Source organism: Halobacillus amylolyticus (genome assembly GCF_022921115.1).
GTDB classification, from domain to species: domain Bacteria; phylum Bacillota; class Bacilli; order Bacillales; family Halobacillaceae; genus Halobacillus_A; species Halobacillus_A amylolyticus.
Genome location: NZ_CP095075.1, coordinates 4,053,767 through 4,111,437 on the forward strand (window position 1 = coordinate 4,053,767; position 57,671 = coordinate 4,111,437).

52 protein-coding genes, 3 pseudogenes and 1 other annotated feature (2 of these 56 running past the window's edge) are annotated in these 57,671 nt (G+C 40.3%); of the genes and pseudogenes, 40 read left to right on the forward strand and 15 right to left on the reverse strand.

The annotated features are described in order from the left end of the window. A pseudogene (locus tag MUO15_RS20385) lies at positions 1-354 on the forward strand (phosphotransferase) (it extends 449 nt beyond the left edge of the window). Positions 355-456: 102 nt separating this feature from the next. Here the strand turns inward: MUO15_RS20385 and MUO15_RS20390 are convergent. Continuing rightward, positions 457-618, reverse strand: a complete 162-nt coding sequence (locus MUO15_RS20390) for a hypothetical protein (protein ID WP_245032273.1) — start codon at positions 616-618, stop codon at positions 457-459. A 283-nt stretch (positions 619-901) separates the two neighbouring features. On the opposite strand from MUO15_RS20390, the gene trmB reads away from it, so the two are divergent. Together trmB and MUO15_RS20400 are read left to right on the forward strand one after the other, a co-directional pair. Next, complete coding sequence (gene trmB / locus MUO15_RS20395; RefSeq protein ID WP_245032275.1) at positions 902-1,546, forward strand: tRNA (guanosine(46)-N7)-methyltransferase TrmB; 645 nt, start codon at positions 902-904, stop codon at positions 1,544-1,546. Positions 1,547-1,611: 65 nt separating this feature from the next. After that, positions 1,612-2,466, forward strand: a complete 855-nt coding sequence (locus tag MUO15_RS20400) for a YtnP family quorum-quenching lactonase (protein ID WP_245032276.1) — start codon at positions 1,612-1,614, stop codon at positions 2,464-2,466. 66 nt (positions 2,467-2,532) lie between these two features. On the opposite strand, the gene MUO15_RS20405 is transcribed toward MUO15_RS20400, so the two are convergent. Beyond that, positions 2,533-2,850 (reverse strand): PepSY domain-containing protein, encoded by a 318-nt coding sequence (locus tag MUO15_RS20405; RefSeq protein ID WP_245032277.1) that lies wholly within the window; start codon positions 2,848-2,850, stop codon positions 2,533-2,535. A gap of 153 nt (positions 2,851-3,003) precedes the next feature. Between MUO15_RS20405 and MUO15_RS20410 the strand changes: the two genes are divergently transcribed. The 4 genes from MUO15_RS20410 (at position 3,004) to MUO15_RS20425 (ending at position 7,088) form a co-directional block, all read left to right on the forward strand. Next, positions 3,004-4,071, forward strand: a complete 1,068-nt coding sequence (locus MUO15_RS20410) for a M42 family metallopeptidase (protein ID WP_245032278.1) — start codon at positions 3,004-3,006, stop codon at positions 4,069-4,071. Positions 4,072-4,173: 102 nt separating this feature from the next. Next, on the forward strand, positions 4,174-4,677 hold the full coding sequence (locus MUO15_RS20415; RefSeq protein WP_245032280.1) for a DUF84 family protein: 504 nt from the start codon (positions 4,174-4,176) through the stop codon (positions 4,675-4,677). 148 nt (positions 4,678-4,825) lie between these two features. Then, entirely contained in the window at positions 4,826-5,896 is a 1,071-nt protein-coding gene (locus tag MUO15_RS20420) for a branched-chain amino acid aminotransferase (RefSeq protein ID WP_245032282.1), read from the forward strand. Between the two features lie 184 nt (positions 5,897-6,080). Then, positions 6,081-7,088, forward strand: a complete 1,008-nt coding sequence (locus tag MUO15_RS20425; RefSeq protein WP_245032284.1) for an LLM class flavin-dependent oxidoreductase — start codon at positions 6,081-6,083, stop codon at positions 7,086-7,088. 192 nt (positions 7,089-7,280) lie between these two features. On the opposite strand, the gene MUO15_RS20430 is transcribed toward MUO15_RS20425, so the two are convergent. Then, on the reverse strand, positions 7,281-7,442 hold the full coding sequence (locus MUO15_RS20430; protein WP_245032286.1) for a hypothetical protein: 162 nt from the start codon (positions 7,440-7,442) through the stop codon (positions 7,281-7,283). A 259-nt stretch (positions 7,443-7,701) separates the two neighbouring features. On the opposite strand from MUO15_RS20430, the gene MUO15_RS20435 reads away from it, so the two are divergent. The 4 genes from MUO15_RS20435 to MUO15_RS20450 all read left to right on the forward strand — a co-directional run bounded on the left by MUO15_RS20435 (position 7,702) and on the right by MUO15_RS20450 (position 12,007). Further along, positions 7,702-8,058 carry a DUF1516 family protein gene (locus MUO15_RS20435; RefSeq protein WP_245032288.1) on the forward strand — a complete coding sequence of 119 codons (357 nt, stop codon included), beginning with the start codon at positions 7,702-7,704 and terminating at the stop codon, positions 8,056-8,058. 110 nt (positions 8,059-8,168) lie between these two features. After that, complete coding sequence (locus tag MUO15_RS20440) at positions 8,169-8,837, forward strand: Dph6-related ATP pyrophosphatase (RefSeq protein WP_245032290.1); 669 nt, start codon at positions 8,169-8,171, stop codon at positions 8,835-8,837. A gap of 195 nt (positions 8,838-9,032) precedes the next feature. Next, positions 9,033-10,625, forward strand: coding sequence for a long-chain-fatty-acid--CoA ligase (locus MUO15_RS20445; protein ID WP_245032292.1), 1,593 nt, complete (start codon positions 9,033-9,035; stop codon positions 10,623-10,625). A gap of 188 nt (positions 10,626-10,813) precedes the next feature. Further along, on the forward strand, positions 10,814-12,007 hold the full coding sequence (locus MUO15_RS20450; RefSeq protein ID WP_396266278.1) for a CaiB/BaiF CoA transferase family protein: 1,194 nt from the start codon (positions 10,814-10,816) through the stop codon (positions 12,005-12,007). Between the two features lie 90 nt (positions 12,008-12,097). Here MUO15_RS20450 and MUO15_RS20455 read toward each other — a convergent pair whose 3' ends face one another. Together MUO15_RS20455 and MUO15_RS20460 are read right to left on the reverse strand one after the other, a co-directional pair. Next, positions 12,098-12,592, reverse strand: a complete 495-nt coding sequence (locus MUO15_RS20455) for a GNAT family N-acetyltransferase (RefSeq protein WP_245032294.1) — start codon at positions 12,590-12,592, stop codon at positions 12,098-12,100. Between the two features lie 121 nt (positions 12,593-12,713). Continuing rightward, positions 12,714-13,154, reverse strand: coding sequence for a YtoQ family protein (locus tag MUO15_RS20460; RefSeq protein ID WP_245032296.1), 441 nt, complete (start codon positions 13,152-13,154; stop codon positions 12,714-12,716). A 158-nt stretch (positions 13,155-13,312) separates the two neighbouring features. On the opposite strand from MUO15_RS20460, the gene MUO15_RS20465 reads away from it, so the two are divergent. Beyond that, positions 13,313-13,852 carry a hypothetical protein gene (locus MUO15_RS20465; protein ID WP_245032298.1) on the forward strand — a complete coding sequence of 180 codons (540 nt, stop codon included), beginning with the start codon at positions 13,313-13,315 and terminating at the stop codon, positions 13,850-13,852. A gap of 30 nt (positions 13,853-13,882) precedes the next feature. Here the strand turns inward: MUO15_RS20465 and MUO15_RS20470 are convergent, their stop codons facing one another. Continuing rightward, the gene (locus tag MUO15_RS20470) at positions 13,883-16,039 is read right to left on the reverse strand and encodes a methyl-accepting chemotaxis protein (protein WP_245032299.1); all 2,157 of its coding nucleotides are present in this window, start codon (positions 16,037-16,039) and stop codon (positions 13,883-13,885) included. 200 nt (positions 16,040-16,239) lie between these two features. On the opposite strand from MUO15_RS20470, the pseudogene MUO15_RS20475 reads away from it, so the two are divergent. The 14 genes and pseudogenes from MUO15_RS20475 (at position 16,240) to motS (ending at position 30,353) form a co-directional block, all read left to right on the forward strand. Then, positions 16,240-17,254, forward strand: a pseudogene (locus tag MUO15_RS20475) (PTS transporter subunit IIC). A gap of 33 nt (positions 17,255-17,287) precedes the next feature. Beyond that, positions 17,288-17,605: a thioredoxin family protein gene (locus MUO15_RS20480; protein ID WP_245032301.1), complete on the forward strand. Its 318-nt coding sequence runs from the start codon at positions 17,288-17,290 to the stop codon at positions 17,603-17,605. A gap of 127 nt (positions 17,606-17,732) precedes the next feature. Further along, a complete protein-coding gene (locus MUO15_RS20485) occupies positions 17,733-18,539 on the forward strand; it encodes a DUF1444 domain-containing protein (protein WP_245036118.1) in 807 nt (268 codons plus the stop codon). 15 nt (positions 18,540-18,554) lie between these two features. Next, complete coding sequence (gene ytpR, locus MUO15_RS20490; RefSeq protein WP_245032303.1) at positions 18,555-19,160, forward strand: YtpR family tRNA-binding protein; 606 nt, start codon at positions 18,555-18,557, stop codon at positions 19,158-19,160. A 162-nt stretch (positions 19,161-19,322) separates the two neighbouring features. Continuing rightward, a complete protein-coding gene (locus MUO15_RS20495) occupies positions 19,323-21,689 on the forward strand; it encodes a DNA translocase FtsK (RefSeq protein ID WP_245032305.1) in 2,367 nt (788 codons plus the stop codon). Between the two features lie 107 nt (positions 21,690-21,796). Then, entirely contained in the window at positions 21,797-22,912 is a 1,116-nt protein-coding gene (locus tag MUO15_RS20500) for a nicotinate phosphoribosyltransferase (protein ID WP_245032307.1), read from the forward strand. Positions 22,913-23,164: 252 nt separating this feature from the next. Further along, positions 23,165-24,460: a UDP-N-acetylmuramate--L-alanine ligase gene (murC, locus tag MUO15_RS20505; protein ID WP_245032309.1), complete on the forward strand. Its 1,296-nt coding sequence runs from the start codon at positions 23,165-23,167 to the stop codon at positions 24,458-24,460. 208 nt (positions 24,461-24,668) lie between these two features. Beyond that, a complete protein-coding gene (locus tag MUO15_RS20510) occupies positions 24,669-25,085 on the forward strand; it encodes a DUF948 domain-containing protein (RefSeq protein ID WP_245032311.1) in 417 nt (138 codons plus the stop codon). 18 nt (positions 25,086-25,103) lie between these two features. Continuing rightward, entirely contained in the window at positions 25,104-25,565 is a 462-nt protein-coding gene (locus MUO15_RS20515) for a YtxH domain-containing protein (protein ID WP_245032313.1), read from the forward strand. A 123-nt stretch (positions 25,566-25,688) separates the two neighbouring features. Continuing rightward, positions 25,689-26,033: a bacillithiol system redox-active protein YtxJ gene (gene ytxJ / locus MUO15_RS20520; protein WP_245032315.1), complete on the forward strand. Its 345-nt coding sequence runs from the start codon at positions 25,689-25,691 to the stop codon at positions 26,031-26,033. A gap of 332 nt (positions 26,034-26,365) precedes the next feature. Then, a complete protein-coding gene (locus tag MUO15_RS20525; protein ID WP_245032317.1) occupies positions 26,366-27,427 on the forward strand; it encodes a bifunctional 3-deoxy-7-phosphoheptulonate synthase/chorismate mutase in 1,062 nt (353 codons plus the stop codon). A 291-nt stretch (positions 27,428-27,718) separates the two neighbouring features. Next, a complete protein-coding gene (ccpA, locus tag MUO15_RS20530; protein WP_245032319.1) occupies positions 27,719-28,720 on the forward strand; it encodes a catabolite control protein A in 1,002 nt (333 codons plus the stop codon). Between the two features lie 49 nt (positions 28,721-28,769). Next, positions 28,770-29,599, forward strand: a pseudogene (gene motP / locus MUO15_RS20535) (flagellar motor protein MotP). Beyond that, positions 29,589-30,353, forward strand: coding sequence for a flagellar motor protein MotS (motS, locus tag MUO15_RS20540; RefSeq protein WP_245032321.1), 765 nt, complete (start codon positions 29,589-29,591; stop codon positions 30,351-30,353). Before motP ends, motS begins: the two are co-directional and overlap by 11 nt. 28 nt (positions 30,354-30,381) lie before the next feature. On the opposite strand, the gene MUO15_RS20545 is transcribed toward motS, so the two are convergent. The 4 genes from MUO15_RS20545 to MUO15_RS20560 form a co-directional block, all read right to left on the reverse strand. Then, positions 30,382-31,557: an acetoin utilization protein AcuC gene (locus tag MUO15_RS20545; protein WP_245036119.1), complete on the reverse strand. Its 1,176-nt coding sequence runs from the start codon at positions 31,555-31,557 to the stop codon at positions 30,382-30,384. Next, a complete protein-coding gene (locus tag MUO15_RS20550; RefSeq protein ID WP_245032323.1) occupies positions 31,554-32,201 on the reverse strand; it encodes an acetoin utilization AcuB family protein in 648 nt (215 codons plus the stop codon). The genes MUO15_RS20545 and MUO15_RS20550 overlap by 4 nt, the downstream gene beginning before the upstream one ends. A 1-nt stretch (position 32,202) precedes the next feature. Beyond that, positions 32,203-32,853, reverse strand: coding sequence for a GNAT family N-acetyltransferase (locus tag MUO15_RS20555; RefSeq protein ID WP_245032325.1), 651 nt, complete (start codon positions 32,851-32,853; stop codon positions 32,203-32,205). Positions 32,854-32,971: 118 nt separating this feature from the next. Next, on the reverse strand, positions 32,972-36,043 hold the full coding sequence (locus MUO15_RS20560) for a transglycosylase domain-containing protein (RefSeq protein WP_245032327.1): 3,072 nt from the start codon (positions 36,041-36,043) through the stop codon (positions 32,972-32,974). A 126-nt stretch (positions 36,044-36,169) separates the two neighbouring features. Further along, positions 36,170-36,375 (forward strand) — a binding site (T-box leader). A 57-nt stretch (positions 36,376-36,432) separates the two neighbouring features. Here MUO15_RS20560 and tyrS point away from each other — a divergent pair. After that, positions 36,433-37,701 carry a tyrosine--tRNA ligase gene (tyrS, locus tag MUO15_RS20565; protein WP_245032329.1) on the forward strand — a complete coding sequence of 423 codons (1,269 nt, stop codon included), beginning with the start codon at positions 36,433-36,435 and terminating at the stop codon, positions 37,699-37,701. Positions 37,702-37,883: 182 nt separating this feature from the next. Here tyrS and rpsD read toward each other — a convergent pair whose 3' ends face one another. Then, positions 37,884-38,486 carry a 30S ribosomal protein S4 gene (rpsD, locus tag MUO15_RS20570; RefSeq protein ID WP_245032331.1) on the reverse strand — a complete coding sequence of 201 codons (603 nt, stop codon included), beginning with the start codon at positions 38,484-38,486 and terminating at the stop codon, positions 37,884-37,886. A 362-nt stretch (positions 38,487-38,848) separates the two neighbouring features. Here rpsD and MUO15_RS20575 point away from each other — a divergent pair, with 362 nt between their 5' ends. Next, positions 38,849-40,744 carry a sensor domain-containing diguanylate cyclase gene (locus MUO15_RS20575; RefSeq protein ID WP_245032333.1) on the forward strand — a complete coding sequence of 632 codons (1,896 nt, stop codon included), beginning with the start codon at positions 38,849-38,851 and terminating at the stop codon, positions 40,742-40,744. 40 nt (positions 40,745-40,784) lie between these two features. Here MUO15_RS20575 and MUO15_RS20580 read toward each other — a convergent pair whose 3' ends face one another. Beyond that, the gene (locus MUO15_RS20580) at positions 40,785-41,264 is read right to left on the reverse strand and encodes a GAF domain-containing protein (RefSeq protein ID WP_245032335.1); all 480 of its coding nucleotides are present in this window, start codon (positions 41,262-41,264) and stop codon (positions 40,785-40,787) included. A gap of 119 nt (positions 41,265-41,383) precedes the next feature. On the opposite strand from MUO15_RS20580, the gene refZ reads away from it, so the two are divergent. Then, on the forward strand, positions 41,384-41,992 hold the full coding sequence (refZ, locus tag MUO15_RS20585) for a forespore capture DNA-binding protein RefZ (RefSeq protein WP_245032337.1): 609 nt from the start codon (positions 41,384-41,386) through the stop codon (positions 41,990-41,992). On the opposite strand, the gene hisJ is transcribed toward refZ, so the two are convergent. Next, the gene (gene hisJ / locus MUO15_RS20590; protein ID WP_245032339.1) at positions 41,982-42,782 is read right to left on the reverse strand and encodes a histidinol-phosphatase HisJ; all 801 of its coding nucleotides are present in this window, start codon (positions 42,780-42,782) and stop codon (positions 41,982-41,984) included. The two genes, refZ and hisJ, sit on opposite strands and share 11 nt — an antisense overlap. Before the next feature lie 157 nt (positions 42,783-42,939). Here hisJ and ezrA point away from each other — a divergent pair, with 157 nt between their 5' ends. The 4 genes from ezrA (at position 42,940) to MUO15_RS20610 (ending at position 49,051) form a co-directional block, all read left to right on the forward strand. Then, positions 42,940-44,631: a septation ring formation regulator EzrA gene (ezrA, locus tag MUO15_RS20595; protein WP_245032341.1), complete on the forward strand. Its 1,692-nt coding sequence runs from the start codon at positions 42,940-42,942 to the stop codon at positions 44,629-44,631. 291 nt (positions 44,632-44,922) lie between these two features. Then, complete coding sequence (locus MUO15_RS20600; protein ID WP_245032343.1) at positions 44,923-46,065, forward strand: cysteine desulfurase family protein; 1,143 nt, start codon at positions 44,923-44,925, stop codon at positions 46,063-46,065. Positions 46,066-46,067: 2 nt separating this feature from the next. Beyond that, on the forward strand, positions 46,068-47,270 hold the full coding sequence (gene thiI / locus MUO15_RS20605; protein ID WP_245032345.1) for a tRNA uracil 4-sulfurtransferase ThiI: 1,203 nt from the start codon (positions 46,068-46,070) through the stop codon (positions 47,268-47,270). 191 nt (positions 47,271-47,461) lie between these two features. Continuing rightward, positions 47,462-49,051: an amidohydrolase gene (locus tag MUO15_RS20610; RefSeq protein WP_245032347.1), complete on the forward strand. Its 1,590-nt coding sequence runs from the start codon at positions 47,462-47,464 to the stop codon at positions 49,049-49,051. Between the two features lie 46 nt (positions 49,052-49,097). On the opposite strand, the gene MUO15_RS20615 is transcribed toward MUO15_RS20610, so the two are convergent. Then, on the reverse strand, positions 49,098-49,901 hold the full coding sequence (locus MUO15_RS20615; RefSeq protein ID WP_245032349.1) for an NAD kinase: 804 nt from the start codon (positions 49,899-49,901) through the stop codon (positions 49,098-49,100). Between the two features lie 246 nt (positions 49,902-50,147). Between MUO15_RS20615 and MUO15_RS20620 the strand changes: the two genes are divergently transcribed. From MUO15_RS20620 to MUO15_RS20640, 5 genes are all read left to right on the forward strand, one after another. Beyond that, positions 50,148-51,140: a class I SAM-dependent methyltransferase gene (locus MUO15_RS20620; protein WP_245032351.1), complete on the forward strand. Its 993-nt coding sequence runs from the start codon at positions 50,148-50,150 to the stop codon at positions 51,138-51,140. Between the two features lie 123 nt (positions 51,141-51,263). After that, the gene (locus MUO15_RS20625; protein WP_245032353.1) at positions 51,264-52,451 is read left to right on the forward strand and encodes an acetate kinase; all 1,188 of its coding nucleotides are present in this window, start codon (positions 51,264-51,266) and stop codon (positions 52,449-52,451) included. Between the two features lie 328 nt (positions 52,452-52,779). Further along, entirely contained in the window at positions 52,780-53,223 is a 444-nt protein-coding gene (locus MUO15_RS20630; protein WP_245032355.1) for a hypothetical protein, read from the forward strand. Positions 53,224-53,749: 526 nt separating this feature from the next. Beyond that, positions 53,750-54,574 carry an EcsC family protein gene (locus tag MUO15_RS20635; protein WP_245032357.1) on the forward strand — a complete coding sequence of 275 codons (825 nt, stop codon included), beginning with the start codon at positions 53,750-53,752 and terminating at the stop codon, positions 54,572-54,574. Positions 54,575-54,577: 3 nt separating this feature from the next. Further along, complete coding sequence (locus MUO15_RS20640) at positions 54,578-55,090, forward strand: MogA/MoaB family molybdenum cofactor biosynthesis protein (RefSeq protein ID WP_245032359.1); 513 nt, start codon at positions 54,578-54,580, stop codon at positions 55,088-55,090. A 37-nt stretch (positions 55,091-55,127) separates the two neighbouring features. On the opposite strand, the gene MUO15_RS20645 is transcribed toward MUO15_RS20640, so the two are convergent. After that, a complete protein-coding gene (locus MUO15_RS20645) occupies positions 55,128-55,583 on the reverse strand; it encodes a universal stress protein (RefSeq protein ID WP_245032361.1) in 456 nt (151 codons plus the stop codon). A gap of 281 nt (positions 55,584-55,864) precedes the next feature. Between MUO15_RS20645 and MUO15_RS20650 the strand changes: the two genes are divergently transcribed. Both MUO15_RS20650 and ald read left to right on the forward strand, forming a co-directional pair. Further along, positions 55,865-56,629 carry an SDR family oxidoreductase gene (locus MUO15_RS20650; RefSeq protein WP_245032363.1) on the forward strand — a complete coding sequence of 255 codons (765 nt, stop codon included), beginning with the start codon at positions 55,865-55,867 and terminating at the stop codon, positions 56,627-56,629. A gap of 168 nt (positions 56,630-56,797) precedes the next feature. Further along, positions 56,798-57,671, forward strand: the 5' portion of a protein-coding gene (gene ald, locus MUO15_RS20655; protein ID WP_245032365.1) for an alanine dehydrogenase. Its footprint extends 245 nt past the window's final position; 874 of the gene's 1,119 nt are visible here — the first part of the coding sequence; its start codon is at positions 56,798-56,800; its stop codon lies beyond the right edge, outside the window.

A 57,671-nucleotide genomic window follows, 5' to 3' on the forward strand; every position in this document is an offset into this window, starting at 1 on the left:
GAATTTAATTATCATGTCGTATGCCATTGTGATACGAATCATAATAATTGGCTGCTATCATCTAGAGACCAACTTTATTTGGTCGATTGGGACAATGCGATGGTGGCCGACCCAGCATTAGATCTTGGTATGCTGTTATATTCCTACATCCCAGAGGAAGACTGGAACAAATGGCTCCATCAATATGGCGTGAAGCCAAGTTCGCATTTATTTAAACGAATGACTTGGTATGCCGTTTCTCAGGCTTTGGCTTTTATTCAATGGCATATGATGCGGGGAGAATATCAGGAAGCTGAAAATAGAATGGGCAGGCTGAAACAAATGATGATCCGTTATCAAATTATTTCTGCCTAGAAGGACTTGTACTAGAACTCCTGGTGTAAGTCCTTCTACAGTCTTTATAGAGTAAAAAAGACGTTGCCGGCATGCCGGACAACGTCTTTTTGAATTAACTATTTACTGAGAAAGAGCTGAATATTTCAGTTTCTTTTCACGTACTTCTGAGCTCATTTTTTCGTTTAGCTTTTCAAATGGGTATATAAATAAAGCGTATCCTGCAAATAGTACAGAGAACGTGGCAAGTACAGTCATTTCAATAATTCCGCGAATTAGATTCATTAATTCATACTCACTCCTATGCCGTTTTTTGAGTTTCCAGTTCAAGCTCATATCATGTTTACAATCATATAGCAGGAAGCGCTTACAACCCAACAGTCGATTTTCTTGATATAACAGATTGTGGCCGAGTAAGTCATGGTGGTCTAAATATATCTGTTATATAATCACTATTATAGCTATATAAGCTTACATACACTTGTTTTCTTCATAATCATAAAAAACTTTAACAACACCTCTTTTTCATGGTAAGCTTTTAACGGATAATAAGGAGGAATTTCTACAAATGCGTTTAAGACATAAACCATGGGCGGATGACTATATGGATGAAAACAGTCATATTGTTGTTCGAAACCCATTTGATTGGAAAGGCAAGTGGAATGAAGCATTTAATAGAGTCCAGCCATTGCATTTAGAGATAGGTTCAGGGAAAGGACAATTTATTGCCGGGATGGGCAAGCAGCACCCTGAGGTTAATTTTATAGGTCTTGAGCGTGTCAAAAGTGTAATCGTAGGTGCGTTAAAGAAGGTCCTTGATGCGGAAACGGAAAATATACGGCTGATAAACGAGGATGCACAGGACTTACGTGATCTTTTTGCTACAAATGAAATTGATCACATTTATTTGAATTTCTCTGATCCATGGCCGAAAAGCCGTCACGAGAAAAGAAGATTGACGTTCCACGCTTTCTTAGACCAGTATAAAGATGTGTTAAAACAGGGCGGAGCGGTGACACTTAAAACGGATAACCGTGGACTGTTTGAGTACTCTCTTGCAAGCTTCTCACAATACGGCATGACTTTAGAGGATGTCTCCTTAGATCTCCATGCATTAGAGGATCCCCTGAATGTACAAACTGAATATGAGGAGAAATTCTCTGCTAAAGGACAGCCGATTTATCGTTGCACAGCTCGTTTTAATTCATGGTAACGTTTTCAATAATTACCTCCCCTATGATAGAATAGCTTCAGAACGAAGTGGAGGAGGAGAATGTTTTGGAAACAATGAAAATTGGCAGAGCTAAATTGACGTGGTTAAATGGCGGAGTCACTCATATGGATGGCGGAGCAATGTTTGGTGTCGTTCCTAAGCCACTATGGAGTCGCAAATATCCTGTAAATGATAAAAACCAAATTGAACTTCGGACTGATCCGATTTTACTTCAAGTCGATGGGAAAAATTTAATCATTGATTCCGGTATAGGTAATGGTAAGTTTACCGATAAGCAAAAACGAAATTATGGGGTTTTTGAAGAGTCAAATATTGACCAAAGCCTAGCAGGACTGGATTTAACTCGTGCCGATATTGATCTTGTGTTAATGACCCATTTACATTTTGATCATGCGTGTGGTTTGACAGCGTGGGATCAGGAGCAACTTGTTCCAGCTTTTCCGAATGCGAAGATTTATACGAATGAAACCGAATGGCAGGAAATGAAGAATCCGAACATTCGATCTAGAAATACGTACTGGGAAGCGAACTGGAAACCAGTAGAATCACTTGTACATACATTTTCGGATTCTATTGACGTTTTGCCAGGCTTACAAATGATTCATACGAGCGGTCATAGTGACGGACATTCCATTATTGTCTTTGAAGATGGAGAGGAGACGTTTATTCATATGGCAGACATCATGCCTACCCATGCTCACCAAAATGTTCTTTGGGCCCTTGCCTATGATGACTATCCAGTTACATCTGTTCATGAAAAGAAGAAATGGATGGAGTATGGATATGGGAAAGAGGCATGGTATGTCTTTTACCATGATGCCCATTACCGTGCACTGAAATTTGATCAGCATGGGGAAGTAGTCGACAAAACAGATAGAACGGCACGTGCCTATGAATAAAAGAAATCCCTGCACTAAATAATAATAATTAGTGCAGGGTTTCTAAGTTATAGCTTTAGGCAGATACTATGCAGTTTCTTCTGCTACATCAATGATTGTTCCTGTTTCGGAGTCAATGAAAAATTCGTATTGGGAGGTTTCACCATCTTGGTTTTTAGAAATCCCGCCACGATAAACTTCATAGTTGATTCCATTTTTGTTGAGTTCTTCGGGCTTCATGTAAATCCATGAACCGCTAATAGGTCCTTGCTTTTTGAATGCTTCCTTAGCAATTTTTAAAGCTTTTTCAGGAGTGACGCCCTGTTTGTTTGCCACTTGTTCTTTCACGACATAACCAGCAAATGCTCCAACACCTGCAGCTATTGCAACCTTTTTCCAATTCATAGTTCACTCACCTCAAATCTTTATTCTGTTACCCAGTATACTAGAATTTCTTTCTAAAAGGAAATCATAAAAAGAAAAAAACTGATTTGTAGAAACGTTCGCACTTTTTCGTTAAACTATAGTATAGACAATTAAAAAGGAGAGGTACATAACATGAATCAAGAGACACAGGATCTGTTTAAGACACTTACTGAACTTCCGGGCGCACCTGGCAATGAACATCACGTACGCCATTTTATGAAAAAGGAATTGGAAAGTTATTCAGATGAAATCATACAGGATCGTTTAGGCGGCGTCTTTGGTGTGCGCCATGGAAAAGGACCTAAGGTGATGGTTGCGGGTCATATGGATGAAGTAGGTTTCATGGTGACACAAATTACTAAAAACGGGATGATTCGCTTTCAGCCATTAGGTGGCTGGTGGAGCCAGGTATTACTTGCACAGCGAGTCCAGGTGCTGACGGATAAAGGTCCTGTCGTCGGTGTGATCGGATCGATTCCTCCTCATAACTTAACACCAGAGCAACGGAAAAAGCCGATGGAAATGAAAAATATGCTCATCGATATTGGGGCAGATGATAAAGATGATGCGGAGGCGATTGGCATTAAGCCAGGTCAGTCGATTCTGCCTATTTGTCCGTTTACGCCGATGGCCAATGACAAAAAAATTCTAGCGAAAGCCTGGGATAATCGCTACGGCTGTGGTCTAGCTATAGAATTATTGAAAGAGCTAAAAGGAGAGAAATTATCCAACCAGTTGTATTCCGGAGCAACTGTACAAGAGGAAGTTGGATTACGCGGTGCCCAGGTAGCTTCTCAAATGATCGATCCTGATATTTTCTACGCCCTCGATGCCTCTCCAGCTAACGATATGAGCGGCGATGATAAAGAATTTGGTCAATTAGGCAAAGGAGCGCTTTTACGTATTCTTGATAAATCGATGGTGACGCATCGTGGGATGAGGGAATTCGTTCTCGATACTGCCGAAACAAACGATATCCCCTATCAGTATTTTGTGTCCCAAGGGGGAACAGATGCAGGTCGTGTTCATACAACGAATAATGGTGTTCCATCGGCTGTTGTCGGGATTTGTTCAAGGTATATCCATACCTCTTCCTCTATGATTCATATTGATGATTATGCAGCCGCAAAAGAGCTGATTGTAAAACTTGTGAAATCAACCGATCAAAATACGGTTGATTTAATTAGATCAAATGTATAACAGTTAACTAGCATAAAGCCGCACCTGGCTCGTATTTTACTTGGTGTGGCTTTGTGCTATCCTAGAAAATGAAACTTTTTAATGAGGAAGGTGTCATCACCTGTGAGAATTTATATAGGTTCACTCAACCCGACAAAGATCGATTCTGTAAAGCAGATTTTTATAGATGATGAAGTCGTTGGGGTTGAAGCACAATCTAAGGTTGCTGCTCAACCTTTTTCTGATCAAGAGACATTAGAAGGGGCAGTTAATCGCGCACGCGAATGCGCAGCTATAAAGAAAAGTGACATTGGCATCGGTTTAGAAGGCGGTGTGATGGAAATAGAAGATGAGCTGTATCTTTGTAACTGGGGAGCCCTTATTGATCAAAAAGAAAATGTTTATAAAGCTAGCGGTGCACGTTTACCACTCCCTGATGAAATTAAAAAAGGATTACAAACAGGCAGAGAGCTTGGTGATTTAATCGATGCTTACACACAGAAAACGGACGTAAGAAAACATGAAGGCGCAATTGGTGTTTTCACAGAAGGTTTAGTGCAGCGCGAGGAAATGTTTAAACATGTAGTGAAACTGTTAAAAGGTCAATGGTTGTGTAATCGATCTTAAAAACATCCTCTTTGTTAAAGAAGGGATGTTCTTTTTATAGAATAAAGGCTATAACTTCTTCTCAATTAGTGGATTTAAGTTGATCATAGGATTACGATTTAGTTTAAAAACGAAATGACCTAAACTATACAATATAAGGAGCCTAAAAATGAATGAGAAAGAACTTGAAATCGTAAAGAGCACGAACAAGAAGTCGAAACCACAAACGGATCAGATTTCTTTTGGTAAAACATTTACGGACCACATGTTTATCATGGATTATGAAGCTGATATAGGGTGGAATAACCCTCGTATTGTTCCCTATGAGCCGATAACTTTAGATCCTGCCTCCATGATTTTTCATTATGGGCAAACTGTATTTGAAGGTTTGAAAGCCTATCGCTCAGAAGACAATCGTATTCTATTGTTTAGGCCCGATAAGAATTTGCAAAGACTCAATCTTTCAAGTGAGCGACTGAGTATCCCAGCTATCGATGAAGAAAGCGTTATGAATTATCTTAAGCAGTTGGTTAGTCTTGAGCAAGATTGGATTCCGACAACAGAAGGAACTTCCCTTTATATACGTCCATTTATTATCGCAACCGAAACGAACCTTTCTGTAGCACCTTCGCAATCTTATAAATTTATGATTATTCTCTCGCCTGTTGGTTCTTACTTTTCCGGGGGCATAAAACCTGTCAGTATCAATGTAGAGGAGCAATTTACCAGAGCTGTGAAAGGTGGTACGGGTACCGCAAAGACAGCAGGAAATTATTCGTCTGGTTACCAAGCGCAAGCTAAAGCAAAAAATGAAGGAAATGCGGATGTTTTATGGTTAGATGGTCTGGAGAAAAGATACATCGAGGAAGTCGGCAGTATGAATATCTTTTTCAAAATCAACGGAGAAGTCGTAACCCCAGAATTAAACGGAAGTATTTTGAATGGGATTACTAGGATGTCGATCATTGAAGTACTCAACGAGTGGGAAATACCAGTTGTCGAAAGAAAAATATCTATCGAAGAATTGTATCAGGCATATGCAGATGGAGAGTTGGAAGAAGCATTTGGCGCTGGAACGGCCGCTGTTATTTCTCCTGTTGGAGAGCTGAACTGGTTAGGGCGAAAAATGGTAATAAACAATAATCAGATAGGGGCGTTATCTAAAAAGTTGTATGATGAGATTACAGGGATCCAAACTGGAAAACTAGTAGATAGTCACCAATGGATATTAGAAGTGTAATAGAAGATAGAGAGATCATCAAACAGTTTGATGATCTCTTTAAGGGATTAGATGTAAGTTTGAGAAGTTTCATTTGATTGGATGACGCTGCTGAATAACACTTGGTTTTCAGAAAACATTCATGCCATAGGGTTTTAGACGGTTGAAGTGATTAGTCCCTGGTACAGAGAGAAGGATTATTGTTATGAAAATCAGTATTTTAGATCAATCTCCCATTTCAGCTGGAACAACTGCCGGGCAGGCATTACAAGAATCCATGAAACTTGCGCAAATTGGGGAAGAGTTAGGCTATACTCGTTATTGGATCGCTGAACACCATGATATATCAGGACTTTCCTGCTCCGCTCCTGAGGTAATGCTTGCGTACATTGGTGGAAAAACAAGCCATATTCGACTTGGTGCTGGGGCTGTTTTACTTCCACACTATAGACCCTATAGAATTGCAGAAACGTATAATATGCTGACAACTTTATTTCCAGAACGCGTTGATTTAGGAATTGGCAGGGCACCGGGAGGATCTGCTGAAGCAGCCATAGCTCTTTCAAATAACTTTTTGGAACAAGTTCGAAAAATGCCTGAGACATTCAAAGAGCTTAGTCATTTTTTATATAATGATTTTCCCTCAGATCAGATGTATTCAAAAATATCTGCGTCCCCTCTTCCAGCCGTGCCACCTGAACTTTGGATGCTTGGGACGAGTGAAAAAAGTGCAGTACTTGCAGCTGAAAATGGAACAGCTTACGCATTTGGGCAATTTATGGTCGATAAATCTGACGCAAGCATCTTGAAAACCTATAGCAACCACTTTAAGTCCAGAGGCAGATTAAAACAGCCTAAATCGATTCTTGCAGTTTCTGTTGTCTGTTCAGAAACAACAGAAAGAGCAGAAGAACTGGCCCTAAGCACTCAGCTGTGGAATATCCAACATGCAAAGGGTGAAGGCAGTAAAGGGGTTCCTTCAGTGGAAGAAGCCAAACAGTATTCTTTTACTAGCTATGAACAAGATAAAATTGATGATATGAGAAGGAGAATGGTGATTGGGAATCCACAAGAGGTCAAGCAAAAACTTTTTGATTTAAAAATGCGGTACCAAGCGGATGAAATAATGATGATCACTATCACGCATAGTTATGAGGAGCGTATTGAATCTTATCGACTTATTGCTAATGAACTTTTGGCTAAACACGGATGAGCCTTCTTAGCTAACATAGGTGAGTAAAATTAAATGGTTATTAGTCCATTTTAAGAGTTGTTTTGGGAGTATCGGGATATTTGTGCAAAAGGCTCCTTTTTTAGGGCTCCCTTGTTCAAAGATATCCCTTTATGCAAATTTGTTACTATAGAAGTAAACAAACAAGGGTAGTTACCCTTGTTTGTTTATTTGCTAACGATCTTCATGTTTCCAAGTTGTTTCTTCACCACTAACAGGACAGACTGGGAACTCCTCGTTTTCATTAAATCTGACTCTTTCCCCAGACTGACATAAGTATTCCCCTTTTTCGGGTACACCTTGTCCGGTTCTGTATTCGCGATAATCATCATCCACGATCTCTACACCCCCATTTTTAAAAATTCCATCCTTATCGTTTCCAAAAAAAAAGCTTTTCACTCTTCCAGTTTCATCTTCAAAGGTGTATTAACGTAAATAGTTTTCGATAAGGTTTATTATTTAACATTCAGACATCATCTATAAATACAGGAGATCTAGGGGTTGGTATAATGAAACTATTAAATACATTGAAGGGAAATATGCAGAGTGAAATAATCGTGTTAGAGTTTTATCGTATGGAATGTGAGGTAATAGGATGTTCATTCATATTCACCTGGTGACAGTTATCGTGATCATTTCTCTAGTGATCATAGTGAATCATTTATATAGCGGACAAAAGAAGAAGGCAGCGACTATCTTGCATCATACTTTACGCTTTCTTTACATCGTGGCGATTTTATCAGGCGGTTTCTCTCTTGGCATGCGGCCTGTGTCTCTGGGAAGCTTATTTAAAGTATTTCTAGGTGTCGGGAGCATTGGTTTAATAGAAGTGTACTTTATGCATAAAGTAAAGGGGGATACACCGCAATTCTTGCCGGTCTTCTTTGTTATCTTTTTGTCGCTTACAGTCGTTATGGGGTTATTTCTGCCGCTCGGTATTTCCCTTTTTTAACCACTTTGTTGAAAAAAGCCTTGGGGAACGGGGAACGGGAAACTTACTGGCGATGAAAATTATTAACAAAATTAATTGAATTTGTACCTAATACTGTGAGGAGAGATCGCATGAAGAACGTTATTGTTTCTTGGAGTGGTGGTAAAGATAGTGCATTTGCAATCTATGACTTAATGAAAAATGATAATTATCACATTAAAGGTTTATTAGCAACTACCTCTGAAGGAAGCGGGCGTCTCCCAATGCATGAAGTAAAGAGGGAATTTATTCATGCACAGGCTGAGTCCCTGAGAATACCTCTATACGAAGTGAAGCTGCCTTCAAGGGTTGGCAACAGTGATTACGAGCAAGCGCTTAAGCAACAGTTTGATCTATTCAAAGAACAGGGAGTCCAAACTATCGTTTATGCGGACTTGTTCCTTGAGGATATAAAAGAATATCGAGATCAGCTTCTTTCTAATTCAGGAATGGAAGGATTTTATCCATTATGGGAGAGGGAGACGTTAACCGTCGCAAGGAAGTTTATTTCCGAGGGGTTTAAGGCAATTGTGACTACTGTAGACTCTGACAAACTTCCAACTGAAATGGCGGGTCAGCCTTTTGACGAGGAATTCCTTAGTTCCCTTCCTAAAGACGTCGACCCATGTGGTGAAAATGGAGAGTTCCATACGTTTGTTTTTGATGGACCGATTTATAACGAACTGATTCCTGTAACCCCAGGGGTACCTTTTCAAACACGCTCAGGACGATTTGTGCATGTGGAGTTAATCAAGCAATAAATCTATTAATTTAATATTTTGTATTTAAGAGACCTATCCTCATCCTTCAGCAGGAATTGTAAGGCTTTGAATAGAAGTAATTATAGAAGGCCGGGATTTCGCTTTTAATGGGGCACTATCTTTTACCCATACGTGAAGTTTTGCGTTAAAAAATAACGGAATATTCAAACAAATTTCTAGAAGGAGTTGTAGCATATGTTTTCTTCCTTAACCCCACTTGATTGGAAACGCAGGGCGGTGAAATATTATCCTGAAAAAACTGCAGTTATCGATGGAGAAAAGCGGTTTACGTACAAGGAATTTGGAGAACGTTCGGACCAACTCTCGGTTGCATTACATGTAGCAGGTATCCGAGCGGGCGATCACATTGCGGTAATGATGCCTAACACTCATTATATGTTGGAATGTTTTTATGGGATCTGCCAACTTGGTGCTACAATGGTACCTTTAAATTATCGATTATCAGCAGAGGATTTAGAGTACATCATCAATCATAGTGACTCAAAAATGTTAATTGTCGATGAAGAATTTAGTGGACCGATTGAGGAAATCGAGGATAAGCTTTCCCTGGAACAGATTGTGATTGTTTCTGTGGCAGAACAAAAGACCTCCTTAAAAGGGGTGGATTATGAGGCATTTCTCCAACATGCTCCGGAAAGTACCGCTCCACCTGAAGTGGAAATAGATGAAAATCAGCTTTTAACATTGAATTATACTAGTGGGACGACATCGAAGCCAAAAGGTGTGATGTTAAACCACCGCAGTAATTACCTTAACTCGGCAAATTTTATGTATCACCTTGGTGTCAGCCATGACGATGTTTATCTTCATACGTTACCGATGTTTCACGCAAACGGCTGGGGTGGCGTCTGGGCTATTACAGCTGCTGGCGCGACCCATGTATGTTTGAGAAAGGTGGATCCTTCATTGATCCTCAGCTTGTTCGAAAGGGAGAATATCTCACTGTTATGTGGCGCTCCGACTGTTATTAATATGCTCGTGAATGATCCCAAGGCAAAAGAAACGGAGATCAAAACACGCCCGCGCATGGCGACAGCAGGAGCCCCTCCAGCTGCTGCCCTCATTCAAAAAGCACAGGAAACTCTTGGATTGAATATGATCCATGTCTACGGTCTGACGGAAACTTCACCATTCATTCTTTATTGTGAGTGGAAAAAAGAATTGGATTCAAAGTCGGCAGATGAACAGGCAGCTATAAAGGCAAGACAAGGAATTGAGTTAGCTTTTAACGGAGAAACGAAGGTTGTCCACCCAGACGGGGAGGAGGTTGCTTGGGACGGCAAGGAATTAGGAGAAATCATTACCCGCGGGAATGTAGTGATGGATGGATATTACAAGGATCCGGAGAAGACTGAAGCGGCAATTAGAGAAGGATGGTTCTATACCGGTGATTTGGCAGTGACCCATCCAGATGGATATATTGAAATACGAGACCGTGCCAAGGACTTGATCATATCCGGAGGAGAAAACATTTCTTCCACAGAGGTCGAAGGAGTGTTGTATAAACATCCGGATGTGCTAGAAGTAGCTGTTATTGCCATTCCTGACGATAAATGGGGTGAAACTCCAAAGGCAACTATTGTCCTGCACGCCAATGCGAACGTGAGTGAAGAGGAGATTATTAGCTATTGCCGATCCGAAATGGCTCATTTTAAAGCACCTAGGGAAGTTGAGTTTGTAGAGTCTTTACCAAAAACAGCTACCGGTAAACTACAAAAATATCGTTTGAGGGAAATGCACTGGGGAGGGCCAAAGAAAGTAAATTAAAATTAATGAATCTCGAAGGACTTAGGTAATTTATAGAGATATGCAAACCCCTTGGCTTCGAATGATTCAGACAATAATAATTGCAGGGCTACCTGTTGTCGATAATCAATTGAGTGCAGGTAGCTTAATTTTTTCTTTTCTTAATGGTTTCAAAGTTTTGATGGATTTTCGGGAGAGGTGAGATCAGATTGTTAAATTCTATGAAAGTGCTAGACTTTTCCAAATTATTACCTGGTCCATACGCGACGATGATGCTGGCTGATTTGGGCGCGGAGATCTTACGAGTAGAATCACCTGATTTACCGGATTTTATTAGACAGCTTGAACCATTGGATGGTGAGGATTCGGCGACACATCAACATTTGAATCGCTCTAAGAAATCTATTAGCCTGAATCTGAAAAAACGAGAAGCGGTTGAGTTAGTTAAGCAGCTAGTTAAAGATTATGATATTGTCCTGGAACAGTTTCGCCCCGGTGTAATGGAACGGCTTGGGTTAGACTACGAAACGCTTAGGGAAGCGAATCCAAAGCTAATTTATTGTTCACTCACAGGTTACGGTCAGACAGGTCCGTATCGAGATCGCCCAGGACATGATAATAATTATCTTTCAGTTGCAGGAATAGCCGAATATTCAGCACGCAAAAACGAGCGTCCTGCTCCAATGGGAATACAGATTGCGGATATAGCAGGTGGGTCTTTACATAGTGTCATTGCTATCTTGACAGCAGTAATCCACCGTGGGTCCACCGGAGAGGGACAATACATTGATCTTAGTATGACGGATTCATCTTTTGCATTAAATGCAATGTTTGGTCCAGGCTATTTATCAAGTGGTGGGGTTGAGCCAAAACCTGAAGGAACAGAACTGAATGGTGGAACCTTTTATGACTACTATAAAACGATGGATGGGCGTTATTTTTCAGTGGGAAGCCTCGAACCCCCTTTTAGAAAAAGATTGTGCAAAGGATTGGGTATTTCTCATCTGATTGACCTAGCAGAAGGTACAGGGTCTGAAGAAAAACGGCTTTTTAAAGAAGCAGTTAGAGAAGCGTTTCTGGAAAAAACCTATGATGAATGGGTTGCTATTTTTAAAGACATCGAGGCCTGTGTAGAACCTGTACTTAAATTTTCCGAGGCTATTGAACACCCACAAATAAAGGCAAGAAATATGATTGTAGACGTCCCTAAATCTGATGGGACATTCCAAAGACAAATCGCATCCCCAATTAAGTCAACTGCTTATAAGCAGAAATACAAATCCATTGGCGGGAAGCGAGGGGAAAATACAGTAGAAATACTTCGGGAAATAGGTTTAACCAAGGAAAAAATAAATGAATTGATCGACAAAGACTTGTTCGGATTAGTAAAGGAACATCGTTGACTTGATCAAGAATCAGATTTAATCTGATTCTCAATTTAATGACGAAGTTGGTGAATTACAGGTGCCAATATGAAAAAATGGTCCGTGCAATTAGACCCTTAAATGTAATATATGCTGTGGACCTTTTTTCCCGACAAGGATCTCGTTGTTATCAATAAAACCAACTTTCTTATATAAACTTATAGCCGGTTTATTTCTTTCATTAACACCTAAAACGACCTCATTAATATGATGAAGATGATTAAGTATAAATGCTGGTAATAAATTTAGTCCCTTTTTGGCATACCCTTTACCTTGATATCTTGAATCTATTGAGAAACAAGTTAGCAGTCTAGCTTGAAGATTGTTCGTATATTTGAACAGTTTGCCTCCATCTTCTAACGCAAAATAACCTACTGGCCTATCTTCATTTACTATGAGAATATGATGGGTACTTTCCGAGAGGGCTGGGTCAGTTATTTTCTCTATAGGATAACGGGTAAATTGTAGTTGTTGCTTGGGAAGATAGAAGCTTGCAACAGCCTGCTCGTAGTCAGTAGTGTATTCAGTTAACTTCAGTAGATTATTTTTTAAAGTAGTAGCCATAGAATTCATCCTCTTTTCTAAAGTTTACTTTTAATACCGAAAAGAAAACGAAAGCATCCTCCTATCAATATCACCGACGGGGGATGCTTCGTTTCTAATTTCAAAGGAGATGTTGCTTCAATTATTCATAAACGTAGGCTAGCACTTCTAAAGCTTGTTCAACCGTTTCCACAGTAATGGTAGCCTGGTTGGATAACTCTTTTAATGGGTGGATAAGGGACGCGGGTCTAATTAGGATTAATGGTTTACTCGCTTGTATAGCAAGACTTGCATCCATTGCCGTATTCCACTGTTTATAATCCTCACCGAATAAGGCAATTACAGCATCTGCCTTAGATAATAAAAGTTTTGTTCTGAAGTTATTAACACTTGAAGCAGCATCATCCCTATAAAGCTTCCCAGGTTGTTCACCGAGGATGTCTTCACCTATACTGTCAGATCGTGCATGATTTTCCTGTGGTCCAACAAAGTCAATCGGCATGCTTTCTTTCTTGGCTTTTTCCTTAATCTCATCGCGCCAATTGTCATGAATTTGTCCAGCTAAATACACAGTTAGTTCCATAAAACCCCTCCTAATCTTAGTATCTAGTTCTAGTATGTTACTAAACATGGTTTTCTGTCCAGAATTCGAGCTTATATTGGATAATTTTGATACTTGTTAAAATGATAGGGCATAGTATTATATGATTAGACAAAAAAAGACACTGGGGGAAATGTAACATGTATTTTAGGAAGGGGATGCTTTTCTTTCTTTTAACGCTGCTTCTAGGCTTTTCTAGCGGATGTGGTAAGATGTTATCCGAAAAAGAAGCGATTTTTCAAACAAAAGAAGCTTCTGAGGAAGCATTTAAACATAGTGATGTTAAACCAAATTTCAATGGCCAGGCACTTTCATTGTATTTACCGACTTCCATGGAAATTAAAGAACAGACGAATAATAATATGATCCTAACTGGAGGTGATAACCAGACGTACATTCTTTTCTTTAATTTAATGGAAAACCAAACGAGCCGCTTAAATTATAAAGTTGCTTCATCAAAGGAAAATAACTTGTTGCTAGAATCCTATAGAGATGACAGCCGTTTTAGCTATGTGCGCGTGCTGCCTGTAAATGATTCGAATGAATATGAGCTTCAAGTTAGTGTTGGTGGAGTAAAGATTACGACATATGCCGAAAAAGGGGAACTAGCCTCTGACTCAGAAAAAATGATGGACATCGTAAATTCTGTTCAGTATTCAGGGAGTCTTGTTCGAGAATAAGAAAGCCCGCTCGGCGGAGCGGGCTTTCTCTTACGAAGACATTCTGTCATCGTTGTATGGTATTTCTTCCTCTTCCTTTAAATCCTTATTTTCCTTGAAATTTAAGGAATCTACTTCTTGGTTATATTCACCCATACCTTCAACCACTTCTTCTTCACCAATTAAGTTGTCAAGCTTAGTTTCCTCGTTATCGTTTATTACCTCCCAATTCTCATTTATTGTAAATTGACTTACTTCCGAAGACAACTCTTGTGAGAGAGCTTGTAGATCAGTAGCTGCTTGATGAACTTGACTAATGGATTGCAGCTGGTTTTCACTTGAAGCAGCCACTTCTTCAGCTGTTGCGACAGCCTCCTCTGAGATAATACTAATATCATGAAGCTTTTGTTTTACATCCTCGTTCACGCTGTCAACACCATTTACAGCTTGTTTAACTTGGTTAATTTGATGGTTCATATCCTGTACGTGTGTAGATATGTGATGAAAGGCTTCTTTGGTTTGAACGACGGCGTTATTTTGTGAAGATTGATAGTCATCAAATTGCCTTGCATCCGTAGAAAGTTTAGACATTTGTTTGGACATATTCAGAACAAGCTCGTGAATTCTTCCAGCTTCTTGTTTGGACCGTTCCGATAGCTTTCTTACTTCATCTGCAACAACAGCAAACCCTCTCCCAGCTTCACCTGCCCGAGCTGATTCAATTGCCGCATTGAGTGCTAACAAATCGGTACTGTCCGCAATGTCCTCAATTGTAGCAACAATTTTATTTACTTCTTGTGACTGCTTGGAGGCCGATTGTACTTCACTTGACATATGTGAAGCCAGTTCAATAAACGAATTAGAGGTTTGTTCAAGTTGATCTACAGTTTTTAAGCCTTCGATACCAACTTGATCAGCCTTGTGTAATCGATCGTTAATATCTCCTGTTGCCTGTTTTGTGTTTACAATAGCTTCAGACACATGTTCGATCAGTTTTGTCGTTTCTTCAATTTTTTGGGCCTGGTTTTGTGATCCTGCAGCTACCTGGTTAATCGCGTCATTAACTTCCTGTGCTTGTGTCGCTGTTTGGTCAGATACTGACGTTAAGTGGTCTGAAGAGTTATTTAAAATACCTGACGCTTCGAGAACTTTACAAACAGAACGTTCCATTTTTTCTGCCATTACATTAAATTGGTGACCAAGCTCAGCCATTTCATCCTTGGATTTCAGACTTATTCGGTGGGAGAGGTCCCCGTCTCCAATTATCATTGCGCTTTCTTTAAGAGTTGTCATCGATTTTGTAATGGAGCGGACTAAGAGGGAGCCTGTAACTAGAGTAATCAATAAAGCCACCCCACCGATAATAAACAATAAAGTCAAAATGAAATTCTTCATTGAATTTTGCTCTGTCAGAATTTCTCCATTAATACCTTCTGTTAAAGCGATGACTTGGTTAACGTGGTTAGAGACATCAGCAGCAATTTCCTCAAAGGATGAGCGAGTGGTGGTAGCCTGAGTCAATGTGCTGTTGACCGTATTTAAAGATTGCTCATATTTTAGTAGGTTTCGGTCTAGGGTAGTTGCTTGCTCTTCGGGTAAATTTAAGGACCTTGCAATCTCTTCAAAAGTCCCTGAACTTTCTTTGAAGCTTGATAAATTCTCCTCCGTTGGGTCATTAAGAAATACTTGTTCTTGAAGCCTCATTTGTAATAAAGCTGTTTCTAACCCTGATCGATTTGTTGATTCTACCAGACTGTTAAATGACTGATAAGATTCATTAATGAACTTATACATCCCTTCTGATTCAGAAAATCCTAACAAACGGAATGCATTGATTAGTGTTTCAAGCTCTTCCTCATATTTAATAGCTTGGTCTGCAATTGCCGTAAACTCTTTGGAAACGGCATCGTACGATATGTATGTATCTGAATATGTACGTGCTGTTTCTTTTACATTTGCAATAGATTTAGCAATGGTTTCACCTGTTTCATCGCTAGGATTTGCAAAGAAGGTTTGTTGATTTTGGGAAGCAACGGTCATTAAATATTTGATTTCTTCACTTGCTATAAGTGCTCCTTGAATTTTTCTGCTTTCATCAGCCATCTCTGTTTGTTTATTAAAGAAATATGTAAAAAAGCTTATGAGAACAAGTAAGCTGATTAAAGCTAATACGACGATTAATCGTACACGACTTCTTAACGAATTCATATAGTATCCCTCCCTTTTTTACTTATCGGAAATTTCTATACAATCTTAAATGATAGAACTAAATAATTAGAATTATAATAAAACTCTGTCGGATAACAGTCCTTTTTATGTAGATCTAAAACAATGTGTATATACCTGTATTTACACATATTAATTCTTACTGTAAAATAGGTACGGCACAGGGAGGGGAAGGAGAGATCATGAAGAATTTCTTAGAAAAAAAAGGTGTACATATATCTGTTCAAACTTACTTAATTACAGCATTAAGTTACATGGCGCTTGGATTATTTTCATCACTTATTATTGGGTTAATTATTAAAACAATAGGTGAACAGCTTGGATTTGCTCAATTTATAGACCTCGGGGATTTCGCTATGGATACGAAGATTTGGGGGGAGCGATCGGGGTTGCCATCGCTTATGGTTTGAAGGCACCACCTCTTGTCATTTTTGCTGCTTTGTTTAGTGGAGCCTACGGGGCAGATCTTGGCGGTCCAGCAGGAAGTTACATTTCTGCCTTGCTGGCTACTGAATTTGGGAAATTAATTAGTAAGGAAACGAGACTGGATATTATTTTAACGCCATTTTTAACCTTAACAGTAGGTTTCTTTACAGGAATGTTCATCGGCCCGCCTATCGACCAGTTTATGACCGGATTTGGAGAAATTATTAATTGGGCAACAACACAACAACCTTTTATTATGGGAATGATAGTTGCTGTACTAATGGGGCTTGCCCTGACTGCGCCTATCTCAAGTCTGGCTATCGCACTCATGTTATCGATCGATGGGTTAGCGGCGGGGGCTGCGACGATTGGATGTGCGGCTCAAATGATTGGTTTCGCTACGATAAGTTACCGAGATAATGGCATGGGGGGGTTCTAGCACAGGGCATCGGAACATCGATGTTACAGGTTGCGAATATCGTAAAAAAACCTATCATTCTAGTGCCTCCTACAGTAGCGGGAGCCTTACTCGCACCGATCGCTACAGTTTGGCTTGAACTCGAAAATAATGCTTCAGGTGCTGGTATGGGAACGAGTGGATTAGTTGGTCAAATCATGACCTTTAATACGATGGGCTTCACATGGGAGATTGCTGGGATCATCCTTATTCTTCATATCATAGCTCCAGCTCTGATCAGTTATTTAATCGCAGCCTGGCTTAGGAAGAGGGGTCTGATTAAGCCTGGAGACATGTTAATTGAATATGAGTAAACGTGTGCTAAAATAAGTTTTGGAGGTGGACAAATGATCACATTAGAATCAGATGGTCAATTAAAACAACTAATTAATGATGGACGGACGATCCTATTATTCTCAGCGGACTGGTGTCCGGACTGTCGAGTGATCGAACCTGTTCTTCCGGATATTGAATCTAAATTTGGAAATTGGACTTTTGTCCACGTCGACCGTGATCAGTTTATTCACGTATGTGCTGAACATGATATTTTTGGAATTCCAAGCTTCTTAGCATTTCATAAAGGTGAGGAAGTCGATCGTTTCGTTAGTAAGGATCGAAAATCACAGGAGGATATTGAAGCATTTATTACCAATATAAATATATAACAAGTTTTGCTATATGCAGTTTGTTTCTATCTAAAGCTGATCGAACAACTATCATGTGTATTGGCCTGTGAGATATGCTAAAATAGATAGCGGAATATTTCTTCCATCAAAAAAGGAGGAAAAAATGATGAAAATGACGAGTATAAAAATGAAGAAAATCCTCGAGGAACGGTTGCATTATGAAGAATGGAACACCGTTTTTAATCGAGATAAAGATACGTTTAGGGTTGAGTGGAAGGAGTCTGGCAAAGGAATCACTATCACTCTTCCAAATGTCATTGCTAAATATGAAAATCGTGGTGAAAAGACAGTTGATGAACTGGAGGAACATGTAAAAGAAGCATTAAGGATCATGAACCAAACACATGAACTCACAGGGAAGGAGCAGCACATTTTTCCTGTTATCAGAGCGGCTTCGTTTCCAGTAGAGACCGACAATGGCAAAAAGCTGGTCACAACTGAACATACGGCTGAGACAAGGGTTTATTATGCCTTAGACTTAGGTAAATCCTATCAGCTTATTGACGAAGAAATGGTGAAGAATGAAAATTGGACGGTTGATCGAATGAAGGAAATCGCAAGTTTTAATGTGCGATCTCTATCAGTTGATATGAAAAAAGATACGGTGTACGGCAATGATTTTTATTTTCAGTCTACACAGGATGGCTACGATGCGAGCCGCATTTTGAATGAGGTACTTTTAGAAAAATTAAAAGCTGAATTTGAAGGCGAGCTTGCGATTAGTATCCCGCACCAGGATGTTATTATTTTTGCAGATATTAAAAATCCTGAGGGCTATGATATCCTAGCTCAAATGGCGATGAAATTTTTTGCAGAAGGACTTGTTCCGGTAACATCATTGTCTTTCCTATATGAAGATAAACAGCTTGAACCTATTTTCATCCTTGCTCAAAAAAAACCAAAGAAAAAGTGAAAGGACGATCATTGAATGGATGTTTTTTATAACCCTGAGGGAGTCGGGGATGTCTTAATTATCCCAATTAAACAGGGGGATCGCTTAACGACTACTCATAAATCCCATGGGGACATAGTGAAAATTACAGATAAGCAGGATGGATCCCTTCTCGGCTACAATATTTTTAACGCATCTGAGCACTTCACTCTAGAAGGTCAAGGTAAGCTGATGATGACAAGTGAAATCCTTGAACAGACAAGGACACTTTTTACAAAGCAACAGTTAAATGACTCGCTTGATTTCGATTTATCACCAAAGTTTGTTGTTGGATATGTGACGGAAAAAAGCCAGCATGAGAACGCTGACAAGCTAAGTGTGTGTCAGGTCGATGTAGGCGATGAAGCCCTGCAAATCGTATGTGGAGCACCGAATATTGATCAAGGTCAAAAAGTCGTTGTGGCCAAGGTGGGGGCTGTGATGCCAAGCGGTATGAAAATTAAAGACGCCAAGCTTCGCGGTGTTCCTTCAAGCGGAATGATTTGTTCGGCAAAAGAGCTTGAGTTAGAAAACGCTCCACAGGAAAAAGGAATCTTAGTTTTAGATGAACATTATGAAAAAGGACAACCTTTTGAATTTTAAATGATAAATATGGAAGCAAAGGGAACTTATGAACTACGCCCTTTGCTTCTTTTTCTTTGTGATACGCTTTTTTTAAACGTATTGTAAACCAAATTCACCTAAAAACCTGTTAAAATAAAGATAACCACTGCCCATTATTTACATAGAGAGAGTGTGAGAATTATGTGGAACGAATTTAAAAATAAATTTAAGAATTTATTTGATTCCGAGGAAGAAGTAAAACCGCGGACTACATCAAATGGTGAGAAGCCTAAGCGCCAGGAGTCAAACGCTAATACTAAAATGACGTATAAGTACCCTAAAGCAGGGAATTTTCGCTTCCCTGTTATTCCGGACGCTTCAGATGAAAATGAGAATGAAAAACCTGTTTATAAAACGAGATCAAAGAAAAGGAATCAAGAAAAACACAAGGAACAAAATTTTTCTCAAGGAAAAGGGGCAAAAAAAACAACTTCTTCACCTAAACCTAAACTGCCAACAACTTCTTCAACGCCATTTACACCGAGTTATGTTCCGTCACCGATCTATGGCTATAACCCTAGGACCGAGCCCACAGTTAAAGAGGAAGATTTAAATTATAAAGAACAGAGTATTGATAATCCTCCTCTTAATATCGAACAGGCCCGTAATGATGAAGAACAATGGCAGGAGATTCGACAACGTATGCGTGGCAAAATTGATTCGGGTAAAGAACGAGAAAGAACTCGATTATCTACAAATCAACGCTCGACTGAAGATACTCGAAAGCAGGAACTAAAACAAGAGGAACATGTGCAGGAATTAGCACCAGTAAAAGAGACTTCCCAAAATGAAAGGCTGGAGCAAACGGAATCTGATCCCAGCCCAGAAGTGAAAAAGGATGATGTAGAAGTTAAGGAGCTTGAAGAGACCCGTCCGACTTCTCAAACTGAAGTGAAAAAGTCTCCTTCTCGTCCACCATCACAGAGATCACGTGTACCATTCAATGTAGTGATGACACCTAGAGATAAACGAACTAGAGATCAACAAAAAAAAACACCACAAAAAGAAAATAATGACAAACAGCAGACAAAACCTTCTGAAGTGACCAGTATGGCAGAATTAAATAACACTGAAGAAACTATACGCAAGGAATATACTACACCGCTTCACTTGTTAAACGATCCGGTTGAGCAATCTACAAATGATCAAGCCTGGGTAGAACAACAGATGGACCTGCTTGAGACGACACTTCGTCAATTCCACGTAAAGGCAAAGGTTGTCCATGCTATGAAGGGACCTGCAGTAACAAGGTTTGAAGTGCAGCCAGAGCCGGGGGTAAAGGTGAGTAAGATCACCAATTTATCAGATGATATTAAGCTCAGTATGGCAGCACGTGATATCCGAATTGAGGCACCTATACCCGGTAAACAAGCTGTAGGTATAGAGGTACCAAATCAGCAGGCAGAAATGGTCGGATTACAAAAGATTTTTGAGTCTGATGCTTTTAAGAAGGATTCTTCTCCATTGTCCGTTGCTCTTGGGTTAGATATTGGTGGAGGTGCAGTGGTGACGAACCTGAAGAAAATGCCCCATGGATTGATCGCAGGCGCAACAGGCTCTGGAAAAAGTGTGTGTATCAATACAATATTAATTAGTCTTTTATATAAAGCCCATCATGAAGATGTGAAGTTCCTTTTGATTGATCCAAAAATGGTTGAACTCGCTCCATATAATAACTTGCCACACCTTGTTTCTCCTGTAATCACAGACGTCAAAGCAGCCACAACGGCACTAAAATGGGCTGTGAAAGAAATGGAGGAACGTTACGAAAAGTTTGTAGATGAAGGCGTAAGAGATGTTGAGCGCTATAACGAAAAGGTGTTGAAGCAAGGAAGAAGATCTGACAAACTACCTTACCTCGTTATCGTTATAGACGAACTTGCTGATTTGATGATGGTTTCACCCCAAGATGTGGAGGACTCTATTTGTCGGATCGCTCAAAAGGCAAGAGCATGCGGCATCCATTTGCTTTTGGCCACACAGCGGCCATCAGTGGACGTTATAACCGGTTTAATTAAAGCGAATATTCCAACTCGCATCGCGTTCAGTGTTTCGTCCCAGGTCGATTCTAGAACGATTATCGATTCAGGCGGTGCAGAGAAATTGCTTGGAAAAGGAGATATGCTGTTCATTGAAAATGGCTCCGGACAGTCGGTACGCATCCAAGGTGCCTTTGTTTCCGATGATGAAATTGAACGCATTACCGGTCATGTGAAAAAAATTGCCCCGCCTAACTATCTGTTTGAACAAGAAGAGTTGATTAAGCAGCATTCAAGTGAAGAAGAAACAGATGTTTTATTTGAGGAAGCTGTCCAATTTGTTATTGACCATAATGGTGCGAGTGCATCACTGCTACAGCGAAGATTTAAGGTCGGTTATAATCGTGCCGCGCGTTTAATTGACCAGATGGAGGATTATGGAATTATCTCTGAGCAAAAAGGCAGTAAACCTAGGGATATTCTATTAAACAGGCAGCAAGTAACAGAACTTATGAGCACAATGGCTTAGTATCGTATGTTTAAATAGATATAACTCTTGTTAAAAATGTGAGCTTTCTATATCATAAACAAAGTATGTATGGTTAATTCGATCTTAACTGTTTAAGGAGTAAAGTGATGAAAGAAATTGAGAGTAAACTAAAAGGTGAAATTTCTCGTCTGACTAATAAAACATTTAAATTCGATGAACGTGTAGCTGAAGGATGGTTTTCAGCCGTTTATTTTTTGAAAACGAAAGAAATTGTTGAACAACATTTAGCAGATAATGTTGTAACGATGCAGTTTTTTCAAAAGGAACATAATGCAGTCCTGTGTGGAACAGATGAAGCGATTGCCCTCATCCACACATTTTCTGATCACCCGGAAAAACTGGATATACATTCTTTAAAGGATGGCGACAAGATAAGTCCGTATGAAACGGTCATGACGATCACAGGACCTTATCAATATTTTGGTTTCTTAGAAGGAATTATTGATGGAATCCTGGCCAGAAGAACATCTGTTGCGACAAATGTATATAACGTTGTTAATGCGGCCCGCACATCTGGCAAGCAAAAACCGGTTATATTCATGGGGGATCGAGATGATCACTTCACGCAACAGGCAGGTGATGGATATTCAGCGTTCATTGGTGGTTCAACAGCCCAAGCCACTCACGCAATGAATGAATGGTGGGGGAAAGAGGGGATGGGTACGATGCCGCATGCCCTGATCCAAATGTTTAAGGGCGATGTTGTTGCAGCCTCTAAAGCTTATCAAAGCCAATTTCCTAATGATAAACTAATGGCTCTTGTTGACTATAATAATGACGTCATAACCGATTCCCTGAAAGTAGCACGTGAATTTGGGGAGGACCTAATAAGCGTACGGCTCGATACATCCCGGAACCTGGTTGATAAATATTTTTTAAGAAACCAGCATTTAATGGGCACCTTTGACCCGCGCGGAGTAAATCCTGAACTTGTATTTGCCCTTCGGAAGGCCCTTGACAATGAAGGCTATCACCATGTGAAAATTGTCGTTACTGGTGGCTTTACTGAGGAAAGAATACGGGCATTTGAAGAACTAAGTGTACCTGTAGACATGTACGGTGTTGGGGGAAGTCTGTTAAAGATAGGTATAGGCTTCACAGGAGATAATGTCTTAATCGATGGTAAGCCTGAGGCAAAAGATGGCAGACGTTACAATCCCAATCCGCGCCTTAAACTTGTCGATTTTATCGGCAATCAATAAGTTCTTTTCATGATCATATATGGATCGAGACTAGACGAAAGTTTTCCCATTCATCTGTATAATTCTCAAATGCAGTAAATCTTCATGACGTTAGAAGCTTTTTCTCTATGTGGAGACGTGGTAAAATGAATGAATGCTCTTTGCCGTGATTGCTTTTACATAGTGAGTATGAACGAGCCAAAGATTCGCAAGCTAATATGAATTACATACACTATACAATAGTGATTTACTTTACTTTGGAGGTTCTTGTTTATGACAACTTACCATTTTATTGGTATTAAAGGAACAGGAATGAGTGCACTTGCACAAATTTTGCATGATTCTGGTGAAAACGTTCAAGGCTCAGATGTTGAAAAAAGTTTTTTCACTCAAGAAGTCCTTGAAGCGAAAGAAATCCCCATTTTCCCTTTTACTAAAGATAATATAGAAGAAGGATTAACAATTATAGCAGGTAATGCTTTTAGTGAGGATCATGAGGAGGTTATTGCAGCCAAACAACTGGGATTACCTTTCTACTGGTACCATGAATTCTTAGGTGAATGGCTTGAGAAATACACAAGTATTGCTGTAACGGGTGCACATGGGAAAACATCGACGACAGGGTTACTGTCACATGTTCTTTCCGAAAATTACCCCACTTCGTACTTAATCGGAGATGGCACTGGGAAAGGGCATGGGGACAGTCAATATTTCGCTTTTGAAGCATGTGAGTACCGTAGACATTTCTTAGAGTATGCCCCTGATTACGCGATTATGACAAACATTGACTTTGACCATCCGGATTACTTTACGAGTATCGATGATGTGTTTCAAGCCTTCCAACAAATGGCGAAGCAAGTAAAAAAAGGGATCATTGCTTGCGGGGATGACGAACATCTTCAACACATTCAAGCAAATGTTCCTGTATTGTACTATGGCTTGGCAGACTCGAACGATTTTCAAGCTCAAAATATTAAGGAAGACGGGCAGGGAACAACGTTTGATGTGTTTGTACGAAACACATTCTATGCAACATTTACGATCCCGCAATTTGGCAACCACACGGTATTAAATGCCTTGAGTGTTATAGCGATATGTCAATATGAAGGGATGTCAGCAGAGCAAATTAGTAAGCTTTCTACATTCAATGGAGTGAAACGCAGGTTTACGGAAAAGAATTGGAAGGATCAAATCCTCGTAGATGATTATGCCCATCACCCTATTGAGATAGCAGCTACTATTGATTCAGCGAGGAAAAAGTATTCGGGGAGACCTGTTGTAGCAATTTTCCAGCCACATACGTTTACACGGACTAAGACATTCCTTAATGAGTTTGCCGAAAGTTTAAAATTGGCAGATCATGTATTCTTGTGCGATATTTTCGGCTCTGCACGGGAGAATAACGGGAAATTGACGATCGAACATTTACAAAGGCTCGTCCCTGACGCCCATATTCTTAACGTTGATGAGACCGATCAACTAGCTGAGTTTGAAAATGGTATTTTACTATTCATGGGTGCAGGGGATATTCAGAAGTTTCAAAGAGCTTATGAAGAAAGTAATGAGTAACCAATTTATTATGTGCGGGCAGCAGGATTGTCCGCACAGTTTTCTTTTGTGAAAAAATTAATGGTTAAATTCGTCAAAATTTAGAGGGATTTAGTAAAAAGATCTCGAATATAACCATTAAATGCATACTGCACGTTTATAATTTACCTGAATTGGGTAATTACTAAACTGTAGTGAATACATATGTGAAGGAGTGTGCGTAAAGGCGATGATTATTATGTTATATATTGCTGCGTTGATCGCAGCGGTAGCATTTGCAGTTCTAGTCATTTTCGTTGCTAGAACCTTAATAGCCGTACGTCGGACTATGAACAATGTAGCCGATACGTTGGAAGGCGTTGAGAAGCAAATGGAAGGCATTACATTAGAGACAACGGCTTTATTAAACAAAACGAACAAGTTAGCTGAAGATGTCGGAGAGAAATCTCAAAAACTGAACACTTTAGTCGATGGGGTTAAGGGAATTGGTGATTCTGTTCAAGATTTCAACCAATCTTTACGAACTTTTTCAAAAGGTCTGACAACATCAGCTAATAACAATACTGATTCGGCTGCACAGGCTATGAAGTGGGGTCAAGTAGCTATTAACCTTTGGAAGAAGACAAAGAAAGAAGATCTTAAATAAAACAGGAGGAGAGCAATAATGAGTACAGAGAATAATCAAACAAATGAAAAGTTGAACACAAACGGGAGAGATTTTGTCCTTGGCTCACTAATTGGAGGACTTGTAGGGGCAATCGTTGCCCTATTATTCGCCCCTAAATCAGGTAGAGAGCTGCGGACGAACATTGGGGAAAGTTCAAGTGATTGGAGAGAGCGTGCAGGTGAATGGAAGGATGTAGCCTACGAAAAAAGTGGCGAATGGAAAGACCGTGCTGTTGAGTCTTCTTCACAGTTCTCCAAAAACGTATCAGAGAAATCACAAGAGTTGGGCTCTAAGGTGAAGGATTCTACTAAATCATTACAGGATAAAGTGAAGAATGGACGCAATAGCGAAGATGAAGAAGCGGAAAAAGCAGCACAGGAAGTAGCTGAGGCAATTGAAGAAGCAGCACAGGAATTAGAGAAACAACAGGACTCAACAACTTCTTCCAATATTAAGTAACAAAAGCGAGCGGGGGCTTTATGGCCTCTGCTCTTTTTGATGGATGTGTAGACTTTTTAACAGCCTGTAACTTCTGAACTCAGTCGAACATCAATTGGAACTTACAAGAAGGAGAGATAGTTTATGGAGATTAAACTTATCGAAACAAAAGAGCAATTTGACGATGTTATTGAAAATAGTGAAAAATTCTTTTTGTTCAAACATAGTTTAACCTGTCCAATCAGTGCTTCAGCAAAAGAGGAATTTGAAAAATACAGTCAAGAATCTGTAATCCCTTGTTATATGATTCATGTACAAGATGCTAGAAAGTTAAGTAATACAATTGTTCAAGACTTTGCTGTTAAACACGAGTCTCCACAAGCGTTGTTATTTAATGGTAAATCTGTAGGTTGGCATGAAAGCCATCAGAACATCACAAATGCTTCGTTATCTAAAGCCGTTGAATATGCAGGGGATGACCTTCCTTAGTGCTAGGTTGGGAAATTAAAAATATTAGACTACATGAGTTTGTCGTAACAGTGCAAAGCACACAGACAGACACGAAAGGCTAGTTAATTGACTGCGGGCCATAGGACGTTCTGAACTTAGTCGAACTTCTCCTTACGTATCTGTGGGGCAATTGCGCTTATGTTCTATACTATTGACTTATTTTAGGCAATAAAAGAAATCTTTTTAACTAATTCTTAATGAAAGCCCTTTCTAAGGGTGACAACTTTCATAAAATTCGCTATAATTAACCCTAATTATCTAAAGAATTAATTTCATTTACAGGAAACTAAACAATCATAGGGGGACTAATCATGAGTAACCAGCAATTGGACCAGTTACGTAGTCAGCTGGAAGAGGTAAACTTGCAGCTTTTGAATTTAATAAACAAACGCGGTGAACTGGTAAAGGATATTGGTCAAATCAAAGAAAAACAAGGAATGAACAGATTTGATCCAGTACGGGAAAGAGTCATGTTTGATCAAATATCGCAGCATAATGATGGACCTTTTGAGGATTCGACGGTTATTCATTTGTTTAAGGAGATCTTTAAAGCCGGTCTTGAGCTTCAACAGGATGATCATAGAAAAGCGTTATTAGTTTCTCGTAAGAAAAAACCTGAAGACACGGTCATTGATATAAAAGGGGAAAAGATCGGTGACGGCAACCGCCACTTTATTATGGGACCATGTGCAGTAGAAAGCTACGAGCAAGTGTCGACCGTTGCCGAAGCTGTTAAAAAGCAGGGTCTGAAGCTTTTAAGAGGTGGGGCATTTAAGCCGAGAACTTCGCCTTATGACTTCCAGGGCTTAGGAATAGAAGGTTTACAAATATTAAAGCAGGCTGCTGACGAACATGATTTAGCAGTAATAAGCGAAATTGTTAATCCGGCTGATATTGAACAGGCAGTCGACTACCTTGATGTGATTCAAATCGGAGCGAGAAACATGCAAAACTTTGAATTGTTGAAGGAAGCAGGATCAGTGAATAAGCCTGTCCTCTTAAAACGTGGCATGTCGGCAACGATTTCAGAATTCATCAATGCTGCAGAATATATTATTTCCAGAGGGAACGGTAATATTATTCTATGTGAACGTGGAATTAGAACATATGAGAAGGCCACTAGAAATACACTCGATATTTCTAGTGTCCCTATTTTGAAACAGGAAACCCATCTGCCGGTAATGGTTGATGTCACCCATTCAACAGGGAGAAGAGATCTTCTTTTACCAGCAGCAAAAGCAGCGCTTGCTATTGGAGCAGATGGAGTTATGGCAGAAGTTCATCCAGACCCGGCTGTAGCATTGTCAGATTCCGCACAGCAGATGGATATTCCAACCTTTGAATCATTTATGGATGAGCTTAAAAAGTTCTGAATATTAGAATATCCCGTTTTGCAAAATCAATTGAAGAGAACCTAATAAAGGTGGACGACATGACATTGAGTGAAGCAAAACGCAATAATTTATGAATTTTTTCTGTCTCTTATATAAGTCAGGCTGAATTTCCAGCCTGACTTATTTTTTGTTATCATGTTATCCGTTATAATAGTTAGGGTAACCTAGAACTATCAACAGTTCCCGCGAACATTGCGGAAGATGATCAACTATCGTATGATAATTTTATGAGTAAGTGCTTTAGTTGTAATCGACGGAGGAGGAAGTAATATGAATGTAACAATATATGATGTAGCAAGAGAAGCTAATGTCTCGATGGCAACGGTGTCACGAGTAGTAAATGGAAATCCAAATGTAAAGCCTGCCACAAGGAAAAAGGTGAACGATGCGATTGAACGCCTTGGTTACCGGCCAAACGCCGTAGCACGAGGGCTAGCTAGTAAAAAAACGACCACAGTAGGCGTTATCATCCCGGATATTTCAAGTATCTTCTTTGCCGAATTAGCACGAGGAATTGAAGATATCGCAACGATGTACAATTACAATATTATTCTAAGTAACTCCGATCAGAATAAAGATAAGGAACTTCATTTAATTAATGCGATGCTTGGCAAACAAGTGGATGGTCTTGTATTTATGGGAGGGAAAATTACCGATGATCACGTGCGTGAGTTTAAAAATGCGTCTGTGCCTATAGCCCTTGCAGCTACTGTTGATGAGACAGGAGAAACGCCAGCAGTTAATATTAATTATGAGCAAGCGGCTTATGAAGCTGTAGAGTTACTACTCTCGCATAATAATGAACGGGTTGCTTATGTGTCAGGTGCTGAAAACACAGAAATAAATAATCAGAAGCTAGAAGGATATAAGCGGGCATTAAGCGACCATAATCAAAACGTTAGTGAAGAACTGATTATCACCGGGGATTATTCTTATGATTCCGGAATCGAAGCATTTGAACAGCTTTGGGAGTTGCCTGAAAAGCCAAGTGCCGTTTTTGTTGCAGCTGATGAAATGGCTTTGGGTGTAATTCATGGTGCACAAGACCAAGGGCTAAAGGTTCCAGAGGATATAGAAGTGTTCGGCTTCGACAATACGCGTCTTGCGACAATGGTTCGGCCTACATTGTCTACTGTTGTACAACCCATGTATGATATTGGTGCTGTAGCCATGCGTTTACTTACGAAGTTTATGAATAAAGAAGAAGTAGAAGAGCAAAATGTCACGCTACCTCACAGAATTATTGAGAGAAACTCAACACAATCAAAATAATGCCGATATAAATACTAAATGGTATTTGAAAAATCGGGGAGAGAGATGAATGAACAAGCGGGATTTGTTGACTCCAATTGGTATCACCCTCGGTATTGTCATGGTTATGTTTGGGATCATGTCGAGCGCAGGTATGGACGGAATCGCCACCTTTGCTGATGCCGCATCTATTTTAATTGTCGTTGGCGGACTTTTTGCTGCCCTTATGGTTAATTTTAACTTAGCTGAGATTAAACTGACTTTTCGTGTCTTAAAGGAATCGTTCAAGCAACGTGATATGAACTTACTTGAGCTGATCCAGTTATTCGTTCGATTTTCAGAACGTGCACGAAGAGAAGGTTTGCTTGCGCTTGAAACAGAACTTGAAGAAGTGGACGACCCCTTTATAAGAAAGGGGGTCTTCCTTGCTGTAGACGGTGTGGAGCCGGAAGTTATTAACGACATTATGACTGCAGAGATTGTTGCTGTTGAAGAACGACATCAAAGGGGAAGAACAATTATTGAAAAAGCGGGGAGTATGCCCCAGCGTGGGGAATGATTGGCACATTAATTGGGCTTGTTCTAATGCTGCAGACATTAAGCAGCCCTGAAACTTTGGGCCCGAAAATGGCCGTTGCCCTTTTGACCACTCTTTATGGTACACTGCTTTCCAATCTTGTCTTTATTCCTATGGCTGGGAAGCTTGCGAATAAAACAGAACAGGAAATTTTCATAAAGCAATTGATTATTGAAGGTGTCATAGGTGTTCAATCAGGTCAAAACCCTAGAATTCTTGAGGAGAAATTAAGTGCTTTTCTATCAGAAGAAGATAAAAGGGTATCTGAAGCACCTGTAGATTCAGAGGGAAGCGGATTACAGGGTACAGCAAATGAAGTTTAGACAACGAAAAAAGGTAGAGAATAAAGGTTCCCCAAGGTGGATGACAACATATGCGGACATGATCACACTTATTCTTGTGTTTTTTATCCTATTGTTTTCGATGTCGCAAATCAATTTAGTCAAATTTGATTCTATTGCTGAATCGTTTCGCAATAGAATGGTCTTTGATTTTCAACCCTCTCCTGTCGAAAGTAACTATCCTGCAGAGCATGCAAAAATGCAAGAAAATGGTGAAATGAATAATGAATTTGAAGAGCCTGTTGATAAACCTCAGAATATGGCTGAACCATCCGACTTGGATGAGCTTTTTAAAGAGGTAAATCAATATCTTGAAACCAATCAGCTTCAGAACACCATTTCAGCCATGAGAACTGATCTTGGCGTAGTGCTGGTCTTACAGGAACAATTGTTATTTGAGACTGGTGAAGCGGCAATCCTCGAATCTGGTAAACCTTTTCTTAGTAAAGTAGGGACATTGCTTACTAATATACCAAACTATGTGAAGGTGGAAGGACATACGGATAATCGGCCCATTTCCACCTTTAAATATCCTTCAAATTGGGAACTCTCAGGAGCACGTGCAAGCAGTGTGATTCGGTACTTAACTTCAACAATAGAAGGACTTGGGCAAAGCCGTTTTAGTGCTGTGGCTTATGCTGATACTCGTCCTATTGTATCAAATAATTCACCAGAGAATTGGAGTAAAAACCGTAGAGTTGAAATTGTGATTATTGATCCTAAATCCCCCTCATAAAAAGGAGACCTGGGAAAAGGTCTCCTTTTTATGAAGATGAATTATACTTTTTTTGATTATAAATAAACTGCATGGATTTTTCTAATACTTTTAGATTTTTTTCAGTAATCTCTTGTTTTCTAGGTATGTCTTGATAGGAACCTTCAGGGTCATTCCAATTCGTTGGAAGTCTAACTGGTGACTTAGGCTGCCAGTAGTTTCTCCATGATGAAGATAAAGGACCTTCAAAAGGTGTCCCTGTTGACATGATCTTCCAAACTTGTGCCCATGCTCTCGGCACAACACGCCAAATATCATAGCCGCCCCCACCGAGAGCTACCCATCTTCCTTCACAGTATTCATGAGCGAGTTGATGTGCGATCATCGGAATTCTTTCGTACAATTTCATTGTCGAACAAAGGTGTGTTAATGGATCAAGAAAGTGGGCATCTGCCCCATTTTGGGTAATAATGATATCTGGTTTAAAGTACTCGACAATTTGCCTGAAAGCGTATTCATATAGGTGTATAAATGATTCATCTTCAGTAAAAGCATCGATAGGCAAGTTAAAGGAATATCCATATCCTTCCTTCAGGCCTCTTTCATTCACATTACCTGTCCCCGGAAATAAGTAACGTCCGGTTTCATGAATGGAGAAGGTACATACATTCGGGTCGTCATAAAAAGCCCATTGGACCCCGTCGCCATGGTGAGCATCCGTATCCACATATAAAACCTTGTAATCAGTATGCTCACGAATGTATTTAATTCCTACAGCTCCGTCATTATAAATACAAAATCCGGACGCTTTCCGTTCGAAGCCATGATGAAGCCCACCACCTAAATTCAATGAATGTTTTACTTTTCCTTGTAAAACAGAATCAATGGCGGCGAGTGTGCTTCCAACAAGTAGTGAAGAGGCTTCATGCATCCCCGTAAACATCGGAGTGTCTTCTGTCCCGATTCCATATTCAAGACCTTCACTTTCCGTAAGCAACCCTTCACCGCCACGCTTGACTGCATCAATGTATTTAGGATTATGCACAAGTCTTAACTCTTGATCAGTAGCCAAACGAGGAGGAGTAATATCATCGCTTGTAAGGGCCTGTTCTTTTTCAAGTAAATCTTTCGTCAAAATCACGCGTTGTTGATTAAACGGATGATCATCTCGGAAGCGATAACGTGTAAAATCATCTGAAAATACAAAGCTTGAATGACAGATCATGGTGACATCCCCGGTAAATGAGGCCATAGAACTTCATATCCCTCTGCTTTTAAATCTTCTATTGTAGGGAGAGGGTTCATGGTTTGAATTCGTATGACAATAATCTTGTAGTCTGAATCTGGTTTATAAGGATAGATTAAAACAGAGCTAATATTCAATTTACGTTTTCCGAAAACTTGCGTGACTTGGGGGAGAATCCCAGGTCTATTAATGACCTTCACTTCAATTTGTGAGCTTTGTACATTTGTTCCGGTAAGCTGGATTAGTGTATAAAGCATGTCTTTTTCTGTAATGATGCCGACAAGTTCATCATTTCTAGTAACAGGTACACAGGCAATTTCTTGCTCGTAAAAGATCCCGGCCACTTCCTCAACAAAATCCAGAGGGTGGACGGTAGTAACAGGTGTTGTCATAATCGACTCAATAGGATTTTTAAGCTGTCCTGGTTGTTCAGGAGCATCAAATATTGAAGGACTAGCATCCCGTACATCTCGATCAGAAACAATTCCAACCACACAGTTTTGTTGATCCACTATTGGAATATGACGAATGTGATGTTCATTTAACAGTTTTAATGCCGTTTCGATCCCATCGTTAGGCGATAGTGTGATGACGTCTTTATTCATTATCTCTTCAACTAACATGTTATTCGCCCCTTGCTTTTCGGTATTGATGACGGGTGAGAAACCGTAGATGATCGAACTGATCTATAGAGGAGGCAGGAACGTTTTCACCGATTCTCACCATTAAACAGTTTGCCGGATGGGAAATGATTTCGGGGTCATCTGTTGGGGAGGGGGTTAATCCGCCGGCAAACATCATTTTTTCCATCACTTTTCGATAATCCCATATCGAAAGACGTGTTCCTTTAAGATCCCAATGCCAATAATACTCATTAGAGATAATGATATAGTTCTCCATATATCCATCCATCATTGAAATCTGGAGCAGACGTGACCCTACACGGAAGCCGCGAAACTGTGGGATCACTTCAATTGCACCAAGCTCAATAAGATCTTCCATGTTGCCTTCAGACCATCGTTCTAAAGGGTCTGGGTGAAGATACGTAACGTAACCGATGATATTATCTTTATGTCTAGCGACAACAATCCTTCCTTCCTCAAAGTCAGCAATACTTTGTAATGCTTCAAATTGTTTGACTGGAGGACGAAACGCATGCAATCCTTCATCAAATGTATATTTAGCCAGTTGTTCGGATGACAGAGGCCCCTCGATGATAAGAGGTCCAAATTGTGTATCAAAAGTTTCAGAGTGATAGGTCTTTGTATGTCTCATTACATCACCACCTAGTGTGAAAATTCTGTATCTACTCACATTATACATGAATGTTTGTTATTTTAAATGTTCAAAGATAAGAAAACTCCAGCCCCTAAAAAGAGGCTGGAGTTAGTGATTACTGTTCGTCGGCATTTGGTTCTGAATCATCATTGTTCACGTTGTCTTGATTACCTGTGTTACCTGCATTACCTTCATTTGGTTGTTCAGTTTCAGTATTAGAACTTTCCTCACTACCGGCTTGGGTTTCGTTATCATCAGCCGAGCTAGCTTCTGGAGATGCCTCAGGGTTTTCTGGGTCTGCTGACTCAGAGGACCCTGAGACGGGTTCTTCGGTTTCTGCTTCGGAATCTGAGGATGGCTCTGACTCCTCTTCAGGTTTAGGTTTAGGATCTTCCTCTGGTTCTGGCTTCGGTTCTGGGTCAGCTTTACCGGGTTTACCAACTTTTACAGTTGATGAATTACCAGACGATTGGCCGAAGTAGTCTACAGCTCGTACGGCATAGATCCCATCACCGCCAGAGAAGTTAAAGGAAGTTTCCGTCGTATTTCCTATTAATGTAAATGATCCACCAGGCTCAGATGCCTTATACACTCTATAACCAACGACATCGTTACTAGAAGAGGCAGACCAGGATATCACTGATGAGTTTGCTGAAACTGATCCGGGAGCTGCGGGGCTGTTCCCATCATTTTCGATCGATGATGTGGATAACGATCCGGATGAAGGGAGAGCAACATTGTTCCATGCCCCTCTGTTTGGAATTAAATAGTTCAAAGTTGATTGCGAGTCATAATTGTTTTCTTTGATAAATTCAGGACTTAGTGTTACACCGCCGCCATCAATGATGAATTCATTCGGTGTATTTGCTCCAGCAGTAACTAAATTACTCTTCACTCTAACAAACTCACCGCTAATCAGACTATCATCAACTTTTGTAGGAGCGTATTCCGCAATATAGAGGTCGCTTTGCGCGAGCCCTACGGATGAACATAAATCAGAGGCTAGTAAACCAGAAGTAGCACAGTAGGAACGTGAAACAATTCCTTCTGGACGCTGGAAACCACTGTCTGGAACCATGAGCTCTGGTCGGATTTCCGATACGGCATTAACTACATCAGCCCACAGTGCTGTATTTCTTCCACTATAATTTGAAACACCTCGTAAACTTGCTTCTTCATCATACCCCATCCACATGCTTACTGTAACGTTAGGGTTAGTAGCGACAAACCATGTATCTTTATACTTTTGTGATGTACCTGTCTTGCCAGCCCAGTCGACACCAGGGTACGTAAGCTGTCCTTTTAATCCGGCTGCCGTTCCATATTCTAATACATCGCGCAGCATATCGATTGTGAGATATGCGGCTTGCGGACTAAACACTTCAGTTGTTTCTGATTCATGCTGATAAAAAGTTTCGCCATCTTGTGTCTCAATTTTTTCGATCATATACGCATCGACGAAATTCCCCATATTACCAAATGTGGCATAGGCATTGGTGTTTTCTTCATTGGTCACAAGAGCTGTGCCAAGGGCTAAAGAAGCGTTAGTATAATCATCTTCACCGAATGTTGTGAAGCCCATTTTCTCTAAATAATTTTTAGCTGGATTTTCATCAATGATTCGCATATATCCTTTAACAGCAGGGACGTTATAAGACTTCGCTAACGCGTAACGCGCTGATACAAGTCCATGATATCCTCCACCGTAGTTCCCTACGTTATCGCTAGTGCCCCTGTATTGATAAGGAACGTCTGCAAATACGGAGCCGGGATGAATACGTCCCATGTCGATCCCTGGCCCATAAACGGCCAACGGTTTCATTGTACTTCCGTTAGAACGAAGTGACTGTGTAGCGTGGTTTAGCTGTTGGGTTTCAAAGTCACGACCTGCAATAAAGCCCTTAATTTTACCTGTAGAATTTTCAATAACGGTACTTCCTACTTGTGCAGGAATCACTGTTTGGACGGGTTCCCCTGTTTCAGAGTCCGGTACTGTTACAGTCTTATTCCGAGGGTATCGGTTGTAATTGTTCTTCACTTCCTTAAGAGCGTCAAAAATCTCTTGATCTATCGTTGTATGAATCTTGAATCCGCCAGTACTTAAACGACGCTCTGCTAGCACATTATACTCTTCCGCCAGTGCTTCATCGTTCGCCACATCTTCCATTGTGTGACCATTCTCTTTAGCCAATTGCTCGACAATTATATCTTTTGCGCGTCTATGAATCTCATTTGTTAAGAATGGATACTTCTCTAGTGAAGTACTAGTTGGTTCTGCTAGATTTTCTGCTAGATTGAAGTCCAGTGCCTTCTCATATTGTTCTTTCGTAATGTATTCAGCTTCATACATCCTTTCAAGAACTTCCTTCATTCTGTTCATTCCAGGTTGAAGGGCATCGGTGCTTTTTGGTTCACCATTATTTTTAAATGGTGTATAAGCAAACGGGCTTTGGGGAAGTCCCGCGATAAAAGCGGCTTGAGGAATAGATAATTCCTTTGCACTCACGCCGAATATACCCTCGGCTGCAGTTTGAACACCTGCTATGTTTTGACCGTTCGCATTTCGGCCAAAGGGAACAATGTTTAAGTATGCTTCTAAGATTTCTTCTTTTTCAAAAAAGCGTTCTACTCTTAATGCGATTAACATTTCCTTTGCTTTACGCTCAAATGACACTTCATTTGTAAGGATTTGGTTTTTAACAAGCTGCTGTGTTAACGTACTACCACCGGTTTTAACGGCAGCATTGGTTACTTCTTGCATGACGGCTCGCATAACGGCTTTAGGTACGACACCGTTATGTGTGTTGAAATAAGCATCTTCTGTGGCGATAACGGCATGCCGCAGGTGTTTACTCATTTGGTCAAGCGTCACTTCTTCTCTGTATAGATCTGACTGTATTTTTCCTAAGAAATTTTCATCATCAAAATAAATTTCAGATGTTTCCTCGTAGTTATAAATACTTTCTCGCATTTCGGCTTCACTTCTCATAGGCTCGTCCTTAACGAGTGATGCGAAGTAACCGGCTCCGACTCCGCCAGCGAAAAATAGTCCAACTACACCAAGAATGATGAAAAATAATATGATATTCCAGGTCACATCATAACCTATGCGGGTACTTTTTTGAATTACTCCTTTTTCCCAAAGAGACTTAAGAGATTTAAAATCAAATTTTTTATTCTTCCCCATATATAAAAACCCTCCTAAATTCCAAACTATATTATAACACATCCGCTATTTAAGAGACATAACTCAACAGCAATTTATCATTGCCTTTTTGCACAGGTTATGATAATAATGGAATACAGTTAAAATATTCGTGTGATGAATGGCTGAAGTAAAAAGTAGATCACTAATCCAGAGAGCTGACGGTTGCTGGGAGTCAGCATACATTTACTTTTGAATTACGGTCGGGAGCAATCTTCTGGCAAGACCAGAAGACGGTTGAATAAACCGTTATCAGTGAGAGTGGCATGTCATGTGCAACAAGGGTGGTACCGCGAAAAGACCTCGTCCCTTTTTTGGGGAAGAGGTCTTTTTTTGTTTTAAAAATTCGGCAAACTAAGGAGTGTTCAGGATTGGATATCTTAACAGATTTAGAAAAGCGTGGTTTAATTAATCAAATTACTGACGAAGAAGGATTAAGAAAGCATTTAAATGAAAAGCAAGTGACACTGTACTGTGGGTTTGATCCGACCGGGGACAGTCTACACATCGGTCATCTAGTACCAGCGTTATTGTTGAAACGATTCCAGGAGGCTGGACATCGTCCAATCGCACTTGTCGGTGGCGGTACGGGGATGATAGGAGATCCAAGCGGGCGGTCTACGGAGCGACAGCTTAATTCGGCTGAAGTGGTGCTTGGATACAGTGAAAAACTTAGCAATCAACTAGCTAAGCTGCTTAATTTTGATGAAGGTGAAAATGCTGCTGTCGCTAGAAACAATCATGAGTGGCTATCGCAAATGACAGTCATTGATTTCTTGCGGGATACTGGAAAACACTTCGGCATAAATTACATGCTGGCTAAAGATTCTGTGGAGTCCCGGATCGAAAGCGGCATAAGTTTTACAGAATTCAGCTATATGATTTTACAAGCGCTCGATTTCCAACAGTTAAATGCGAAAGAAAGTTGTACCCTGCAAATTGGGGGCAGTGATCAGTGGGGCAATATTACCGCCGGTCTTGAATACATTCGTAGGTCAGCAGCTGGAGAGAAAGAAGTCGAAGCTTACGGGTTAACAATGCCGTTAATTACAAAAGCGGATGGTTCAAAATTTGGGAAAACTGCTGGCGGAGCGATTTGGCTAGATCCTGAGAAAACAACACCGTACGAGTTTTACCAGTTTTGGATTAATGCGGATGACCGTGATGTTATTCAATTCTTGAAGTACTTCACATTCTTGAGTCACGAAGATATTGCTGAACTTGAGAAGGAAGTGGAGGCCCAGCCAGAAAAACGGATGGCTCAACGACGTCTGGCTGAAGAAATGACTCGCCTTATCCATGACGAGGAGGCATTAAAACAAGCTGAACGAATTAGTGAAGCTTTATTTAGCGGAGATATTAAGGCTCTTTCAGGAAATGAGATAGAACAGGGCTTTAAAGATGTACCCGCCTATCATTCTGAAGAAAAACAACCAGCATTAATTGAACTATTGGTTACAGCTGGCATTTCTTCATCCAAACGCCAGGCGCGGGAAGATATTAATAATGGAGCGATCTATATAAATGGAGATAGAAATCAGGATTTAAAGCATATAATTAATGAAACGGATCGTATTGAAGATCAATTTACAATCATCCGCAGAGGTAAGAAGAAATACTTTTTAATTCGATATGTTTAAAAACAAAAGAGTCTCTTTCTGAGGCTCTTTTTGTCTTTAAGGATGAAGAGGAATTTCTAGCTTATAACCATTTCCTTCCACCTCAGGTCATCCAAATTTTGAATGACCTGAGGTGGGAATAATTTCCAATACCTTTCAAAATAAAAACCACCCTAGTTAAGGGTGGTTTCTTAAAGGAGCTATTAACGAGAGTAGAACTCAACGATAAGAGCTTCGTTAATCTCAGCTGGAAGTTCAGAACGCTCAGGGTAACGAGAGTAAGTACCTTCTTGCTTGTCAGCATCGAACGTAAGATACTCTGGTACGAAGTTGTTCACTTCAACAGCTTCCTGTACGATATCTAGGTTTTGTGATTTCTCACGAAGACCAATCACTTGACCTGGTGCTACGCGGTAAGATGGAATATCTACGCGTCCGCCATCAACAGTCACATGACCGTGGTTAACTAGCTGACGAGCTTGTGGGCGCGTACGAGCTAGACCAAGACGGTAAACAAGGTTGTCTAAACGAGATTCAAGAAGAATCATGAAGTTCTCACCGTGAATCCCTTTCATGTTCCCGCCTTCTTCGAACATGCGACGGAATTGACGCTCAGTTAGGCCATACATGAAACGAAGCTTCTGCTTCTCTTGAAGCTGAAGTCCATATTCAGACTGTTTTCTACGTTGATTTGGACCATGCTGTCCAGGTGCGTAAGGACGTTTGTCTAGTTCCTTACCAGTTCCACTTAAAGAAATGCCATAACGACGTGATTTTTTCCAGGTTGATCCTGTATAACGTGCCATTGGTATTTCCCCCTCTTTATTTTATTTTGCATAAAATAAAAACAGTGTGTGTTCCTCATAACGCTGCACATTTTGTTTTCATGCACCATCGCTCCAGCAGCAGAGAGTTACGCGATGCACCTCATAAGGCGAGGAACAAAATGAAATCAGGCGCCGGATTCACATAGGCTGCCGTTTATTTTACACAAAGGCTATTATAATTTTTTTTTATGTATAAGTCAAGGTATGTTTTTATAAGGGACCTTTAGCTATGTTATTTTCATAAAAATGTTTAATTTTAACACTTACTTTAACAAAAAAGGTATAAAGTAATGGTATAATAGGCTTAAACATATGTGCTGTAAGGTGGGAGTGAAATAATAATGAAACTGCAGGGGAAGGAAACAAATGGAGTACCATCCATTCAATCACGTTTATTAAATTTGTATTTCATGAGGACGGCTTTATCTTTTCAAAACTTTGTTACTGAATTAACAAATGAAATTCAAAACTTTTTGCAGGCAGATTTTGCTGCTTTCTACCTTTTAGATGAAGGGGAAGGAGATTATTGTCTAGTTTCAACCACTAGTGAAAATCACAAGTTTCCGGAACGAATAAATACCACCGAAACAGGCGATCCGTGCCGCCTCCTTAGCAGTCATTATGTAATAGCACGTTATAAGGCTCGTCCACTTGTATTACCATTAGGACCTAAAACAAGAAGGCTAGGCTATATTATGCTTCAACAGAGTCCATATACTAGAAGGAGCAGGGGCGAGCTTATAACCATAGCTTCTGAGGTCACTAAGTACTTAGTTAAAGCTGAGAGCTATTATACGGCTCATGATGAGAAGAAAAAATACGAGCTTTTATATAATATTACATCAAAGATACATTCCTCGATAGATATGGACGGTGTACTTAAAGAAGTTATTTCGACTCTAAGAAAAGTACACCCTGAGTACCACTATTACTTATCGTTATCACAGAACCACAACGCAAGTCATGACTTACCTGTGAGAGAGTTGTCTTATGAAGGCGGTAATTCAAATAGAGCAAGCACAAGGGCTTATCTGACAGGTGAGTGGCAAGTTGAAGTGCGTACAAAAGAGAAACAATCTTATTTGTATGCACCTCTTAAGGGTAAACAAGGAGTGTATGGAGTGCTGCAAATTGTTGCACCAAGTTACCTGTTTTTCGCGAAGAAAGATATTGAATTGTTCGTTCAGATTGCAAATACAGCTGGTAACGCGTTAGAAAATGCTAGATTATATCAGCATTCAAGAGAGCTAGTTAATGATTTGCAGCTAATTAACGAAACCGCCCATAAACTCAGTTCAAATATGCGTCTAACAGAGAAAATTACTTATATGACATCACAGATTAGTGATTTTTGTAAGGCGGACGAAGTAGGTTTTCTTTCCTTTCATCAGCAACAATCAAATAAGTATTCGGTCTTAAAAGGCAGTACGGCTTTTTTTAACAATCTTTCAGGTGAATCTCGGGACGTCATCTCGAAAATTGATCAGTTTGTTTTAGTTGAGAAAGAACCTGTTTTTATCGGTGACTTACGTACAAGGATTCATTCAGAGGTTGATTTTCCTTATAAATCGGTTATGGCCGTTCCAATGATAGATCATGAACAGTTAAACGGTCTTACAATAGTTCTTCATAGAGAACCCTACTTCTTTAGTTTCGAATCTTTTAAACTGCTTCAATCACTTGTGCATCATTCAACACTTGCTTTTGCCAATGCCATGCTAAGAGAAGAACTGGAGAAAACCGTTATCACCGACTACTTAACAAAACTTCACTCTAGAAACCATTTAGAAGAATGCGTCATCCGTCATCTGGAGTTAGACCAACAAGGGAGTTTCTTTTTATTTGACATTGATAACTTTAAACAAATCAATGATTCTTTTGGACACCAGACAGGAGATGAAGTCATTAAACAAGTTTCCGACGTTATGAAGCAGGAAGTCGGAATAAACGGTTTGGCTGCTAGGTGGGGAGGCGAGGAACTAGCTATTTACATGCCGGGATTTATGCATGAAGAAGCCTTATTGCTCGCAGAGTCCATTCGGGGGAGAGTTGCCCATATGACAGAACCGCTCGTCACTGTCTCTTGTGGAATTTGTTCTTGGATCGACGAAAGCAAACCATCAGCGAAGTCTCTTGTTCAACAAGCTGATAAGGCTCTTTATCGGGCAAAAAAGTCAGGGAAGAATCAGATCTGTTCAGCCCCAGTTCAGGAACATGAAAGAACCGCTCCAAAATAAAGGGCGGTTCTTTCATGTTTAAAGTATAAAGACTTCATGATTAAATATGCTTTTCTAATGTTTTAACAAAAAGGGATAGATGTTCTTCATCCGCTTCATCAAAGCGACCTATAGAGGGACTGTCTATATCTAAAACCCCATAGATTTGCCCGTCTTTGAAAATCGGAACGACGAGTTCTGATTGGCTGGCTGAATCACAGGCAATATGACCTGGGAAGGCATTCACATCATGGACTCGTTGAGAAGTACCCTCCGAGACAGCTGTTCCGCAAACCCCTTTACCAGCGGGGATACGTACACACGCTGGAAGACCTTGGAAAGGCCCTAAAACAAGTTCATTTTCCCTCCATACGTAAAAGCCTACCCAATTCACATCATCGAGAAATTGATTTAATAACGACGATGCGTTTGAGAGATTCGCTATTTCGTCAGGTTCGCCATCAAGCAGGGCATCTAGTTGTTTGATGAGCATGTGATATTGATCTTCCTTCGTTCCTTTATAATGTGTGGATTGAAACATAGTAAAGCCTCCTTAAGATTATTGTTCGACAGGATTCCTGCCGTCTTGTCGGTAATTGGTGTACGATTTTTAGAGGAAATTCATCGTTTGTAGGGAATTCCCTAGTAAGGAGGAATCCAATGATGAACCGTCAAAATTCAACAAGACAAAAGGTGTTAGATGTCGCATGCCAATTATTTTACAGTCAAGGGTTCAGCGGGACATCCGTTCGAGATATCGCCAATCGTGCAAAGGTTAACGTATCATTGATTCATTACTACTTTAAAAGTAAACAAGGGCTGTTCGAATCACTAGCTATTCATTATTTTGAACCCTACCTTGAAATAATCGAACAAGAGGTTAATACAAATGCGGAACAAAATTTAGAATCATTAGTGAAAAGAATTTTACATTATAAGCAGGAACATTATCAACTTTCTTGTTTGGTCAATCGAGAGTTAACATTAAATACAGTATTTGCCAGAGAAATGCTGGTAACCTATTTAGCTAAAGAAAACCATTTGCTCACAAAGCTTTTATTTAACAAAACGAACAAGCTTGAGATCACATATAGAGAAAAATTGTGCTTAGTCCAGCTTAAGGGGTTATTAAATGCACCGTTCGTTATGCCACTAGAATTTCAAGAGTCGCTGCACTCGGATACATCGATAGCTCATTTTATTGATGTGTACAGTTCCCTTATGATGGATCGTAAAGCGTTAAAAGCAAAACGAGTCTTTAGCGTATGAGAGAAGAATCAAGTCCATCATAGTCCTGTGTGATTGCAGAGCTGCTGTGTGCATCTGAACCGTATATAAGTGGAATTCCCTTTGCAGAAGCCTTTCTAGCAATCTTTAGTGGTGGATAGGCTTCTTTGCAATGTTCTTTGTACATCCCCGCTCCATTATAATCAAGTGTCATTGAACCTTCTTTCACATGGTCTAAAAAATCTATGGCCATCTGTTCCCATGCTACAGGCGGTTCATAAAGCTGCTGGAATTTCTTAATTAGTGTCATATGACCAATCCTGTTAGGCTTATGGACTCCTAGATCAGCTGAAATAGATTGAACTAAAACATCATAATATAACTGATACAAATTGTTCGGGCTGCCGCTTGCTGCCAGGGCTTCTCTGTATACAGATGCACTGTAATCAATACAGTACCAATCCTTCTTTATGGGTAAAAAATGAACAGATAGAATGCTGTCGTCAAGAAAGCGTCCGTATTCATCTAAAAAAAGCTTCGTTTCCTCCTCAAAGCCTGAAATATAATCAACCTCGAGCCCGACCTTAACCTCAATGTCAGATTCGTAAGTTTTCTTCACATTTCTCACATTATTTATATAAGCTTCGAGAAGCCGTGGGTTCATCCCACTATCCTTGGTTGGTACAGGATCATTAAAGGATGGGGGCAAGGGGGCGTGCTCAGTAAATGTCATAGATGTATATCCAGTTTTAATTGCTTGTTCCACGTAAGATTCAAGGGAGTCAGAAGTCCCGTGTGGACAGTAAGGCGAATGAATATGACCGTCAATCATATGTTTACTCTTCCTCTCCTTTGCATTAATTGTCAATATGTTAATAAATTTGAAATATTTTAGCCAAAATGATTATATCCATGGTATCATAAGAGATAACTAATTTTTAATAAAAACGTAAAGATCTGCGAACGTGTATTTTGTAAGGAGGCTGTTTATGAGGTACTTCATTGGGGGCATTTTAGTACTGATCGCACTGATCATCTTCGGATTGATCTGGCGAAAGAAAGTATATGATGAAGTCGACCGTTTAGAGGGATGGAAGATGGACATCATGAATCGTAATGTAACAGAAGAATTATCCCGTGTAAAAGCATTAAATCTCTCTGGTCAAACTCAGGAGCGGTTTGAAACGTGGCGTAGTCGCTGGGATGAGATTTTAACTAGAGAACTTCCCGATCTAGAAGAAGACCTGTTTGATGCTGAAGAAGCAGCTGATCGTTATCGGATGAAACGTGTAAGAAAAGTGCTGAATCACACGGAGAAAAAGCTGCAAGCTGTTGAGCAAGATATAGAAGAAATGTTTAATGAGTTAGAAGTGCTGTTAGATTCGGAGAAAAGCAGTCGCTTAGAAATTGAAGCTTTAGCTCCTGACTTAAAAGAATTGAAGAAGAAGCTCATACATAACCGGCATCAATACGGTAAGGCTGTTCGATTGTTTGAATCTAGAGCTGAAGAGCTGGAAAGTGACCTAGATAAGTATGAGGAAAAAGTTGAGCAGGGAAATTATTTGGAAGCAAATGATCTTGTTCAGTCGGTCCGCGATAAACTTGTTCTTTTATCTGAAGAAGCAGCGTCCTTCCCGGAGCATTTAAAGAAAACTCAAACCGAACTTCCTGAACAGTTATCAGAGCTGCTGGCTGGTATGCGAGATATGGACGAGGAAGGCTACCGTGTTTCACACCTTGGTTTTATACCAGAAATAGAGAATTATCAGGAACAACTGAAAAAAAGTGTGGAATCTCTGGAGAAAGGTGATCAAGAAGGCGTTCAAGCGCTGATAGAGGAAATCGATACACGAATTCAGGAAATTTATCAAACACTCGAACAAGAAGCTCTTGCTAACACATTTGTTGAGAAACAGCGTCCCTCCTTCCAGGCATCTCTTGAAGAGTTGGATACGTTGTTACAAGAGACAAACCGAGAGTTAGACGACTTACAGGTGACCTATCAAATGGAGTCTGATGATCTAGAAACCCACCGTACAATAGATCAATCCATGACACTTCTAAAGAAAAAGTACCTAAACTTTGAAAAAAAACGTGAAGATGGGGAAACTTCTTTTTCAGAGCTTCGGGTTGAGCTTGAGGAATTTAAAGAACAGCTAGGCGAGCTTAATGTTAAGCACAAGAGCTTTAACGAACGGGTGCAAACCCTTCGTAAAGATGAGCTTGAAGCTAAAAATAAGTTAGCTGAAATGGAACAGTTGATTCTTGACACTCATCGACGGTTGAAAAGAAGTAATCTACCTGGCATTCCTGTCTATTTTTTCGAGGAAATGCAAAAAGCCGGTGAAGATATTGATCATGTGTTTCAAAGCCTCGAATTACAGCCGTTGGACATGGTGGAAGTGAATGATAAGCTTGGAGCAGCAATCGAACATACACAGGCGGTTAATCAAGATGCCGAAGTTCTTATTAAAAAGGCCCATCTAGTTGAGCGTCTCATTCAATATGGAAACCGCTATCGCAGTAAGTATCCTTTATTAGCTGCAGAACTGCTTGAAGCTGAAAATGATTTCAGATCTTACCGTTACGAGGAAGCTTTAGAAAAAGCTAGTTCAGCAATAAAGGAAGTTGATCCAGATGCATTCAGCCGCATTGAAGAAGGAGAACAAGTACCTGTTTAGGAAGTTTAACAGTTGATCGTTAACGGAAGAAATGGGTAAGACTGAAGGCCTTACAAAGAAACCATAAATGGAGACGCACGTGATAATGGGAAATTGGGCTGAAGATATGAGGGAAGGTGGAAAGCTACGCATTGACACTCTCCTTCACACACAAAATCTAAATTAGATCGATTTGCATTAAGCTAGCATCTAACAAGGATGCTAGCTTTATTTATGAGTGCAAATATTTATTTCCGGAGCATGTTATGATAGTATAATGGACTGCCAACGTAGAAAAGGGGTGCCACCGAATTGATTTATTTAGATAATAGCGCGACAACGAAACCATTACCAGAGGTACTGGAAAGTTATATGAAGGCAGCAACGACCTATTATGCTAACCCTTCTTCTATCCACCTTTTAGGAAGTGAAGCGGAAAGACTGCTTACAAAATCACGGAACATGGTGGCTGCTATAATGGGGATCGAGGCTAATGAGGTTCTGTTTACTTCTGGAGGTACGGAAGCTAACAACTTGGCTATTAAAGGAATTGCTCTTCAGCATCAAAATAGAGGAAAGCATATGATTACAACACAGATCGAGCATCCATCGGTATTAGAAGCTTTCCGTGGGCTGGAGGACCTTGGATTTGAGGTGACCTATCTCGGTGTAGATCAGGAAGGTTACGTCGACCCTTGCGATCTCGAAAATACAATACGCGAAGATACCATCTTAGTAAGCATTATGTCAGTTAATAATGAACTTGGGACGATTCAGCCTGTTCAGGAAATCGGGAAGATAGCAAAAAAGTATCCGAAGTTGTTTTTCCACGTTGATCATGTTCAAGGACTTGGAAAAGTACCGATGAATGTTGGGCAGTCAAACATTGATTTGTGCTCAGTATCTGGACATAAAATTCACGGGTTAAAAGGAACAGGGGCATTGTTTGTGCGCGGCAATGTAACCCTGTTTCCGTTGCTGCATGGTGGCAGTCAAGAGAATGGGAAGCGAGCTGGGACAGAGAACTTGCCAGCGGTTGTGGCCTTTGCTAAAGCACTAAGGTTAATTATGGATAAGGAACAAAATCACTTGCCAGAGTTAATTAGTCTTCAAAAATATGTTAGGCACCAGCTTAGTCAAATAGATTCATTGCTTATTAATTCTCCTGTCAATAGTGCTCCACACATCGTAAATGTTTCACTACCTGGATTTAAGCCAGAAGTAATCATTCATACACTAGCCCAGAGAGGAATTTATATTTCTACAAAATCTGCTTGCTCCTCTAAACAACCGGATGTTAGTTCAGTTTTGAAGGCTTGTCGGATAGATGCTTCCCGGACAACTTCATCGTTAAGAATTAGCTTGTCCTATCAAAATACAGTGACAGAAATTGATCAATTCATTCAAGCACTAAAAGAGGCGATTGTTCATTTAAAAACATCGATGGGGAGGTAACTATGGAATTTGATCACATTTTAATTCGCTATGGTGAATTGTTTATAAAAGGGAAAAACAGAAAGTATTTTGAACGTAAACTACAAAGTAATTTAATCAAAAAGTTGAAGGAATTCAACAATGTTCGTGTTTCTAAAAAAAGGGACCGGATGTATGTGCTCCTAAACGGTGAAGATCCTTATCAAGTAATGAATAAGTGTCAGCTAGTCTTTGGAATCCATACCTTAAGTTTTGCAATAAAAGTGGAGAAAGATGCAGATGTAATAAAGCAGGCAGCATTGGCTGCGTTACAAGATTCTCCTGAAGCACGAACATTTAAAGTGTCAGCTAAGCGAGCCGACAAGGAGTTCCCAATCCGCTCGCAAGACTTGAATCAACTGATCGGCGGGTATGTACTCTCAAATACGGAAGGGATCACTGTTAACGTTCATCACCCGGATGTTGAGTTAAAGGTAGAGGTCCGAAATGATGCTGCTTATATAACTGCACAGGATTACCCGGGTGCCGGCGGACTTCCGGTCGGGACAACTGGTAATTCACTGCTCCTTCTTTCAGGGGGGATCGATAGCCCGGTTTCAGGATATTTGACATTGAAGCGGGGCGTGGAGCTTGAAGCCATTCATTTTCATTCTCCCCCCTATACGAGTGAACGTGCCAAGCAAAAGGTGCTGGACCTTGCGAGCGAACTTTCTAAGTACGGGAACAAAATAAAGGTCCATATTATTCCTTTTACCGCTATCCAGGAGAAAATTCACCGTGAGACACCTGAAGGGTACAGTATGACGATTATGCGCAGGATGATGATGAGAATTAGTGCGCAAATAGCTAAGCAACAAGAAATTTTATCTTTGACGACCGGGGAGAGCCTTGGTCAAGTGGCAAGTCAAACGATGGAAAGTATGAATGCCATTAATGAAGTAACGAACTTACCTATTATTCGCCCGTTAGCAGCTATGGATAAGCTTGAAATTATAGGTGTTTCAAGAAAGATTAACACGTATGATCTTTCTGTGCTTCCGTATGAAGACTGTTGCACGATTTTTGTACCGAAAGCTCCGAAAACTAAGCCAACAAGGGAAAAAGCGAGCTATTATGAGTCTACTGTCGAGTTCAGTCAGGATATTGCTGACGCCATTGAGCAATCCTATATCGTGGAAGTAAATGGTAATGAAGAAAGTAAAGACGAGTTTGAGGATTTGCTTTAAGTGGAAGGCTCACGTTGCATCGCATCGTGAGCTTTTTACGAGGGATTGCGCTTCGTGTGTCAAATATGCAAATTTCAGCTTCAATGGTTCAAAAACGGTGTATTTTCGAGTCTATACTTGCAACACAATTTTTTACTTTTTCGGCCAAATTATGTATTGTAAAAATAGAATCAATAGGAAGGGGCAGGTAAATGAAGTTATGGTATGGCGGTAAAATATATACGATGAAAACGGAGGGGGAATGGGTTGAGGCAGTTATTTCTGATGGTGGAACAATTGTAGCTACAGGACAGACTCAAGACCTTTATACTTCCTACCAAGAGTCTATCACGGAGGAAATCAATTTAAAAGGGGCCGTGATGTACCCTGGTTTTACGGATAGTCACCTTCATATCATCGGCCACGGGGAAAGGCTTATGCGGCTTGATTTATCTTTTATGAAGTCAGCTGAAGAGGTGAAGCAAGCCTTAAGCCTTCATGCTGAACAGCTAGATAAAGGTGACTGGATCATTGGTGAAGGTTGGAATGAAAATCAGTGGGAAGATAAACGCATCATACATAAAGATGAGTTAGATGAGCTGACAAGCAACCATCCGATCGTGCTCACAAGAGTATGTCGCCATGCTTTGCTAGCCAATTCAAAAGCAATGGAGCTTGCTGGAGTGAATAGGCAGACGCCTGATCCTCAAGGTGGTGTGATCGTACGTGACGGCCAACTCGAACCAATGGGTTACTTTCATGATCAAGCACAGGATTTAATTAAGCAGGCAATGCCTGAGGTTACTCTAGAATACTTAAGAAAAGCGACAGGGCTTGCTGTTAGTGATATGCATGCTCATGGTCTGGTTGGAGGTCATAGCGAAGATCTTAATTATTACGGTGGCTTTAAAAAGACTTATGATGCCTTTACTGAGGTGATTAATGGGGATGACGTTAAGTTTCGGGCTCACCTGCTCGTGCATAATGGAGTACTGGAGGATATGGATGAAGAGGGTTTAGGGTTTAAGAAAGGTACGGAATTTGTGGAGCTTGGCGCTGTGAAAATTTTCACTGATGGAGCACTTGGCGGCAGAACAGCGTGGTTGGCTGATGATTATGCTGACGATGAGGGAAATCGAGGTGTGGCCATCTATACAGAGGACCAACTGAAAGAAATTGTCCTTAAGGCGCGCAAACGGAACATGCCTATCGCTGTGCATGCTATTGGAGATGCTGCAACGGAAGCGATTGCCAATGTTATTATGGAATATCCTCTCCAAACAGGTGAAAGAGATCGGATTATTCATGCCCAAATTTTAAGCCCAGGACTGATAGATAAATTAAAGAGGCTGAATGTTATTCTTGATATCCAGCCTACTTTTGTTGCTTCAGATTTTCCTTGGGTGATGGATCGTCTTGGTCATGTTCGCTTAAAAACCTCCTATTCGTGGAAGACGCTGTTGGATGCTGGTATTGTCTGTGCCGGGGGATCTGATGCTCCAATTGAGGAAATAAACCCACTGCTTGGAATACGAGCTGCGGTAGATCGTCGTGCAAGCTACGACAATCAAGTGTACCAGACTGAAGAACGTCTCTCCGTATATGAAGCCATTTCCTTATATACAAAGGGAAGTGCTTATGCCATTGGGAGAGAGGATTTACAAGGAATGATTGAAACAAATTTCGTTGCTGATTTTACCATTTTGGATCGAGATTTATTCGCCCTTAAACCACATGAATTGGCAGATGCTATGGTAACGATGACGGTAGTAGATGGTGAGATCATGTACCAACGAGTATAAGGAAAAGCCAGGCTTATTGCCTGGCTTTCGCATTTGAACAGATTTTTTATAAAAAGGTACGCTGAACCCGTTCCCAATAGGAGTTATTTTTCAATTTCACTGTCTTTATCACTTTGTCACTTAATTTTACAGTTATGTCTTTGATGTTACGGATGGAGAAGGCTTCATTATCCATGCCGATAATTGGGTAGTCGTTACCGTCTTGACGAACACTCAATCTCAGTGTTCGCTCAGGGCCTAAAATAAAGGACGAACCGAGTGTACGGTAGCGATTATTATTTAGTGAGGCAAGCTCGCTTACTTGAAAGCAAGGCAGTTTCGGATCGACAACAGCGCCCTTTGTCGATTTGTTATAGCCCGTGCTGCCCGTCGGAGTTGCCACGATCAACCCATCGCCACGAAACGTTTCAAAGTAAGTATCGTCAATAAATACATCTATTACAATCGATTTAATAAGGGTGGAGCGGACGCTGCACTCGTTTAAACAACAATAGCTTGATTCATTATTCACGGTCGATTCAATGACTGGAAAACGGCGAACCTCAAGTTCGGCATTAAGCATGGAATCGACCATTTCATTGTAATTATCTAGGTTAAAGTCACAGTAAAGTCCAGCCTCATCTTTGCTCCTAATTCCAACGTACAAGCAGTCTTGGCGAAAGCCTGTTTTTCTAACTGCTTGAAGGAATGTACCGTCTCCTCCTACAGATATAATAATATTTGCATCCTTGGAATCATCAACAATGTTAAAATCATTTTCTATCGCAAGCTGATATAAGGGTGCAAGTTTTTCTTCTAACTCGTCATTTGGATGATAATAAAAATAGAGATTTCTGCGTTGATTGGACATTGCGAAAGCCTCCTAAGTGGGATTCATTATGTATTTTACCACACTATAGCAGACGGATGAATAGGTGGGAATTGTGATCGGGGATTGAATGAATAGGACCAGACGAATGGATTATGTTGAAGTCCGTTCAATTTTTCGTTATGGTTGTGAATAGAATCAAGGGCTTGACTGAGAACGCATGGAACGGACGCTGCAATGCGTTCTATTCGTATGAGATGAAAGTCGGAAACAAACAGGAGGATTATGATGAAACAAGAGCAGGTAGGTAAGTTATATGAATGGATTGATGAGACAGCAACCATTGTCGAAATGGATATGAATATTACGTACTTAGAAGCAGTTGCTGAAACGCTGGATACATTATTTAATGGGCAGCCTTTTGATGATATAAGCGAGCAATTGTCTACTAAATTGACAAACCAGTTAGTGAAAATAACTAAAGGGGAGTACGAGAAAGAAGAAATACGTAAAGCCGTACAACTTGCTATTTTAAAGGGAATGAAGGGTGCAACACAGCAACAACACCTGATAACACCTGATTCTGTAGCCATGTTTATGGGGTATATTGCCTCAAAGTTATTTGAAGGGGAAGGGAAGCTGAAACTGTTTGACCCTGCTGCCGGTACTGGGAACTTAATAACGTCAGTAATGAACCAGCTTGAGCTGGACCTTACAGCCTACGGTAGTGAAGTGGACCATACATTAATTCAATTAGCTGTAGCCAATGCAAATTTACAAGAGAATCCTATTGAGTTTTTCCATCAGGATAGTCTACGCCCGTTCTTAATGGAGCCGGTCGACTTTGTTTTTGGCGATCTTCCAGTGGGGTATTATCCGGATGATGTACAAGCTAAACAATATAACCTAAAAGCTGAAGAAGATCACTCCTATGCCCATCATTTGTTTATTGAACAAGGGCTAAATTATACAAAAGCCGGAGGATATTTAATGTTTATCGTTCCAAATTTCCTCTTCGACAGTGATCAGTCTCAGTCCCTTAACGAGCATCTTAGAGAGGAAGCGCATATTGTTGGAATGCTTCAGCTGTCAGATTCGCTTTTTAAGGACGAAAAGCACGGTAAAAGTATCTTAATTTTGCAGAAGAAAGGTGAGAAAACAAAACCTCCTAAGCAAGCGCTGTTGGTAAAGCTTCCATCCTTTAAGAACCCGGATGCAATGGCAGATATTCTTGCTCAAATGAATCAGTGGTTCAGTGAATATAAAACGATGAAATTGTGAGAATATAAGAAATATATCAAGTAAACGTTATCATGTTCCTTTCACCTTGAAAACGAGTCATACGGGTGGTTAAATGGTAGTGGTAGAAAGATACGAACCTATATTTTAAGGGGATGAACAACGTTGAATAGTATTCTTGCGATAAATGCAGGTAGTTCTTCTTTAAAATTTCAATTGATCGAAATGCCTGAAGAAACAGTTGTAACAAAGGGTCTGATTGAACGTATTGGCCTGGAGGACGCTGTCTTTACAATAGAATTTAATGGAGAAAAGGATAAAACGGTAACAAGCATTCCCGATCATAGTGTGGCTGTTTCATTGCTTTTAGATAAGCTTACAGGTCACGGAATTATCCAATCTCTCGATGAAATAAACGGGGTAGGACACCGTGTTGTGCATGGTGGTGAGCGCTTTAGTGAATCTGTCTTGATTACAGATGACGTCATTAAGGAGATTGAAGGTGTATCTGATCTGGCACCACTTCACAATCCTGCTAACTTGACCGGAATTCGTGCTTTTAGGGAAGTATTGCCTAATGTGCCGCATGTCGCTGTATTCGACACAGCTTTCCACCAAACGATGCCGGAACAATCTTATTTATATAGCCTGCCTTATGAATACTACGAAGAGTATGGAATTCGTAAATACGGCTTCCATGGTACGTCACATAAGTATGTCACAGAACGTGCTTCTGAAATGCTTGGTCGTCCAGTAGAACAACTTCGCTTGCTCTCCTGCCATCTTGGGAACGGAGCAAGTATTGCAGCGATTGAAGGTGGAAAGTCGATTGATACATCGATGGGCTTCACACCACTTGCCGGAGTGACTATGGGTACACGTTCGGGGAATATTGACCCTGCCCTCATTCCATTTATCATGGACAAGACGGGTAAATCGGCTAGTGAAGTGATGAATGTATTAAACAAAGAGAGTGGAATGCTTGCGCTTTCAGGTTTCTCAAGTGACTTACGAGATATTGAAGAAAAAGCATCTGAAGGTGATGAGCGTGCAGAACTAGCACTGGAAGTGTTTGCTAACCGGATTCATAAATATATCGGTTCTTACGCTTCTCGTATGCACGGCATTGATGGCATTATTTTTACTGCTGGTGTCGGTGAAAATAGTACATCGATTCGCGAACGTGTGTTAAGAGGCCTAGAGTTTATGGGAGTGTACTGGGATCCTTCTCTAAATCAGGTAAGAGGCAAAGAAGCATTTGTCAATTATCCGCATTCACCTGTTAAAGTGATGGTCATTCCTACGAACGAAGAAGTTATGATTGCTCGTGACACAGTTGAAAAAGGCTTATAAGGCTTGATATGATGGGGTTTTGGTTATCTAAATAATTAAAAAATTGGTTAATACAGTGTCTTATTAACCAAGACAAACTTTCTGAGTGATTCTGTTCTTATGTAATTAAATTGCATAAGAAGGGGGTCGCTCATTTTTTATGCCTAGACCACAAGACCGAAAAACAAAAAGGTATCAACGGAAGAAGAAATAGTAACCTAGATGATGCAAGAAACCTGGGAACCTCTCTATTCGAGGAGTCAAAGGATCGATCCCTTTAATTTTTGCATCTCTTACCCTGGGAATTTCCACAGCGGCCTTTTGGACATTTTCCAGATCTTTTATTGAAGTGGCTGGTGATTATAGTGATTGGCAGCTTTCTGGATTTTGGGTCATTATAGGACTATTTGGTGTGCTAGGAGGGTTTTCAGGTTCTTTAGTTGAAAAAAGGAGACTGTCTTTAGCTTATAAGTTAGGGAGTTTGTTGATTGCTTCAGCTTCGATCATTCTATCTTTTTCACCTGGGAACTTGTTAATGACTTACCTATCGGCTGGACTCTTCGGTTGCTCCTATATATTTTTAACCGGAGTTCTTCTTGTCTGGGGAAGCCGTGTATTTATTACGAATGCATCATTAGGTATTGGCGTTCCATTTTTACTTTTGGCGGTGGGGCAAGTCATAGGTTCGTTAGTCGCTGGATTGTTTATTGGAATATGGGGCTATGTTACTTCTTTTATACTTTATGGATTAGTTGGTATGGTGGCTACCCTTATAGCTCCAAAAAAGAGTTAGAAAGATAGTGGTTTGATATCCTATGAAACAAGAAAGTGATTAGGAACACACAATAAAACAAGAATACCATGTATTTCTGTTAAATAATCTTGATATCGAGTCTTGAAGATCAGCGCGATTGCTAAGTAGTGAATTGTGATCTTTCTTCATATATGAGCCATTTAATTGAATAAAGCTAACATTAAGCACAAAAAAATTAAACGCAATCCTATTTTGCATCAAAGTGATACGGTAAAGTATATCCTTAATAAACATATTACATGTGAATTAGAGGGGAGAGGATTTTTGTGCTTAATTACGATAACCGGAAACCTGTATCCGTGCAAAATATAGAGAGTGGGGAAGTTTCTTTTAAAACGTATTTTAATTATATATAAGCGGGGAACATCCTTTGAAAAGTGCATCTAGCAGTGTTCCTTCTTTTTTTGTACAAAATGGACCTTTATATGTCTGCTCCAGTTTGATTTTCCTTTTCAGTCCATTCAAGCTACAATTAAGGTAAAGAGCTATTGAAGGAGTGGTGTTTTTGACTAATGAACGTATGATGAGAGGAATAGACAAATGGCAGGAACATCAGTCCAGCTATCAAGCCAATGACTTCGAAGTCCTGTATGATCATTGGATTCGTGACTCTTTTAATCAGATTCATCCTGATGTAAAACAGAAGTTTTTTTCAAGATTAGACGGGTGGCTTTTTCATACTCACGCTTTTCTCCAAGGTTCTGCTTTTCAAAATGATGCGCGTGAACGAATATTGACGGTTGGTCGTATTTTTCGATCTGATGTGACTTATGTGGAGGATATGAGACAATTGGATGTGAACCAACTAACTTACATAGCTGATCAGCAAGTGGCAAGAGGACGTTTATATTCCTTTGCACAAGGGGGATTAACGGGGACTGGGGGATGGTTGTTGCTTGGTGTTGATTTTCCGTTGATGACGATTTTGAATTTGCGGGCCGTTCAATTAATCGGGTTAACATTTGGTCATGAGATGAACCATCCCTATGAAATGATGATCTCATTTAAAGTATTTCATGCGGCGATGCTGCCTAAGCGTCTTCAATCAGCAGCATGGAATGATTTAATTGAGGAAATAAAGAGAAATGAGCATCCCTATGTGTATGAAGGGAATGACCAAATCACAGGTGAGGCGTGGTTAGAACAACCTTTGAAGCAGTCATTTAAGTCATTGTTCATTTTAATGTTTAGGCGGAAGCTGTTTCAAGGCATTCCTCTTGTAAGTGTCGCAATCGGCGCTTATTCCAATTATCAATTGACTAAACAAATGACAGAATTTGCGATGAAGTTTTACCAATACAGACATTTGATGATGGAACAGGAGGGATAGGAGATGGCTGTTGATCAGCACAAAAAGAAGGCACCTAAAAGTGTTCGGTGCACGATTATTACTGTTAGTGACACGAGAACAAAGGAAACAGATAAAAGCGGAAAGCTTATGATTGAAAAGCTTGAAGCGGCCCAACATGTAGTGCTTGAACATCAGATTATTAAGGATGAAAGAGCGGCTATAGAAACAGCGGTGCGGCAAGGGATTCGTGATGAAAGTGTCGAGGTAGTTTTAACAAATGGGGGGACGGGAATCGCAGTGCGGGATGTGACGATTGAGACCGTGACCTCTCTATTTGAAAAGGAAATACCGGGTTTTGGTGAATTGTTTCGTATGCTTAGTTATACAGAGGATATTGGATCTGCTGCTATTCTTTCACGAGCCACAGCGGGTGTGAGCGGAGGGACAGCAATATTCTCAACCCCTGGGTCAAGCGGTGCAGTAAAGCTTGCTATGGATAAGCTCATTTTACCTGAAATCACACATGTGATGAGAGAGGTTCACAAGGATTTATAGGGAAAATAATGAAGACGCTGATTTTCAGCGTCTTTACTTATTCATCATCTTTGTTATCGTCACGTACTACGAGGACATCACAAGTTGCGTATCTAATAATGTGTTCGGAAACACTGCCGATAAAGAAGCGTTCCATGACATTCAAGCCAGTAGCTCCGCAAATGATTAGGTCAGCTTGATGTTTAGGAGCAACGTCTTTTGCAATTTTTACTTTTGGTGAACCATAATCGATGTCAATTACCACATTCGTTACACCAGCTGCTTCGGCTTTCTTTTGGTAATCTTCAAGCAGCTCTGTTGCATATTTTTCTGCACGGATGGCAAGGGAACGATCGTACGCTTCTACGGTTGAAAATGCACGGGTATCAACGATGTGGGATAAAATCAGCTTGGACTGGTTTCGATTCGCGATATCAATGGCTTTATTAAACGCTACCTCTGCTGTTTCTGAACCATCAACGGCTACAACGATATCCTTGTACTCAAATGTCATTATGAACTCTCCCTTCCTTTTATTATCTATATTATAACACGATGAAAGCTGTGAAAGCGATTACCATTCCCTGAAGTACGTTTTTAGAAAAGCCACTAATGGACAAAGGGAATAACAGAAGTAGTTCAGGAAAAAGGTTGTAAGTAATCCTTTAGTTTCAGGCGTAACAGCTGAACCTTATTCTCTATTTGTAGTAAAGTATGTTTAGGGTCTTAAATTTTGAAATGAGCTGGTGTGCGAGAAAACACTGTATGAAATTATAAACTCCACTGAAGGGAGAAATGCTTATGCGTCATGCGATCATTACCGCAGGAACAAAAGGATTAGGAAAAAAAGTAACGGAACAATTTTTACAAGCAGGACATTCTGTTACGGTTACATATAGGAGCGATAAGAAGAAGGCCGAAGAGCTTATCGAACAATATGCATCTATGAACAAACACATTCAACTGATCCAGGTAGACGTCACATCACAAGCAGATCTCAAACGGCTTGTCAAGGAAACGATGGATCGTTTCGGGAGAATAGATTTTCTAATTAATAATGCAGGTCCATATATTTTTGAGCGGAAAAAGCTGGTCGATTATTCTGATGACGAATGGAATGCCATGATCAGAGGAAACCTAGACTCAGCATTTTATTTACTTAAACAGATCATTCCAATTATGAGAGTTCAATCATTTGGCCGAATTATAAACTATGGCTTTCAAGGAGCGGGGTCTTCATCCGGATGGATTTATCGTTCCGCCTTTGCTGCAGCGAAAGTAGGCTTGGTTTCATTAACGAAAACGATTGCTTTTGAAGAAGCGGAATATGGTATCACTTCAAATATGGTTTGCCCAGGAAACATTACAGGTGAAATGAAAGAGGCTTCCATTGAACAAGGCAGAAAAATCAGCGATAAGAAAACCCCAATTGGGAGGCCCGGTACAGGGGAAGATATTGCTCGAACGATCGCTTTCCTCTGTGAAGAGCAATCGGATATGATTACAGGCACAATTTATGAAGTCACTGGTGGATTAGATGTTATTAACCGTTATCGCTGAAAAAGGTTAATTCACTTTGTTTATGAATACTATAGCTGCAAGTAGGAATTTGTTACAATGAAAGTGCTTACAGAATAACTGCTTATTCACTTGTTTAAAATAATGATATAGTGTAATTTGTCCGGATAGGACTAATATCTATCCGGTTGGAAGTGAGGTTGAGTATTTGTGAAAATTGGTATACCAAAAGAAGTGAAGAACAACGAGAACCGCGTTGCCATGACACCTGCTGGGATCATTACTTTACAAAATGCCGGGCATGAGGTTTTTGTTGAAACAAATGCTGGGGTTGGCTCAAGCTTTACAGATGAGCAGTACCAAGAAGCAGGAGCAACGATCGTATCAACAGCAAAGGAAGCATGGAGTCAGGAAATGGTTATGAAGGTGAAGGAGCCGCTTCCCGAAGAGTATGAATACTTTTATAAAGGACTTATTCTATTTACCTATTTACATTTAGCACCAGAACCGGAATTAACTAAAGCATTGATCGACCGGAACGTGGTTGCGATCGCTTATGAAACGGTACAGCTTTCAAATGGCTCCCTGCCATTACTTACACCAATGAGTGAGGTGGCAGGAAGAATGGCTTCACAAATTGGGGCACAATTTTTAGAGAAATCTCATGGCGGCAAAGGGATCCTTCTTGGAGGCATCCCTGGTGTAAGACGGGGGAGAGTAACAGTCATAGGTGGCGGTGTTGTAGGAACGAACGCTGCTAAAATTGCCATGGGCCTGGGAGCTGATGTTACGATCATCGACTTAAATCCAGAACGTTTGCGGCAGCTTGATGATATTTTTGGATCAGATATTAACACACTGATGTCGAATCCATTAAACATACAAGAAGCACTTGAAGAGTCCGACTTAGTCGTTGGCGCTGTACTTATTCCGGGAGCAAAAGCTCCTAAACTTGTTACAGAGGAAATGGTGAAGTCGATGCCGGAAGGATCTGTCATTGTTGACGTTGCGATTGACCAAGGCGGAATTTTTGCCACAACAGATCGCATTACGACACATGATCATCCGACGTATGAGAAGTTCG

Bases quoted from the DNA above. Each gene is read 5' to 3' on its own strand.
- MUO15_RS20465 (WP_245032298.1), top strand. From the start codon at position 13,313: ATGTATTTTAGGAAGGGGATGCTTTTCTTTCTTTTAACGCTGCTTCTA.
- MUO15_RS20640 (WP_245032359.1), top strand. From the start codon at position 54,578: ATGGCTGTTGATCAGCACAAAAAGAAGGCACCTAAAAGTGTTCGGTGC.
- MUO15_RS20550 (WP_245032323.1), bottom strand. From the start codon at position 32,201: ATGTTAGTTGAAGAGATAATGAATAAAGACGTCATCACACTATCGCCT.
- motS (WP_245032321.1), top strand. From the start codon at position 29,589: ATGAAGTTTAGACAACGAAAAAAGGTAGAGAATAAAGGTTCCCCAAGG.
- MUO15_RS20610 (WP_245032347.1), top strand. From the start codon at position 47,462: ATGAAGTTATGGTATGGCGGTAAAATATATACGATGAAAACGGAGGGG.
- MUO15_RS20525 (WP_245032317.1), top strand. From the start codon at position 26,366: ATGAGTAACCAGCAATTGGACCAGTTACGTAGTCAGCTGGAAGAGGTA.
- MUO15_RS20515 (WP_245032313.1), top strand. From the start codon at position 25,104: ATGAGTACAGAGAATAATCAAACAAATGAAAAGTTGAACACAAACGGG.
- MUO15_RS20480 (WP_245032301.1), top strand. From the start codon at position 17,288: ATGATCACATTAGAATCAGATGGTCAATTAAAACAACTAATTAATGAT.
- MUO15_RS20425 (WP_245032284.1), top strand. From the start codon at position 6,081: ATGAAAATCAGTATTTTAGATCAATCTCCCATTTCAGCTGGAACAACT.
- MUO15_RS20445 (WP_245032292.1), top strand. From the start codon at position 9,033: ATGTTTTCTTCCTTAACCCCACTTGATTGGAAACGCAGGGCGGTGAAA.
- MUO15_RS20460 (WP_245032296.1), bottom strand. From the start codon at position 13,154: ATGGAACTAACTGTGTATTTAGCTGGACAAATTCATGACAATTGGCGC.
- MUO15_RS20410 (WP_245032278.1), top strand. From the start codon at position 3,004: ATGAATCAAGAGACACAGGATCTGTTTAAGACACTTACTGAACTTCCG.
- MUO15_RS20620 (WP_245032351.1), top strand. From the start codon at position 50,148: ATGAAACAAGAGCAGGTAGGTAAGTTATATGAATGGATTGATGAGACA.
- MUO15_RS20650 (WP_245032363.1), top strand. From the start codon at position 55,865: ATGCTTATGCGTCATGCGATCATTACCGCAGGAACAAAAGGATTAGGA.
- MUO15_RS20420 (WP_245032282.1), top strand. From the start codon at position 4,826: ATGAATGAGAAAGAACTTGAAATCGTAAAGAGCACGAACAAGAAGTCG.
- ccpA (WP_245032319.1), top strand. From the start codon at position 27,719: ATGAATGTAACAATATATGATGTAGCAAGAGAAGCTAATGTCTCGATG.
- MUO15_RS20510 (WP_245032311.1), top strand. From the start codon at position 24,669: ATGATTATTATGTTATATATTGCTGCGTTGATCGCAGCGGTAGCATTT.
- MUO15_RS20485 (WP_245036118.1), top strand. From the start codon at position 17,733: ATGAAAATGACGAGTATAAAAATGAAGAAAATCCTCGAGGAACGGTTG.
- MUO15_RS20455 (WP_245032294.1), bottom strand. From the start codon at position 12,592: ATGGCTACTACTTTAAAAAATAATCTACTGAAGTTAACTGAATACACT.
- MUO15_RS20440 (WP_245032290.1), top strand. From the start codon at position 8,169: ATGAAGAACGTTATTGTTTCTTGGAGTGGTGGTAAAGATAGTGCATTT.
- trmB (WP_245032275.1), top strand. From the start codon at position 902: ATGCGTTTAAGACATAAACCATGGGCGGATGACTATATGGATGAAAAC.
- MUO15_RS20575 (WP_245032333.1), top strand. From the start codon at position 38,849: ATGAAACTGCAGGGGAAGGAAACAAATGGAGTACCATCCATTCAATCA.
- MUO15_RS20545 (WP_245036119.1), bottom strand. From the start codon at position 31,557: ATGATCTGTCATTCAAGCTTTGTATTTTCAGATGATTTTACACGTTAT.
- ytxJ (WP_245032315.1), top strand. From the start codon at position 25,689: ATGGAGATTAAACTTATCGAAACAAAAGAGCAATTTGACGATGTTATT.
- MUO15_RS20645 (WP_245032361.1), bottom strand. From the start codon at position 55,583: ATGACATTTGAGTACAAGGATATCGTTGTAGCCGTTGATGGTTCAGAA.
- ytpR (WP_245032303.1), top strand. From the start codon at position 18,555: ATGGATGTTTTTTATAACCCTGAGGGAGTCGGGGATGTCTTAATTATC.
- MUO15_RS20435 (WP_245032288.1), top strand. From the start codon at position 7,702: ATGTTCATTCATATTCACCTGGTGACAGTTATCGTGATCATTTCTCTA.
- MUO15_RS20580 (WP_245032335.1), bottom strand. From the start codon at position 41,264: ATGTTTCAATCCACACATTATAAAGGAACGAAGGAAGATCAATATCAC.
- MUO15_RS20390 (WP_245032273.1), bottom strand. From the start codon at position 618: ATGAATCTAATTCGCGGAATTATTGAAATGACTGTACTTGCCACGTTC.
- rpsD (WP_245032331.1), bottom strand. From the start codon at position 38,486: ATGGCACGTTATACAGGATCAACCTGGAAAAAATCACGTCGTTATGGC.
- murC (WP_245032309.1), top strand. From the start codon at position 23,165: ATGACAACTTACCATTTTATTGGTATTAAAGGAACAGGAATGAGTGCA.
- hisJ (WP_245032339.1), bottom strand. From the start codon at position 42,782: ATGATTGACGGTCATATTCATTCGCCTTACTGTCCACACGGGACTTCT.
- MUO15_RS20555 (WP_245032325.1), bottom strand. From the start codon at position 32,853: ATGAGACATACAAAGACCTATCACTCTGAAACTTTTGATACACAATTT.
- MUO15_RS20470 (WP_245032299.1), bottom strand. From the start codon at position 16,039: ATGAATTCGTTAAGAAGTCGTGTACGATTAATCGTCGTATTAGCTTTA.
- MUO15_RS20405 (WP_245032277.1), bottom strand. From the start codon at position 2,850: ATGAATTGGAAAAAGGTTGCAATAGCTGCAGGTGTTGGAGCATTTGCT.
- refZ (WP_245032337.1), top strand. From the start codon at position 41,384: ATGATGAACCGTCAAAATTCAACAAGACAAAAGGTGTTAGATGTCGCA.
- MUO15_RS20560 (WP_245032327.1), bottom strand. From the start codon at position 36,043: ATGGGGAAGAATAAAAAATTTGATTTTAAATCTCTTAAGTCTCTTTGG.
- thiI (WP_245032345.1), top strand. From the start codon at position 46,068: ATGGAATTTGATCACATTTTAATTCGCTATGGTGAATTGTTTATAAAA.
- MUO15_RS20500 (WP_245032307.1), top strand. From the start codon at position 21,797: ATGAAAGAAATTGAGAGTAAACTAAAAGGTGAAATTTCTCGTCTGACT.
- MUO15_RS20615 (WP_245032349.1), bottom strand. From the start codon at position 49,901: ATGTCCAATCAACGCAGAAATCTCTATTTTTATTATCATCCAAATGAC.
- MUO15_RS20495 (WP_245032305.1), top strand. From the start codon at position 19,323: ATGTGGAACGAATTTAAAAATAAATTTAAGAATTTATTTGATTCCGAG.
- ezrA (WP_245032341.1), top strand. From the start codon at position 42,940: ATGAGGTACTTCATTGGGGGCATTTTAGTACTGATCGCACTGATCATC.